The sequence below is a fragment of the Riemerella anatipestifer genome (genome assembly GCF_009932355.1).
Lineage (GTDB): Bacteria > Bacteroidota > Bacteroidia > Flavobacteriales > Weeksellaceae > Riemerella > Riemerella anatipestifer_E.
Map to the genome: position 1 here is coordinate 1 of NZ_LEKU01000011.1, position 57,671 is coordinate 57,671.

General features: G+C 33.9%; 57 protein-coding genes and 1 tRNA gene (1 of these 58 running past the window's edge). 33 read left to right on the plus strand and 25 right to left on the minus strand.

What is annotated here, in order from left to right; genetic code table 11:
• Nucleotides 1-227 (minus strand): hypothetical protein (locus GXW81_RS10395; protein WP_221410755.1); only part of this gene is annotated, 227 nt, incomplete at its 3' end.
• Between the two features lie 6 nt (nt 228-233).
• Nucleotides 234-473, minus strand: coding sequence for a hypothetical protein (locus tag GXW81_RS04805; RefSeq protein WP_161531418.1), 240 nt, complete (start codon nt 471-473; stop codon nt 234-236).
• Nucleotides 474-710: 237 nt separating this feature from the next.
• On the opposite strand from GXW81_RS04805, the gene GXW81_RS04810 reads away from it, so the two are divergent.
• Nucleotides 711-932: a helix-turn-helix domain-containing protein gene (locus GXW81_RS04810; protein ID WP_161531419.1), complete on the plus strand. Its 222-nt coding sequence runs from the start codon at nt 711-713 to the stop codon at nt 930-932.
• Between the two features lie 73 nt (nt 933-1,005).
• On the opposite strand, the gene GXW81_RS04815 is transcribed toward GXW81_RS04810, so the two are convergent.
• Together GXW81_RS04815 and GXW81_RS04820 are read right to left on the minus strand one after the other, a co-directional pair.
• Nucleotides 1,006-2,139 (minus strand): hypothetical protein, encoded by a 1,134-nt coding sequence (locus GXW81_RS04815; protein ID WP_161531420.1) that lies wholly within the window; start codon nt 2,137-2,139, stop codon nt 1,006-1,008.
• 318 nt (nt 2,140-2,457) lie between these two features.
• A complete protein-coding gene (locus tag GXW81_RS04820) occupies nt 2,458-2,844 on the minus strand; it encodes a hypothetical protein (protein WP_161531421.1) in 387 nt (128 codons plus the stop codon).
• A 489-nt stretch (nt 2,845-3,333) separates the two neighbouring features.
• On the opposite strand from GXW81_RS04820, the gene GXW81_RS04825 reads away from it, so the two are divergent.
• A complete protein-coding gene (locus GXW81_RS04825) occupies nt 3,334-4,584 on the plus strand; it encodes an ImmA/IrrE family metallo-endopeptidase (RefSeq protein WP_161531422.1) in 1,251 nt (416 codons plus the stop codon).
• A gap of 45 nt (nt 4,585-4,629) precedes the next feature.
• Nucleotides 4,630-6,429, plus strand: a complete 1,800-nt coding sequence (locus GXW81_RS04830; protein ID WP_161531423.1) for a DUF6119 family protein — start codon at nt 4,630-4,632, stop codon at nt 6,427-6,429.
• 31 nt (nt 6,430-6,460) lie between these two features.
• Here GXW81_RS04830 and GXW81_RS04835 read toward each other — a convergent pair whose 3' ends face one another.
• From GXW81_RS04835 to GXW81_RS04855, 5 genes are all read right to left on the minus strand, one after another.
• Nucleotides 6,461-7,585 carry a DUF3871 family protein gene (locus tag GXW81_RS04835; RefSeq protein WP_161531424.1) on the minus strand — a complete coding sequence of 375 codons (1,125 nt, stop codon included), beginning with the start codon at nt 7,583-7,585 and terminating at the stop codon, nt 6,461-6,463.
• Nucleotides 7,569-8,450 (minus strand): AAA family ATPase, encoded by an 882-nt coding sequence (locus GXW81_RS04840; RefSeq protein ID WP_161531425.1) that lies wholly within the window; start codon nt 8,448-8,450, stop codon nt 7,569-7,571. Before GXW81_RS04840 ends, GXW81_RS04835 begins: the two co-directional genes overlap by 17 nt.
• A gap of 434 nt (nt 8,451-8,884) precedes the next feature.
• The gene (locus GXW81_RS04845; RefSeq protein ID WP_161531426.1) at nt 8,885-9,826 is read right to left on the minus strand and encodes a hypothetical protein; all 942 of its coding nucleotides are present in this window, start codon (nt 9,824-9,826) and stop codon (nt 8,885-8,887) included.
• 189 nt (nt 9,827-10,015) lie between these two features.
• On the minus strand, nt 10,016-11,227 hold the full coding sequence (locus tag GXW81_RS04850; protein ID WP_161531427.1) for a site-specific integrase: 1,212 nt from the start codon (nt 11,225-11,227) through the stop codon (nt 10,016-10,018).
• Between the two features lie 191 nt (nt 11,228-11,418).
• A tRNA-Ile gene (locus tag GXW81_RS04855) sits at nt 11,419-11,492 on the minus strand.
• A 267-nt stretch (nt 11,493-11,759) separates the two neighbouring features.
• Between GXW81_RS04855 and rbfA the strand changes: the two genes are divergently transcribed.
• The 7 genes from rbfA (at nt 11,760) to GXW81_RS04890 (ending at nt 20,560) form a co-directional block, all read left to right on the plus strand.
• Entirely contained in the window at nt 11,760-12,119 is a 360-nt protein-coding gene (gene rbfA / locus GXW81_RS04860; RefSeq protein WP_153936817.1) for a 30S ribosome-binding factor RbfA, read from the plus strand.
• Between the two features lie 11 nt (nt 12,120-12,130).
• Nucleotides 12,131-13,333 carry an ABC transporter permease gene (locus GXW81_RS04865; RefSeq protein WP_161531428.1) on the plus strand — a complete coding sequence of 401 codons (1,203 nt, stop codon included), beginning with the start codon at nt 12,131-12,133 and terminating at the stop codon, nt 13,331-13,333.
• A 42-nt stretch (nt 13,334-13,375) separates the two neighbouring features.
• Nucleotides 13,376-14,425 carry an endonuclease gene (locus GXW81_RS04870; protein ID WP_161531429.1) on the plus strand — a complete coding sequence of 350 codons (1,050 nt, stop codon included), beginning with the start codon at nt 13,376-13,378 and terminating at the stop codon, nt 14,423-14,425.
• Nucleotides 14,426-14,567: 142 nt separating this feature from the next.
• Complete coding sequence (locus GXW81_RS04875; protein WP_161531430.1) at nt 14,568-15,875, plus strand: TolC family protein; 1,308 nt, start codon at nt 14,568-14,570, stop codon at nt 15,873-15,875.
• 2 nt (nt 15,876-15,877) lie between these two features.
• Nucleotides 15,878-16,963 (plus strand): efflux RND transporter periplasmic adaptor subunit, encoded by a 1,086-nt coding sequence (locus GXW81_RS04880; RefSeq protein WP_161531431.1) that lies wholly within the window; start codon nt 15,878-15,880, stop codon nt 16,961-16,963.
• A gap of 57 nt (nt 16,964-17,020) precedes the next feature.
• Nucleotides 17,021-20,245 carry an efflux RND transporter permease subunit gene (locus tag GXW81_RS04885; protein WP_161531432.1) on the plus strand — a complete coding sequence of 1,075 codons (3,225 nt, stop codon included), beginning with the start codon at nt 17,021-17,023 and terminating at the stop codon, nt 20,243-20,245.
• A gap of 108 nt (nt 20,246-20,353) precedes the next feature.
• Nucleotides 20,354-20,560, plus strand: coding sequence for a DUF2892 domain-containing protein (locus GXW81_RS04890; protein ID WP_161531433.1), 207 nt, complete (start codon nt 20,354-20,356; stop codon nt 20,558-20,560).
• Nucleotides 20,561-20,618: 58 nt separating this feature from the next.
• Here the strand turns inward: GXW81_RS04890 and GXW81_RS04895 are convergent, their stop codons facing one another.
• Together GXW81_RS04895 and GXW81_RS04900 are read right to left on the minus strand one after the other, a co-directional pair.
• Complete coding sequence (locus GXW81_RS04895; protein ID WP_161531434.1) at nt 20,619-20,825, minus strand: hypothetical protein; 207 nt, start codon at nt 20,823-20,825, stop codon at nt 20,619-20,621.
• Nucleotides 20,826-21,181: 356 nt separating this feature from the next.
• On the minus strand, nt 21,182-21,451 hold the full coding sequence (locus GXW81_RS04900) for a hypothetical protein (RefSeq protein WP_161531435.1): 270 nt from the start codon (nt 21,449-21,451) through the stop codon (nt 21,182-21,184).
• Nucleotides 21,452-22,098: 647 nt separating this feature from the next.
• Here GXW81_RS04900 and GXW81_RS04905 point away from each other — a divergent pair.
• Nucleotides 22,099-23,919: a hypothetical protein gene (locus GXW81_RS04905; protein ID WP_161531436.1), complete on the plus strand. Its 1,821-nt coding sequence runs from the start codon at nt 22,099-22,101 to the stop codon at nt 23,917-23,919.
• Nucleotides 23,920-24,018: 99 nt separating this feature from the next.
• Nucleotides 24,019-24,738 (plus strand): DNA-binding domain-containing protein, encoded by a 720-nt coding sequence (locus GXW81_RS04910; protein ID WP_161531437.1) that lies wholly within the window; start codon nt 24,019-24,021, stop codon nt 24,736-24,738.
• Nucleotides 24,739-24,923: 185 nt separating this feature from the next.
• Here GXW81_RS04910 and GXW81_RS04915 read toward each other — a convergent pair whose 3' ends face one another.
• From GXW81_RS04915 to GXW81_RS04945, 7 genes are all read right to left on the minus strand, one after another.
• Nucleotides 24,924-25,247, minus strand: a complete 324-nt coding sequence (locus tag GXW81_RS04915) for a YkvA family protein (RefSeq protein WP_161531438.1) — start codon at nt 25,245-25,247, stop codon at nt 24,924-24,926.
• A 55-nt stretch (nt 25,248-25,302) separates the two neighbouring features.
• Nucleotides 25,303-25,860 carry a TlpA disulfide reductase family protein gene (locus GXW81_RS04920; RefSeq protein ID WP_161531439.1) on the minus strand — a complete coding sequence of 186 codons (558 nt, stop codon included), beginning with the start codon at nt 25,858-25,860 and terminating at the stop codon, nt 25,303-25,305.
• 19 nt (nt 25,861-25,879) lie between these two features.
• A complete protein-coding gene (locus GXW81_RS04925; protein ID WP_161531440.1) occupies nt 25,880-26,443 on the minus strand; it encodes a thioredoxin family protein in 564 nt (187 codons plus the stop codon).
• 2 nt (nt 26,444-26,445) lie between these two features.
• On the minus strand, nt 26,446-27,510 hold the full coding sequence (gene aroC, locus GXW81_RS04930; protein WP_161531441.1) for a chorismate synthase: 1,065 nt from the start codon (nt 27,508-27,510) through the stop codon (nt 26,446-26,448).
• A 41-nt stretch (nt 27,511-27,551) separates the two neighbouring features.
• Nucleotides 27,552-28,478 carry an endonuclease/exonuclease/phosphatase family protein gene (locus tag GXW81_RS04935; RefSeq protein ID WP_161531442.1) on the minus strand — a complete coding sequence of 309 codons (927 nt, stop codon included), beginning with the start codon at nt 28,476-28,478 and terminating at the stop codon, nt 27,552-27,554.
• 81 nt (nt 28,479-28,559) lie between these two features.
• Nucleotides 28,560-30,002 (minus strand): aminoacyl-histidine dipeptidase, encoded by a 1,443-nt coding sequence (locus tag GXW81_RS04940; protein WP_161531443.1) that lies wholly within the window; start codon nt 30,000-30,002, stop codon nt 28,560-28,562.
• An 88-nt stretch (nt 30,003-30,090) separates the two neighbouring features.
• Complete coding sequence (locus tag GXW81_RS04945) at nt 30,091-30,639, minus strand: YqgE/AlgH family protein (RefSeq protein ID WP_161531444.1); 549 nt, start codon at nt 30,637-30,639, stop codon at nt 30,091-30,093.
• A gap of 22 nt (nt 30,640-30,661) precedes the next feature.
• Between GXW81_RS04945 and pdxH the strand changes: the two genes are divergently transcribed.
• Together pdxH and GXW81_RS04955 are read left to right on the plus strand one after the other, a co-directional pair.
• Nucleotides 30,662-31,306 carry a pyridoxamine 5'-phosphate oxidase gene (gene pdxH, locus GXW81_RS04950; RefSeq protein ID WP_161531445.1) on the plus strand — a complete coding sequence of 215 codons (645 nt, stop codon included), beginning with the start codon at nt 30,662-30,664 and terminating at the stop codon, nt 31,304-31,306.
• Nucleotides 31,307-31,372: 66 nt separating this feature from the next.
• Entirely contained in the window at nt 31,373-32,449 is a 1,077-nt protein-coding gene (locus GXW81_RS04955) for a DUF2891 domain-containing protein (RefSeq protein ID WP_161531446.1), read from the plus strand.
• A 65-nt stretch (nt 32,450-32,514) separates the two neighbouring features.
• Here the strand turns inward: GXW81_RS04955 and GXW81_RS04960 are convergent, their stop codons facing one another.
• Both GXW81_RS04960 and GXW81_RS04965 read right to left on the minus strand, forming a co-directional pair.
• Nucleotides 32,515-33,180 carry a hypothetical protein gene (locus GXW81_RS04960; RefSeq protein ID WP_014938398.1) on the minus strand — a complete coding sequence of 222 codons (666 nt, stop codon included), beginning with the start codon at nt 33,178-33,180 and terminating at the stop codon, nt 32,515-32,517.
• Between the two features lie 94 nt (nt 33,181-33,274).
• Nucleotides 33,275-33,565: an HU family DNA-binding protein gene (locus tag GXW81_RS04965; protein ID WP_153928676.1), complete on the minus strand. Its 291-nt coding sequence runs from the start codon at nt 33,563-33,565 to the stop codon at nt 33,275-33,277.
• 296 nt (nt 33,566-33,861) lie between these two features.
• Here GXW81_RS04965 and panD point away from each other — a divergent pair, with 296 nt between their 5' ends.
• From panD to cmk, 4 genes are read left to right on the plus strand one after another with little or no spacing between them, the layout of a single operon-like run.
• The gene (gene panD, locus GXW81_RS04970) at nt 33,862-34,212 is read left to right on the plus strand and encodes an aspartate 1-decarboxylase (protein ID WP_038694027.1); all 351 of its coding nucleotides are present in this window, start codon (nt 33,862-33,864) and stop codon (nt 34,210-34,212) included.
• On the plus strand, nt 34,213-35,253 hold the full coding sequence (locus GXW81_RS04975; protein ID WP_161531447.1) for a lysylphosphatidylglycerol synthase transmembrane domain-containing protein: 1,041 nt from the start codon (nt 34,213-34,215) through the stop codon (nt 35,251-35,253).
• A 12-nt stretch (nt 35,254-35,265) separates the two neighbouring features.
• On the plus strand, nt 35,266-36,261 hold the full coding sequence (porQ, locus tag GXW81_RS04980) for a type IX secretion system protein PorQ (RefSeq protein ID WP_161531448.1): 996 nt from the start codon (nt 35,266-35,268) through the stop codon (nt 36,259-36,261).
• A gap of 21 nt (nt 36,262-36,282) precedes the next feature.
• Entirely contained in the window at nt 36,283-36,954 is a 672-nt protein-coding gene (gene cmk / locus GXW81_RS04985) for a (d)CMP kinase (RefSeq protein WP_161531476.1), read from the plus strand.
• A 30-nt stretch (nt 36,955-36,984) separates the two neighbouring features.
• Here cmk and folP read toward each other — a convergent pair whose 3' ends face one another.
• From folP to GXW81_RS05000, 3 genes are read right to left on the minus strand one after another with little or no spacing between them, the layout of a single operon-like run.
• On the minus strand, nt 36,985-37,809 hold the full coding sequence (gene folP, locus GXW81_RS04990) for a dihydropteroate synthase (protein ID WP_161531449.1): 825 nt from the start codon (nt 37,807-37,809) through the stop codon (nt 36,985-36,987).
• A gap of 15 nt (nt 37,810-37,824) precedes the next feature.
• Nucleotides 37,825-38,517: an LrgB family protein gene (locus GXW81_RS04995; protein ID WP_161531450.1), complete on the minus strand. Its 693-nt coding sequence runs from the start codon at nt 38,515-38,517 to the stop codon at nt 37,825-37,827.
• Nucleotides 38,518-38,519: 2 nt separating this feature from the next.
• On the minus strand, nt 38,520-38,867 hold the full coding sequence (locus GXW81_RS05000; protein WP_109475102.1) for a CidA/LrgA family protein: 348 nt from the start codon (nt 38,865-38,867) through the stop codon (nt 38,520-38,522).
• A 113-nt stretch (nt 38,868-38,980) separates the two neighbouring features.
• On the opposite strand from GXW81_RS05000, the gene GXW81_RS05005 reads away from it, so the two are divergent.
• The 9 genes from GXW81_RS05005 (at nt 38,981) to GXW81_RS05045 (ending at nt 45,947) form a co-directional block, all read left to right on the plus strand.
• Complete coding sequence (locus tag GXW81_RS05005; protein ID WP_161531451.1) at nt 38,981-39,646, plus strand: ABC transporter ATP-binding protein; 666 nt, start codon at nt 38,981-38,983, stop codon at nt 39,644-39,646.
• A 6-nt stretch (nt 39,647-39,652) separates the two neighbouring features.
• Complete coding sequence (locus GXW81_RS05010) at nt 39,653-40,264, plus strand: murein L,D-transpeptidase catalytic domain-containing protein (protein WP_161531452.1); 612 nt, start codon at nt 39,653-39,655, stop codon at nt 40,262-40,264.
• 18 nt (nt 40,265-40,282) lie between these two features.
• Complete coding sequence (gene radC, locus GXW81_RS05015; RefSeq protein ID WP_161531453.1) at nt 40,283-40,960, plus strand: RadC family protein; 678 nt, start codon at nt 40,283-40,285, stop codon at nt 40,958-40,960.
• Complete coding sequence (locus GXW81_RS05020) at nt 40,944-41,846, plus strand: hypothetical protein (protein ID WP_161531454.1); 903 nt, start codon at nt 40,944-40,946, stop codon at nt 41,844-41,846. The genes radC and GXW81_RS05020 overlap by 17 nt, the downstream gene beginning before the upstream one ends.
• A 58-nt stretch (nt 41,847-41,904) precedes the next feature.
• The gene (locus tag GXW81_RS05025; RefSeq protein WP_161531455.1) at nt 41,905-42,411 is read left to right on the plus strand and encodes a hypothetical protein; all 507 of its coding nucleotides are present in this window, start codon (nt 41,905-41,907) and stop codon (nt 42,409-42,411) included.
• Nucleotides 42,412-42,427: 16 nt separating this feature from the next.
• Nucleotides 42,428-43,039 carry an inorganic pyrophosphatase gene (locus GXW81_RS05030; protein ID WP_052910450.1) on the plus strand — a complete coding sequence of 204 codons (612 nt, stop codon included), beginning with the start codon at nt 42,428-42,430 and terminating at the stop codon, nt 43,037-43,039.
• A 135-nt stretch (nt 43,040-43,174) separates the two neighbouring features.
• Nucleotides 43,175-44,260 (plus strand): DNA polymerase III subunit gamma/tau, encoded by a 1,086-nt coding sequence (gene dnaX / locus GXW81_RS05035; RefSeq protein WP_161531456.1) that lies wholly within the window; start codon nt 43,175-43,177, stop codon nt 44,258-44,260.
• A gap of 131 nt (nt 44,261-44,391) precedes the next feature.
• Nucleotides 44,392-44,853: a hypothetical protein gene (locus GXW81_RS05040; RefSeq protein WP_260393546.1), complete on the plus strand. Its 462-nt coding sequence runs from the start codon at nt 44,392-44,394 to the stop codon at nt 44,851-44,853.
• A gap of 11 nt (nt 44,854-44,864) precedes the next feature.
• Nucleotides 44,865-45,947 carry a chorismate mutase gene (locus tag GXW81_RS05045; protein WP_153936541.1) on the plus strand — a complete coding sequence of 361 codons (1,083 nt, stop codon included), beginning with the start codon at nt 44,865-44,867 and terminating at the stop codon, nt 45,945-45,947.
• Nucleotides 45,948-46,021: 74 nt separating this feature from the next.
• Here the strand turns inward: GXW81_RS05045 and GXW81_RS05050 are convergent, their stop codons facing one another.
• Nucleotides 46,022-48,598, minus strand: coding sequence for a BamA/TamA family outer membrane protein (locus GXW81_RS05050; RefSeq protein WP_161531457.1), 2,577 nt, complete (start codon nt 48,596-48,598; stop codon nt 46,022-46,024).
• Here GXW81_RS05050 and GXW81_RS05055 point away from each other — a divergent pair.
• The 6 genes from GXW81_RS05055 to GXW81_RS05080 all read left to right on the plus strand — a co-directional run bounded on the left by GXW81_RS05055 (nt 48,584) and on the right by GXW81_RS05080 (nt 55,880).
• Nucleotides 48,584-49,312, plus strand: a complete 729-nt coding sequence (locus tag GXW81_RS05055) for an RNA methyltransferase (RefSeq protein ID WP_161531458.1) — start codon at nt 48,584-48,586, stop codon at nt 49,310-49,312. The two genes, GXW81_RS05050 and GXW81_RS05055, sit on opposite strands and share 15 nt — an antisense overlap.
• A 614-nt stretch (nt 49,313-49,926) precedes the next feature.
• The gene (locus tag GXW81_RS05060; protein ID WP_161531459.1) at nt 49,927-50,310 is read left to right on the plus strand and encodes an HU family DNA-binding protein; all 384 of its coding nucleotides are present in this window, start codon (nt 49,927-49,929) and stop codon (nt 50,308-50,310) included.
• A gap of 233 nt (nt 50,311-50,543) precedes the next feature.
• Nucleotides 50,544-52,952, plus strand: a complete 2,409-nt coding sequence (locus GXW81_RS05065; RefSeq protein ID WP_161531460.1) for a hypothetical protein — start codon at nt 50,544-50,546, stop codon at nt 52,950-52,952.
• A gap of 486 nt (nt 52,953-53,438) precedes the next feature.
• Complete coding sequence (locus GXW81_RS05070) at nt 53,439-54,077, plus strand: DUF47 domain-containing protein (RefSeq protein ID WP_161531461.1); 639 nt, start codon at nt 53,439-53,441, stop codon at nt 54,075-54,077.
• A 32-nt stretch (nt 54,078-54,109) separates the two neighbouring features.
• Nucleotides 54,110-55,252: an inorganic phosphate transporter gene (locus tag GXW81_RS05075; protein ID WP_161531462.1), complete on the plus strand. Its 1,143-nt coding sequence runs from the start codon at nt 54,110-54,112 to the stop codon at nt 55,250-55,252.
• Between the two features lie 16 nt (nt 55,253-55,268).
• Nucleotides 55,269-55,880, plus strand: coding sequence for a 4'-phosphopantetheinyl transferase family protein (locus GXW81_RS05080; protein WP_161531463.1), 612 nt, complete (start codon nt 55,269-55,271; stop codon nt 55,878-55,880).
• Here the strand turns inward: GXW81_RS05080 and GXW81_RS05085 are convergent.
• On the minus strand, nt 55,853-57,671 hold the 3' portion of the coding sequence (locus tag GXW81_RS05085) for an FUSC family membrane protein (protein ID WP_161531464.1). It continues 443 nt past the right edge of the window; only the last 1,819 of its 2,262 coding nucleotides appear in the window; its start codon lies beyond the right edge, outside the window; its stop codon occupies nt 55,853-55,855. The genes GXW81_RS05080 and GXW81_RS05085 overlap by 28 nt on opposite strands.

The following is a 57,671-nucleotide window of genomic DNA, read 5'->3' on the forward strand; positions in this document are numbered from 1 at the left end:
CCCCCCCTTTTTGTTATTGTTATAAATAAATTTATTTCTTCTGCATAATATTGAATCCTATTACTGTATCCTTTAATGATAGCATCACTCCAAATATTTATATTTCTTTGAAATAAATTATTGGTCATTATCATTAAATTGTTACATTGTTGTTGTGAAATATCTAAAACTTTAGAACTGCTTATTTTTTTATAGTTTTCTACTATAAATCTGTATAAATCATTCATAAAAAACTACTTAAAATAATCATCCAAGTAATAGGTGTATTGATAATACCAGTCAATTACTGTAAAATCAGTTTTCATTCCATTAATTTTAACATAACCAGCAAGATTCTTTTGGCTACCTTGAATGGTTAAATAAAAATGGTCTGAATATTTAGGAAGTACAAAATTTGCTTGACTCACATTATTGTACTCCTTAACATCTTTATCCTCATAAAGATTACTTTCATCAGCGGGAACTATCTTCATGTAAGAGGCCTTCCCTTGTGTTAAAACTATTTCAACAGATAGATTTCTTATTGAATTTGAATTTTCATCATCATTTCTGCTACAACTTAATAACAGAATTGAAATTGCGGTTAGAAGTAAATATTTCATTGTTTTCATAAAAAAGAAAAAGTTTAAGTTACAAAGATACAAAAGTTATCATAAATGATAACCATAAAATTATCATTTATGACCACTTTTGGCTGTTAATATAAAAAAATGGATAAGCAGGAACTGCAAATCAAGATTGGTAAAAGAGTTAGGCAGTTGAGAGAAAGTAAAAATATCTCTCAAGTTGATTTGGCTTCTGCCTGTAATTTTGAAAAATCCAATATGAGCAGAATTGAAGCAGGAAAAACTTGTCCTAATATTTTCACGCTTTACAAGATTGCTAAAAATCTGGAGGTCCCTATTACAGAACTTATTGAAGTAGTTAATTAATCTCATCCCAATTGTTATATTGGACAAAACTAATCCATCTATACATACTAACCAGAATGTTGCAAGGTTGCAACTATAAATTTAGGGCTTCATTAATGTCTGCTATTTTTTGGCGAGTTATAAAACTTTTATGTTTTGGGAAAAGTTGTTCTTGTAAATCAAAAATATTGGTAAACTGTTTGTCTAAATCTATTCGCTTTTTCTCATTTTTTCTACCTGTAATGTAGTAATACTTTGCAAAAGGCTCATCAATTACTTTTAAAAAAGCAGATTTTATCCTTGAAAAATGGATATAGATTTCGTTGTTTTCATTTGCTAATAATCTCTCAATACTTTCCTGCATTTTGTCAAAATTTTCTTGATGAGAAATGGTTTGGTAAATAGCAGAAAGCTCTTTTTTATATTCTCCTAATTCTTGCAAAGAAAAACTACCACCCATTAGAAACAAGAAATATAAAGATTTTGTGAGATGGCTCATTTTTATTTCCCTATTTTGGTAATCTTTTAAGAAAATCCTGTAATTCTCATCAATATAAAGTCTGCTTAACGGCACTTTTGATGTATTCTTAAACTCTCTGATTTTCTCTTCAAGAAATGGAAGGATGGTTAAAAATTGCCCTGTTTTATTCAGATGTTTTAGTTTTTTAAGGACATCATTTACAAGAATTTTGGTGTCTTCATCAATTGGAATCTCGTCAAAATCATCATCAAAATCAACAAAATCAACAAAATCAGGCTGAAAATTAAGGAAAACACCTTCTAATACATGGAAAGTATCTTCTAATACAGGGAAAGCATCTATCAACTCATTAAATGAAAACTCCTCTTGAATGGCAACAATATATAATTGATTACCAATTCTGTAAACAAAAGCATTTTTAATATTTTCCTTAATTTCAGTAAGATTTAATAATTGAGTAAGAAAAGGACTGCTGAAATTATTCAGGTTATTGAAATCAATAAATGGTATAGTGTACTTGCAAACATCTAATAAAGTATCTGTTTCAATGGTGTTTTGGGTAAAAACAATTTCAAAATTCCTCTTGTTAATTTCCTCAACAATTTTATCCTTATGCTTATTAATTTGCTGAAAAATATCATTCTTCTCTGAACTAAAAAAGTACACAAAAGAATAATTAATTTCAAAACGCGTTCCTATTAAATTACTTTCTAAAATACTAATAGGAAATGTGTAAGTTGTAACCATAAAGCAAAGTAAATAAATTTTGGCTATTAATACCATGTTGTTTCTGGTACTATTTCAATTTCTTTGTTGATTTTTACAAATTTTAGGCAGGTTTGCACTCATTCTTTTTTAATGATATTTTAAAATTTAACTTATACCATTATCAAATGAAACCATACATTTTCCAAATCTCTATATGATAGAAAAGAAAATATAAGGTTTTATCTGCATAGATTTTTTTTAACCATTATTATTGCTAAAAAATAAAATTTGTGCAGATACACCTAAAAATTACTGTAAGACTTATATAGTCTTACAGTAAAATTTGGATTTTCTGATTTAATCAGCTATTGCATATTTTCCATTTTGTGAAAATGCTTCTACATCTGACTTAAAGTCCTGATAAGCAGATTCTGGTTGTGGTTTCTTTGGTTCTTCTGGTAAATAGACATACCTATGATTGAGAGTAATTACCTCTCCTGTGTCTTTAATGGTGTACTCATAAGGTTCACATTCTTGTTTCATAATAATACCAGGAAATTCAGAGCCAATTAATGCTTTACAGGTTTCTTCATCAAAAGTTGAAGATACATAGGCTCTTTTTGAGGTAGCATAAAATTGCCCTGTAATTTTGCTCATTACCATTTCTATTCCCCCAGAAACTTCTAATACAAAGAACTCTTTGTTCTCTGCCATTCTTTTTTTGTAATTAATAATTCTTACCATTGGTTTAAAATTTTGAGTTGATTGAGAAACTTATCCTAATACCAGAACCTAAAAAAAATACAGCTATCACCTTGAATTTCAATAAAGTTATAAGGTAAAATAGATAAGCACAATGATTATCATTGCTCCATATCTGTGAGGGTTTTTAGGGGCTGTTGGTGTAATTTTAAAATGCTAAGTAGAATACTAAACAAGTTGATGATTTAGCATTTGAGTTGGATTGTGAAGTACCAGGAAACTAAGAGTATTTGATAAGTTGATGAAATACTATAAAAGAAAAGGAAGAAGAAAAATCATTTGTTTATCTATCTGATATTGAATAAATTTGTCCTTCAAAAAAACTAATTATTTACTGTCCAGAAATTTCCTGTTTTTATAAAAAGGTGTGTGGGGGGAATTTGTTTCTCAAATAAAAGTGGGGGTAAGTTTATAGGTGGGTTTAGGCTTAAGATTTTTTTTGGAAAAATTTATTAAACATTTGTTAATTGAATGAGTACAACAGAAAAAGGGGATAGATTTGAGGATAGATGTTTCACAATCATTGAAACAGCACTTAATAATGGAGAATTAGGAATTATCCCTTCTATTAGTAAAATTTACAAGAAAAAGAAATATTACTCCCCAGATAGAGAGGGATATATAATTTTTGATATTTCAATTGAAGTAATTACTAAAGGAGCAAAAAAACCAACTTTAGTATATATAGTTGAATGTAAAGACCTTAATAAAAATGTTCCTGTTGATGATGTAGAAGAGTTTCAAACAAAAATTAATAGTTTAAAAGGGTTTCAAGTAAAGGGAGTAATAATTGCAAATGGTTCTTTACAAAAAAGTGGATATAATATTGCCAACAATAAAGGATTCATGTTTATTGAGGTAAATGAAAATGGTTACGATATAGTTCTTAATAAGAAAAAAAAAATTAACTTAGAATTAGAAGATAAGGTTCTAACAAATATTAAGAAATGTCTTTATGATTCTTTCTTGATAAAAACAATTTATGGATTAAAGAAATTATCTAAAGAAGGAATAAATAAAATTGCTCAAAATATAATAACTGATTTTTATACAAAATCAAAAACAGAAAGGTACAATTTAGAAAATTTCAAGAAATATCTTGAAGAGTATCATAATCTTAAATTTGAGTTTTTGTCCAGTTCAGAAGCTGAATTAGGTCAGTTTATACCTAATGAAAATAAGATATTAATTAATAAATCTGTTGACAATACTAATCAGTATGGTTTTGTGTTTTATCATGAAGTTGCACATTATTTTCTACATAGAAAATTGTTAATAAATAAAAATCTATATGAACTATTTTCAGATTCAGAATTTAGTTATATCGAAAATAAGTATATTTTGGATAATCCCAAAAATTGGATTGAGTGGCAAGCCAATTATTTAGCAGGTTGTTTAGCACTTCCAGAAGTAGATTTAATTACAAAAGTAATTAAATGGCAAGAAGAAAATAGTATCAGAAATAAAGGGACAATATTTTTAGATAAGCAAAAAGTTAATAGAGATGACTTTAAAAATTTATGTGAGTATTTATCTGAATTTTTTAAGATAAGCAAGACGGTTATAAAATTTCGTTTACTTGATTTAAAAATATTAACAATAGACCCTTCATATCATGAAATATTTAAGTCTAATACAAAAAGTATTTATTCTAATGATGGTGATATAGAAGAAATTAGACGAAAATCTATTGAAGGGGCAAAAGAGTTTTATAACTTTTAGAGCTATACAATTAACCAAATATTTAAATAAGTAGCTTAAAACATAATGGATATAGACAGCCTAAAAATAGATTTGAAAATTTTCAAAATTGATAAGACTTATTATGAGTTTAGAGAAAAATCTTTTGATGAAATGATTATAATAATGAAAGATAATCACATCAAAAAATTAATGCATAAATCAAAAAAAAGAGATGTTAATATTGAAGAGCCAAAAATAACTGAATATGAGGAAGGAGATTTTAAGTTTTGGTTCTATTGTTATAAACAAATTCAAGAAAAATTTTATTGGAAAGTTTTCTTACCAATTGAATTAACAGAAGAGCAAGACTTTGAGATTTTAGAATTTTCTTATGTTCTATTCACTAAATATAAAGAAGAATTATATTGCGTAATTGGTGGTAGTGGAATGAATGTAATTAAGAAATTTATTCATCCGTCTTATGGTATTGAAATTTATCAGAGAATTGCTGATGTTACCTCTGATAATATAATTGAACTAAATACAAGAAGTATTGCAAATAATATTTCTTCTAAAAAAGAAACTTTTAATTTTAATCAAACTATTTCAGAAACATTAGATTATTCAAATGTTCCGACAAAAATTAAATTAAAAGTTAGAGATGAATTAAAAGATGGACTATTTAAAAAATATGACCTTGATACTAATTTGGCAATCATGGAAGTGGGTTCATATTTTTATTTGAGAAAAAGAATTGATTTTTCTGAACTAAAGCAACTAATTATTGATATTGAAGATATTTATGAAAATAATACTCCTAAAAATTTAACATTATTTACGAAAATAAATGATGAGGAGTTAGTTATAAAATTAAATAGGCAGCTACAAGAGCTTATAATTGATGATGTTTTAAGGCATGAAAATCCACAAACAGCAAGAAAGTTGCAAAATGAAGTCATTGAAATCGTTCATCCTTCAAAACTTGAAACATTTTATGAGTGCAATAAGTTTCTTATTCGCTATAAATTTTCAAAAGGAAAAAAGGATATAAGGGTTTTTGATAGAAATGATTTATACTTTATTACGACGAAATATATTTATGATAATACAATTGACATTAACAATAGATTTGAAATTGGAAAAGATGTATATAAATTAAACATTGTAGGATTTATAGATGATAAAGAAAAAACATATGGAAATCTATTTTCTCATATTACAGCTGAAATAGAATTTGAGCGAAATAAATATTTTAAAATAGATGGACATTGGTATATTCTTGAAAATCAATTTTTATCTATAATGAATGAAGATGCTAAAGCTTATTACACAAAATACCGTTTAGAAGAAAACCTTCTAATTTATTGGAATGATTCAGATGATGAAGACGCATATAATAAAAGTTATGAACCTTTTGATAATTACTTCGTTTTAGATAAAGTAATATCTGAAAATATAGAGTTATGTGATATTCTTTATATAAATGATGGAACTGCTTATTTCATTCATGTGAAAGATGGGTTTAATACAAAAATGAGAGATTTATATATTCAAGTAATTTTGGCTGCCAAAAGATTATCAAATGATATTAAAAATACAAATGGGATTGAATATTTAAAAAATACTTTAATTCTGTATAATTCAAGAAACCCCAATAAACTTATAAATATTGATGATTTTATAAATAATATTAGAGATAAAAAATTGAATATTTCTTTTGTAATGGCTTTTAAAAATAATCATTATAAAAACCATACAATATTAGAAAGAATTGATAGATGCAATTCAAACATTGCCAAATATTCATTAGTTCAGGTTGTTAAGGAAATGCAACAATTTGATTTCGATATTAAACTAATTGATATATCTGAAATTAAAAAATAAAACCGCCCTACAAAAAAGTAGGGCAGTTCCTCTAACTCAAAAACCAATGATAACTTGAATTACCATTGAGAGTTTGCTGAATACCTTTGGTAAAGTTAAAAGCATTCAAATTTCGGTCTAAAAAAGTATCTATATAACTACTTTTATTGGCTTGGGTAAAGAGGTTATAGACATTCCAAAGATTGATATTTCCACCATTATCTCTACTAAAACTTTCATCTTCATAATAATCTTTGGCAATGGTGTTAATATGCCCATCATTAAAATTTAAGGTAGGTAAAGCCAATTTTTCTGGTTTAGGTAAATGCTGATACAATCTTGTTCTGCCAATTAATTGGGCAAATTGGTGTTCTGTAAGGGAATAGTCTGCAAATTCCTTCATCTCCGACAAATGTTTTTCTGCATTGTATTGGCTCAAAACATTCATCAATTTATTTTGCAGTTCCTGGTATGAACTAACTTTTATATCATCTACAAAACCATCACTCCAAACACAAAGATTGCAACATACTTTATTTTGGAAACCTATAAAAAACTTGAACTTTTCAAAAGTTTTCTTGTTGTATAAATTCTCCAAATTATAGCTTCTAACCCCACCAATAGTAAGAGATAATTCATTACCATTAATGGTATCCTTAATACCAGGAATTTGAATGATAAATGCCATTCTCTCATAATAGATGGTTTTCTGATGGTCAAGCAAATCTTTAACATTTAGGTGAATAGCATCAGGAGTTCTACCCTTAATTTGGTGAGAAACCCTAATTTCAGGCTGTGTAATAGAATGATGAGGAAAAACCTTTGTAACACAATCTTGAGCAATCTCAATAAATTCTTGGTGTGCAATTGTTTTTTCATTATCCTTACTGAATACAGGAATGATGCAGTCATTTTTCAAATGATACAGGTTTACTTCTTGTGTATTGGCTTCTATAAAAGGTTTATGAACATATTTACTTTCTAATGCTTCTGGTACATCTTGGATTTGTAAAATACCAGAATCTGGAGAATAAGTATTCATTTTACTTTCCACCAAATTAGAGTATACCTCTAATTTAAAAGGTTTCTCTATTATGTTAGTATTTTTTACTGGTTTTAATTCCAATTCAAATGCTTCCTCTAAAGTAGTAGTAGGTAAATTATTTATGTATTCCATTGGTTGAGAAATTTTGAGGGTTAGACAATTGTATCAATAAACTTTTCTTTTCCTCATAATGAGGTTTTAAGTTTTCTTGGTATTCAGGATACTGTTTGTATAAAGCCAATAGTTCTGCAATGGTGTTGCAACACTTTATACTCTCTAAAACTTGAGTTTCTGACAATCTATTAGTTGATAATGGTACTTTTTCTACTCCTTCATTACACCAATCTAATATCATTTTACCTGTTTCAGCAGATATTTTAAATTCTGGTTTATCCATAAATAAACCTGTTCTATCCTTACTTGATACCGCAAAATGTTTAATATCAATATCAAAAACTATGGTAAATTCATAATCTAAATCATTTCTTTGTACTGCTTTTAATCCTACTTTTTCAGGAATGAATTTTCCATCCTTCTGGTTCAAAACATAATCCTGTTTAGTTCTCATGGTAGCAATTACATGAGCATTACATTGAAGTATTTTATCAATAAAAGCGTTTTGTCTTGGAGTAACTTTTGCCCAATTTGTGAATGAATTTCCTGCTAAACTTGAATGGTAGTCCAACAGTTCTTCCCATGATTGAGAAATAGAATCTAAAATAATGACTTCCATCCCTGCATTTTCACAGACTTCAATTGCCTTGATGTAATTTTCTGGTGTAAATGGTGGTGTTAATGAAAGTACATTGTAATTGCCAAGATTGGCGTATAAATCTGCACTTCCATTTTCTGTGTCTATAATGGCAACTTTGGATAAATTACCATTGGTTAAACCTTTTGCAAGAAGTAAACTGCTATATGTTTTACCACTTCCTGCACTTCCTTGAAGAGCCATTTTTATCTTGGCTTTTCTTCTTTCACTTTGTCTTAACTGCATGTTGTTTGAAATTTAAAATTGTTAATATTTATAGGTATTGTTTAAGATTTAAAATGAATACCTTTTTGACTTGTTTTAGGTATAAATGATAATCTTCACCCATTATCCTGGTACTTTATAGATGTAAAAAACCAATCTCTTTTGAGATTGGTGGAGTTAAATTTTGAAAACACAGACAATAATGTTTTCCATTAGAGAAATCCCGTCAATAATAAGATAATTCATTCACGGTTTTACTTAATATATAACATTGGCGGATTTCCATATAACAAAAAACAGCCACCTTTTTTTGAGTGGCTGATAGGACTTTATTTCCATTAGAGAAATCCCGTCAATAATAAGATAATTCATTCACGGTTTTACTTAATATATAACATTGGCGGATTTCCATATAACAAAAAACAGCCACCCTTTTTTGAGTGGCTGATAGTACTTTATCGAAGAATTTCTGATGTACCTCTGTATACTGGAGATAAATATTCTTTAAGGTTTTTCTCGACAATAAAGATGTCTTCTCTATCTTTAAAGAGTTTGGGTATTAAATCAAAAATTATGTCTGAATTAAGGTCAAAATAAGTAATTTGTTGAGGTCTATTGGAGACAACACTACGTTTAATTTCAGTTGAAATTATTCCCAATTCAACAAATCTGCTTATAATTCTAGAGGCTCTGTCTTTTTTAATGCCTGTCTCCTTATATATTACTTCCTTTGACCAATAAAAAGGTTTATAGCCAAATTTTTTATATTTAATCAACAGTCCCTCAAAAAATACCCTTTCATCACAAGCAAGAAAATCACTATCATATTTTATAAAAGTAGTAAATCTTGTGCCAAATATTGTGTCATAGTCAATTAAAGCAAATTCCATACTGCTATGCTTCTCAATAGCTTCAATATCAATAATAATTTTGGATTGTGGTGTAGGTAAGTTAGAAGGATTTATAACTGAGAAGTTGTCTTTTCCACGAACTTCTATAAGAATGTATTTTTTAACATTCTCATTATCAAAATTTTCATCAAAAGACTTTTCAAAATCGTATAGACTTATTGATTGAGAATTTTCAGCATTATGGTCTTCAATTATATTAATGGGTTCTACAATTGGCAACTCACAATTGTCCTTCATTAATTTCTTATCTTCCTCAATAATACCTTTCTTAATTAAATCTTCCTTTGTAGCAGCATTTTTAATAACTTCCTCATAATCTGGACTGTTTTTGGAAATTGAAATTTTTTCAAGTTCAAAATCTGCATCCCAAGAACTTTTTTTGATATAATACTCTTCTATTTCGTCTTCCTCATAGTTTCTGACATTTTGTGCTTCCTCTGCAAGTAGCCTATCATCTACTTCAAAAATGTTTTTTTTTGGTTTCATTTTAATAAAATTTTGAATTAAATGAAAGTATATACTTTCAAAATGAACTAAAAAACTCGTTGATTTTATAGAAAAATGTATAGAATGGAATCTATAAATAAAACTCTGAAAATATAGTTGCTTGAGGTGTTAGGGAATTCTTTAACTATATCCCTGCAAAGGTAAGCATTTTGAGAAAAACAGCCAATGTTATTTTAATTTTTTTTGTAAAATTTGCATCTGCTCACTCACTTTTTTCTGTACTACTTTTGCATAATGCTCTTGTGTTACAGAAATTTTTGAGTGTCCCAATAATTCAGAGACAATTTCCATAGGAACATCATTATAGAGTAATACTGTTGTAGCAAAAGTTTTTCTTGCAATATGATGGGTTAGGTTTTTATCAATGCCTACAATATCTGCAATTTCCTTTAGATAAGCATTAAATTTCTGGTTGCTTAATAATGGTAAAAGTTTATCATTTTTTACCTTACTCTGGTACTTTACAAGTATTTCGGAACTTTTAGGCAATAATGGAATAGATATTTGTTTCTGGGTCTTCTCCCTTATCATTTTTATCCAATTATTACCATCAAACCCTTTAATGATATGCTTTTCTTCAAGATTAGCCATTTCATTATAGGCTAATCCTGTGTAACAGCAAAATACAAACATATCTGCTACTTGTTGTAATCTCTCCGCTTTAAAATGATAGTTTTCAAGTTTACTTAATTCTTCAGTAGTAAGATAAACAATCTGTTTTTTGATATGCTTTACTTTATAATCCATAAAAGGGTCTTTATCTAAAATACCTTGAGATATAGCTATTTTAATAATCTTCCTAAACCTTTGTATGGCTTTATTGGTAGTAGCAGGAGCAAGATTTTTTTCAGTCTTTAGATAAAATTCATAATCCTGTACAAATTGTAAATCTAAGTTTTTAAAAGGATAATCATTCTTTTTGAATTGAAATTTGATAAATCCTTTCAATAGCTCAAAAGACTGCTTAAATTTCCATAAAGTACCAATAGAATATTCTTTACCTATTAGCTTTTCCATCTTGTCATTGTGTTCCTGAAATAACTTTAAAATGGTTTTATCTTCCTTTATAGGTTCACCAATGTATTGCAGGTAAATATCTTCTACCTCAAAATCCTTTTCTTGAACTTGTAGAAATAAAAAAGCCTGATTAATTTTTTGTTTAATCAGGCTTAATTGGGTATTGACAAAAGTATTTTCTTCATTAGGAGGTTTGGTCTTCTGTTGCTTACTATCCCAATGCTTAGGATTAATAAATAATCCAGTTGAAAAAGGTTTTCTCTTGCCATAGTAAGTAATTCTGCAAATAATTGGAACTAATCCTTTTTTATTGATTCTGGTTGCAGAAATTAGGAACAATATTTTTAGAATATTTGTATTCATAATTATTTGTAAATTATTAAGAATGTGTGATTTAATATGCAACCCAATTTTGAAAAGTTGCAACCCTAATTGTATGCCTTTTTAGACAAGGTTTGATAATAGAAGTAAGGTGAAAATATTAGAAGATAATATATAAAAGCTTGATTTTCAAACATGAAAAAAGCACCAACTAATTATTGGTGCTTTATGTGTGGTCCCACCTGGACTCGAACCAGGGACCACCTGATTATGAGTCAGGTGCTCTAACCAACTGAGCTATAGGACCTATAAAATTCAGTGGTTGAATTTTGTGTTTGCAAAAATACGCTTTTTTATTTAATCTCCAAATTTTTTATTACTTTATTTTAATGTGTTTTTACTAAAAATCTGTAGGTATACTAAGTAATAAATATATAATTATTTTATTATCAGTTTTTTATTTGATGTTTCGGCTAAAATAAAAATTATATATTAGATAATCGTTTTGTTATTGTAGGCTCATTTTGGCAATTTTCCGTATATTTAAAACAAATATGCTAACTTTGCACTAGTTATGGAAAGTAATAGACAAAGAAAGATAGCTCAAATTATACAAGAAGATTTTTCTGAGCTTTTTAGAAAACAAGCAGCTGACAGTAAAGCACAATTTTTAATATCTGTTTCTGATGTAAAGGTAACAGCTGATTTAGGAATTGCTAAGATTTATCTAAGCATTTTTCCTCAGAATTATCGTGAAGCAATAATGAAAGAGATTGAAGCAAATAAATCTCAATATCGTCATTTTATAGGTAATAAAATGGCAAAGCAGGTTCGTGTAATTCCTCAGTTAAGCTTTTATTTAGACACTAGTTTAGACGAAGTAGAAAGAATAGAAAAAGAACTAAAAGGAGAAGGAGATAACCCTATACTCTAAAAAGTAAAACATTGAAAAACACTCCTTTTTATATAGCAAAGCGTTATTTGTTGGCAAAAAAAGGTAGCCAAGCAGTAAGTTTTATTACTGGTTTGGCAGCTATAGCTATGATGGTGGCGGTAGCAGCTATGTTTATTATTGTGTCTGTTTTTTCAGGTTTAGAAGAGCTCAATAAGGATTTAGTAGAAGATTTACACGCCGATTTAACCATTACTAGCACTCGTGGAAAGACTTTAGAGAATATAGATAAAATCACAGATGCATTAAAACAGAACCAATCCATATTATTTTTTTCTAAAGTTATAGAAGAAAAGGTCTACCTAGACTACAATAATAATGGAGAAATAGCCTATATAAGAGGCGTAGATTCGGTTTATACTAAAGTTAACCCTATACAAAATAGTATTTTTTTCGGAAGTTATCTCTCTTTTGATTATACCAATGACATTATCATGGAGAATGGACTTAACTCTAGGCTTTCTATTCCTGTAGGGTCTGATAGAGATTATGCACAGCTCTTTATGCCTAAACCAGGGAAAGGTATTATAAACAAAGAATCTGATATATTTAACAAAAAAGAAGTTTTTGTAACAGGTGTTTTTAATGGTAAAGACCAACTTAATAGTTATATTATAGCCCCTATAGAGCTGACTCAGGAACTTCTAAACTTGCCCAAAGGTACAGCTTATAGCATTGTGATTAAACTAAAAAATAGTGCTAACGCTAATGTTGTTAAAAAAGATTTAGAGGGTAAGCTTACACATGTTAAGATAAGCACCAAAGAGGAGGAAAATGCTGCTTTTTGGAAGATGATAAATACCGAAAAATTGATGATTTATCTCATTTTCGGGCTGGTAATTTTCATTACAACATTCAATTTGGCTGGAGCAATTATTATTCTTCAGTTGGATAAAAAAGAGCAATCTAGAACTTTAGTTTCCTTGGGAATGACTAAGCAGGAACTTAGAAGAATTTACTTCTATACAGGAAGTCTTGTAGTTGTTTTTGGTGTTATTATGGGGCTTGTTATAGGAAGTTTAATTTGTTTATTTCAAATCCAAACGGGATTGTTTAAAGCAGGGGAATTATTACCCTTCCCTGTAAAAATAGAATTAAGAAACTATTTGATAGTTACGGGGACAGCCTTATTTTTTGGATTGATAATCTCTTTTATATTTTCAAAAATAAATAAGAGTTACTTAAATTTTAAGTAGTTTATAATCACTAAATTTGTACAAAATTAAATTCAATAGGTTATGAAAAATATTTATTTAATAGTAGCTTTTCTGATAGGAGGATTCGGATTGGCTCAAATTCCAGCAGGTTATTATGACGGTACAGAAAGACTTTCGGGATACACTCTTAAAAGTAAGTTGAGTGAAATTATTACTAACGGTCATCAAGATAAGGGGTATTCTGGACTTTGGAGAGCTTACGCTACCACAGACAGAGATTTATATTACGAAAACGACAATACAATTCTAGACATTTACTCCGAAAATCCTAAAGGAAAAGACTCTTACACATATAATTATGGAGTTAACCAATGCGGCAATTATTCTGGGGAAGGGAGTTGTTATAACAGAGAACATATTGTACCACAAAGTTTATTTTCTGATGCATTCCCGATGAAAAGTGATGCTAATTTTGTAGTCCCTACAGACGGTTATGTTAATGGAAAAAGAGGGAATTATCCGTTTGGAGTTGTAGGTAATGTCAGTTGGACTTCTAAGAATGGTTCTAAACTTGGGACTAATAATACTATAGGCTATAGTGGGGTAGTTTTTGAACCGATAGATGAGTTTAAAGGCGATGTGGCAAGAATGATATTTTATTTTGTAACGAGATATGAAAAACAAGTCCCAACTTTCCAATCAGGTACAATGCTTAATGGGACAACCACACAAAGTTTAGAAGATTGGCAACTAGATATTTTACTCACTTGGCATAACCAAGACCCTGTGAGCCAAAGAGAAATAGATAGAAATAATGCAGTTTACAATCATCAAAGTAACAGAAATCCTTTCATAGACCACCCAGAATGGGTTAATCTAATTTGGAAGACAGAGCTTTCCACTCAAGAGGTATCTAGGGCTAAAGATTTAAAAATTTATCCAAATCCAGTTACTGGAGGTAAGTTGTATCTTTCTAACTGGAACGATTTTGATAAAATAGATATTTTCAGTATGGAAGGGAAGAAAGTGAAATCAGTTAAGCCTTCTAACGAAATAGATGTTTCAAACCTTTCCAGAGGAGTTTATTTATTAAAAGCAGACTCAAAGACTATAAAATTCATAATTAAGTAATATATTTTTTTATAGCTAATCTAACCGCATAACCACAGTGTTGTGCGGTTTTTCTTTTTACTCATATTATACAAAATCTATGTAACTAAAGTTACGCACTAGACCAACTAATAAGGATAGTTTTGTCCTAAAATAAAATAATATGAGACGATTCTTTTTTACAGGAATAACATTACTAGCTTCAGTACTTATGTATTCTCAAGAAGTGGTTAGTGTTTCCCAAGAGGATTTAGAAAGAAAAATAGAACAGCAGAATTTACAGCTAAAATTAGCAGAAGCGGAAGTCAATTCTGCAAAGGCAGATTTGCTTATGTCTAGAGCGATGTATTTGCCTAATATCAACCTTTCTTATACGGGTATTTCTACTAATAATCCTTTAATGGCATTTGGTTCAAGGCTTAATCAGGAGCGTGTAACTATGATGGATTTTGATCCTAAAAAACTCAACAATCCTGATAATATTTTCAATTTTGCCACCAAGCTAGAAGTGCAACAACCCATCTTTAATCAAGATGCGATTTATCAAAAAAAAGCTGGAGAAGTGCGAGTAGAAGCATTAACTCTAAAGCAAGAACGAACTAAAGATTATCTTCTATTTGAAATTAAAAAAGCCTATATGCAATTACAAATGGCTTATAAAGTGGTTCAGGTATTGGAAGGAGCTAGAGAAACCGTTTTATCAAATAAAAAAGTTATTGATAATTATTATAAAAACGGAATGCTACAAAAATCTGATGTTTTGGATATGAATGTAAGAGTTGCTGAAATAGAGAGCCAAATTCAGTTTTCAAAATCCAATGTTAAAAACGCTTCAGATTATCTTTATTTTTTATTAAATGAAAATCCCCAAGACAAAGTATTAAAACCAACAGAAAGTTTAAACTATAAAGGCGTAGCTCTTGTAAATACTCCAGAACTTAAAAAAGATAGAAAAGATTTACAAGCCTATCAAAAATCTTTAGATGCTTACGATTATATGATAAAATCATCCAAGTCCAAACTATTACCTAGATTAAACGCCTTCGGAAGTTTTGAAATGTATGACAACAAGCCTTATCAGTTTGATGCCAACGGCTACCTAGTAGGCGTTCAGTTATCATGGAATGTATTTGATGGTATGAAGTCTAATAGCGAAATCGCTAAGCAAAAAGCCGAAATACTAAAAACTCAAACCGAAATACAGCAATACCAAAAACAAGCAGAATTAGAATTAGCGAAAGCTTACAGACAAGTACAAGACACCGATAATAAAGTAAGTCTAACCAAACTTGCATGGGAGCAAAGTGCAGAGGCTTACAGAATCAGAAAAAATAGATACGAACAAGGTCTGGAAAAGGCCTCCGACCTTTTGAATACCGAAACTGCAATGTCTAAAAAAGAATTAGAATACCAACAAGCTATTTTTGAATATAACATCGCATTAGAATACTTTAATTTTTTAAATAAATAATTATGAATAAAATAAAAACAGGCATCTTAGTGGTGGCAGTAGCCGTTTTGGGCAGTTGCTCTTCCGATTCAAAAACAATTACAGATAACAGCCAACCTATTAAGGTACAACTCAGCAACTCTTCAGTTACAAACAATTTGGGTTACGCTATGGCAAGTGGCAAGTTGGTTGCCAAAAAATCAGTAAATATTTCTACAAGAATGATGGGCTACATTACTGGTCTAACGGTAGAAGTAGGCGATTTCGTAAAAGCAGGACAAGGTCTCGTAAGTATTAACAATACTGATATCCAAGCTAAAGGCGGACAGGTAAACGCCCAAATTGCACAAGCTAAAGCCAATTTTGAAATCGCTCAAAAAGACTATCAGCGTTTTCAAAATCTATACAAAAACCAAAGCGCTTCTCAGAAAGAGTTAGACGATATGAAAGGGAGATACGATATGGCAAAAGCAGGACTAGACGCAGCCCAAATGATGAAGTCTGAAGTAAACTCACAATACAAATACACCAATATTACCGCCCCTATTTCTGGAGTGGTAACTGCTAAATATGCCAACCAAGGAGATATGGCAAGTCCAGGAATGCCTATTTTAACTATTGAAAGTTCAGGCGATTTACAAGCTCAGGTTTTAGTTTCGGAGCAAGATATTACTTTAGTTAAGAGTGGTATGCCCGTTAAAGTTTTAATGAAATCTACCAACCAAGAAATAGCTGGCACCGTGGCAGATGTGAGCCTTTCCGCTACGAATACAGGTGGACAATATTTAGTAAAAATCAACCTTCTACAAAGTAGTAGTTATTTATCAGGTATGTTTGTAAATGTTCAGTTTCCATTCAAAAGGAACGGAAAACTTAACCAAGATTTACCAGAGTCTGTAAGTATCCCAAAATCAGCTCTAGTAGAGCAAGGGCAACTTACAGGAGTTTACACCGTAAGTGCTAATAATACCGCAATGCTCCGTTGGATAAAGGTAGGGAAAGTAATGGGAGATCAGGTAGAAGTTCTTTCAGGGTTATCCTCTCAAGAGCCTTATATTATTTCCTCTCAAGGAAAACTCTATAACGGTGCTAAAGTAAGTGTAAAATAAAGCGTTTAACAGCGGAATAAATTTAATATTTAAACCGCTAAAAAATTAATTAAAAATATGGAAAAAGGATTTGCAGGACGCATTGCCGAATTTTTCATCAATTCCAAACTCACCATTTTATTGATGATTGCATTGATGATAATAGGCGTATATAGCTCTACCCTAATACCTAGGGAAGAAGAGCCACAGATTATAGTTCCGATGGCAGATGTTATGGTAGGCTATCCTGGAGCTAACCCTACAGAAGTAGAAAATAGAGTGGTAAAACCGCTTGAAAAGATAATATCCAACATCAAAGGAGTTGAGCATGTACATTCTATGGCAATGAATGGGAAAGCCATGCTTATCGTACAATTTTATGTAGGTGAAGATACAGAACGCTCTTATGTAAAACTCTATGACGAGCTTATGAAACATAAAATGATGTTTCCTAAAGGAGTTTACGAGCCTATAGTTAAAACAAGGTCTATAGACGATGTCCCAATGCTAGGGCTTACACTTTGGAGCGAAAACTATAATGATTATCAATTAAGACAAATAACAGAGGAATTAGCTTCAGAAATAAAAAAAGTAAAAGATGTTTCTCTAACCAATGTTATTGGAGGAAGAGCCCGCCAACTCAAAGTAATTTTAGATAAAGCTAAAATGGCAGAATCTAGTGTAGATGCCCTTTCTGTAATGCAAATGATACAAGCGAGTAACGGAAGCTCTCAAACAGGAAGTTTTGTTAATAATAATCAGGAATATTTACTGACCACAGGACAATTTTTAACCTCTAAAGAAGATGTAGAAAACCTTGTAGTAGGGACTTCCCAAAATATGCCTGTGTACCTAAAGCAAATTGCTAAGGTAGAAGACGGTGCTTCTTCTCCTGCCAATTATGTAAGTATGGGGTTTGGTCAACATACTGAAAAAGGACAGAAAAACCCTTCGGAATATCCAGCTATCACTCTATCTGTTTCTAAAGTAAAGGGAGCTGATGCTATGAAAATATCAGAGCAAATTCTAGAGAAAGTAGAACATTTAAAGAAAAATCTCATTCCTGCAGATGTACATGTAGAAGTAACTAGAAACTATGGCGAAACAGCTTCCCATAAAGTATCCGAGCTACTCATGCACTTAGGTGTTGCTATTTTAGCAGTTACCATTTTGGTAATGCTTGCTATGGGTTGGAGAGGCGGTTTAGTGGTCTTCCTTTCGGTACCTCTTACTTTTGCACTTACGCTGTTTAGTTATTATGTTTTAGGGTACACTCTTAATAGGATTACACTATTTGCATTAGTATTTGTAGTGGGTATCGTGGTAGATGATAGTATTATTATTGCAGAAAATATGCACCGCCACTTCCACATGAGGAAGCTCCCATTTAAAGAAGCAGCCATCTATGCTATCAACGAGGTGGGAAATCCTACTATCTTAGCCACTTTTACCGTAATTGCTGCTATTCTACCAATGGCATTTGTTTCTGGAATGATGGGACCTTACATGAGCCCAATGCCGATAGGAGCTTCTATAGCAATGTTACTCTCACTTTTTGTAGCACTTACAATCACTCCTTATTTAGGCTATCATCTACTTAAAGTAAAAGATAATGAGGAACATAAAGAAGAACAAGGTCTAGAAACGAGCTTAATTTATAAATGGTACAAAAAAATAGAACAGCCACTATTAGATAGTTCTAAGAAACGATGGACAATATTAGGAGTTACTGCAGTATTATTGCTGATTTCTGTATTGGCATTTTTCACCAAATGGGTAGCGGTTAAGATGCTTCCTTTTGATAATAAAAATGAAATTCAGGTTGTAATAGATATGCCAGAAGGTACACCTTTAGAAAAAACGGCTGCTGTTACTAAAGATGTTGCCCAGTATTTAAGAACCGTCCCTGAAGTAGTAAACTATCAGAATTATATTGGAGCTTCCTCACCCATTACCTTTAATGGCTTGGTAAGACATTACGATATGAGAGGACAAAGCAATACCGCAGATATTCAAGTGAATCTTTTGGATAAATCGGCTCGTTCCAAACAAAGTCATGATGTAGCTAAAACCATTAGACCAGAAATACAAAAGATAGCGAAAAATTACGGTGCTAATATTAAAATTGTAGAGGTGCCACCAGGTCCACCTGTGCTTTCTACTATAGTAGCTGAAGTCTATGGTCCTAATTATGAGGAACAGGTAAAAATTGCCGACCAAGTACAACAAATTTTAAAACAAACAGATGATGTAGTAGATGTAGATTGGATGGTAGAAGCTCCACAAACAGAGTTTAAAATAATCCCTGACAATGAGAAAAGTATGCTAAATGGCATCGCACCTCAGCAGTTGGTGGGTAACCTTACTTATCTTATGGGAGAGTATCCTATCTCTACATTGTACGATGAAAAGTCCAATCAGCCTGTTAATATGGTTATGAAGCTAGATGATGCCGAAAAAGCTACGCTACAAGACATCACTGCTCTTAAAGTAAAGGGACAAATGGGTAACATACTTCCTATAAGCGATATTGCTAAAGTGGAAAAACACACCTTAGAGAAGAGTATTTATAGAAAAGATCAAAAGCGAGTAGTTTATGTTTTAGCTGATATGGCAGGTGTCTTAGAAAGTCCAGCCTACGCTATATTGGGTATGGAAGAAAAACTCAAAAAAATGAATCTCCCTGAAGGATATAGCATCAATGAGTTGTATATGGCACAGCCTTCTGATGAAAGCGATTTTACCGTAAAATGGGACGGAGAGTGGCAAATCACTTTAGAAGTATTTAGAGACTTAGGAGCTGCTTTTTTAGTAGTTATCATCATTATTTATATGTTGATTGTAGGTTGGTTTCAGAACTTTAAAACACCTATTGTTATGATGGTTGCTATACCTCTTTCTTTAGTGGGTATTGTACTAGGGCATTGGTTGTTAGGAGCATTCTTTACCGCCACTTCATTTATCGGAATGATAGCCTTAGCTGGTGTAATGGTAAGGAACTCAGTATTGTTAATAGACTTTATAGAAATTAGATTGAATGAAGGTGTACCTATGAAACAAGCAATTATAGAAGCTGGAGCGGTAAGAACAACGCCTATCTTATTAACTACTGGTGCGGTTGTGATAGGAGCAGTAATTATTCTCTTTGACCCTATTTTCCAAGGTCTAGCAATATCATTGGTTTTTGGAGCTATAGTTTCTACAGTTCTTACCCTTCTTGTAGTCCCTTTGGTATATTATATGACAGAGAAAAAGAAATGGGATAAAATCCAATCGGAACAATCTGCAGAAATACCAGAGTAACTTTAAAACAAATTTTCACATAAACATTGCTAGGTATTTTTTTAACAACTTAGCAATGTTTTCTAATTTAAGAGATAAATAACAACAGAAATACATTAGTTAAAAAAAATGAAAACAAGAATAATACACGCCGTAGCAGGAACTATGGTTTTAACCAGCTTACTACTGGGACTTTATGTGCACGAAAATTGGTTTTTCTTTACAGGTTTTGTGGGGCTTAACTTATTACAATCCTCTGTAACTAATTGGTGTTTACTCAAAACTATTTTAGAAAAAATAGGTGTTGAAGATGATAGCAATAGTTTTGGTTGCTAGACACTTAAATAAAAAATAGGCTACCTTTTAAGGGTAGCCTATGCTTATTAGAAACAATTTATTTATTGTAGGTGATGGTATAGGTATTAGTATCACTGCTACTGCCATTGCTGTTATTTGAGTAAGTATAAGTACTAACTATATTAGTAGGGTAGCTATTTGAGTTATAGGTATTTTGATATGTTGTTTTATAGGTATTGCCGTTGCTATCAATTGAGGTATAGGTAGTATAATTATTTTGTGTAAAAGATAATTCGCCCTCCATAATAAGATTTAGACCTAATAGAGCTTCCTTAAACCCAGCTATATTCTTGAAAATACCATTTTTATCATCATAAGAAATAGTGCTATTAAAAACACTTGTGGAATATTGAGATGTATGTGTACTTACATATTTAGAAACCTGTCCGTCTGTGAGTGTGTAGACATAAGACCCACTACTAGTGTAAGTGCCACTTGGATAGGTATAAACTTGAGTTTCTTCAGTTGTTACAGTACCATCGGTATTATAGGTATAATTAGTTTCTATCTTTAAACTATATTGTTTGTTGTTTTTAGTTCCTGTTGATACGGTTTTGGTAAGTCTACCATTGAGGTATTCAAAGGTAGTAGTAGTAATATCTACATCTTTTTTTCAACAATTTTAGAAATAAGGTTGTTAGAGTACTCAAAATTGATAGTATTAGTATCTGAACCATAAGCTCCAACTATTTCTAATAGTTTATTTCCGTTATAGGTAAGAGTGATAGTGGAATCGTCGCCGTCTTCTGATGTAGAATGAATTTTAGTAGGAAGTACAGGGGTGCTTTCTGTTACAGTTTCATCATTTTCACTTCTGTTGCAAGACATTAGACTTACTGCTATCGCAGTCATTAGGATAAACTTTTTCATAGATAAAATATTTTCTACAAATTTAAGAATAATATAGACCTTATAAAACCTACCTAACAGAAAAATTAAGAGAGTTTTGTATAAAATTTCTCTCAAAAACTTGCACACTTCTGCAAAAGGTTATAAGTTTGCTTCAGTTTTATGACACGCAATATCAATAACATACAAATAAGTGTAAAAAAGTACTCCAATTATTTGGTAGTTTCAGATAATTGTGTAAACACACACACACACACACACACACACACACACAATTAGTTTCGTGGGTATGCGCCGTATTATCTAGAAAATTACTTCAACTTTTATCGTTAATTATAAATACAATTCCACCAACTTTCGTTGGAGGCTTTTTGCATTTATACTATTCTAAATTTAGCTTTCATAAATACATGCTAAAAGCACCATTGTTTTGTCTTAAAACAAGGTCGTTCTTGTTAGGTGCTTTTAGCGTTCAGAGAGGGAGTTTTTACTTTCTTTCTGCTTCAGCCTTTCCTCTCGTTTTGTGTGTGTTTAGAGGGGGAAGGCGTTTTTTTATATCAGAGCTTAGAGGTGAGATATTAGAGCTTAGTATTACCTCAACCCTTAAGTCTAAAATCCAACATCTAAAATCTATAATCTAAATATTAACAATTTTAAAATTAAATATTATGAAAACAACAGCTACAAAATTAAGTGTGTTAGCTTTTCTAGGACTAGGGCTGGTAGCTTATGGACAAAGCGGTAAAATAGGGGTTAATACCAGTAAACCTGCTGCTACACTAGAGGTACAACCTACCTCTACTAACTTAGCTGGAACTACTAACGAAGGGTTCATCGCTCCGAAACTTTCTAAAACCCGTATTGCTGCTATAGCTAGCCCTGTAGAAGGGACATTAGTTTATGCTACAGACGAAGCCGATAGTAAAATTTCAGATTATACAGGTACAGATGCCAAAGTAGCTAAAATCACCGAAAAAGGCTACTACTATTACAACGGTACAGAGTGGGTAAAGAGTGCCGCAGGAACCTATAGCGAGATTTGGAAAGAGAATAAGTTTACAAGCAATGGGATAGTTAACAGAGAGGTTATACTCCCATTCTTAGATTCAGGGGGAGAGAAAAGAAATAGAATAACTGCTTCTTTTCAATCTCCAGATAAAGTGAATGAACTTGGTTTTTCACTATCGGCTTATGGGATAGGAATAACAAGATATACTAACACAATTAACCCTACAGCACTGGTTTTAGAAAAATTAAGAGGCACAATAGATAACCCTACCGCTATACAAAGCGATGATGGAATAGGACAAATACACTTTAGAGTAGGAGACCCTACAGGTACTTTTTCAGGAGATAGAAATGCTTCATTTTTCAGAACAACGGTATTAGAGTATAATGATTTGAATTCGTTTTCATCTGAATTAGCTTGGGGAGTTAGACGAACAACAGACTCTCAGCCCTATTTTGCCATGTTCCTCTCTCCTGATGCAGGGCTTGGAGTAGGTAATAAAGCTACCGATGAACGCCTTTTGGTAAGAGGATATCCTAATCATCAAAACATTGTTAAATTTAAGTCTGACACCAATATTGATGCTTTTTGGATTACTAACCAATCGCATACTTACACCCGTTCATTTACAGCATTAGGAGAAGGGGCAATAGGCTCTGTAATCAATATTCAAAACGATTCTAAAACAGGAGCTACACAAGCCAACAGATGGATGTGGTTTAACGCCTACAATGCTACCCCAACTGACCCTGCATCTGGTTACAGAGAGGGGTTGCACTTGTGGTCTTACAATACGGATAATTCTGCTCCAAGCTCAGGACCTAAACTCATTATTAAGGACAACGGAAATGTAGGGATAGGAGGTGCTTACGCTTATGAGGCTAATCCTGATATTGATGAGAAACTGGTAGTGGGTGGCTCTATTAAATCTACCGCATTAGCAGGTAATGGGCTTAAAAGTGTAATGGCTGATGAAAATGGTAAACTGGTAGTAGGAACTTCTGCAACGGCTCTAGGCTTGTGGACTAATGATGCTAATAATAATTTAGCTAGATTGGCTACTACTTCTGATGGTACTACTGCTAGAACTAATGATAACCGAGTTACCATAGCAGACGACGGAGCAGTTACAGCTAAAAGTTTTATAGGATACAGCGGAGCTACCATTTTCCCAGACTATGTGTTCCAAAAGTATTACACAGGTAACTCTAGCATCAAAGCAGATTATCACTTTAAAACCCTTAGCCAAGTAGAAGACTTTGTAAAAACCAATGGGCATTTGCCAGGGTATTTGTCTGCTGCAGAAATCAAAAAACAAGGTTATATAGACCTTATGACAACTCAACTCACTAATGTAGAGAAGATAGAGGAACTCTATCTGCATAGCATAGAGCAAGACAAAGCTCTAAAAGCTAAAGATGCTAAAATAGCAGAATTAGAAGCTCGTTTACAGAAGCTAGAAGCTTTATTAGTAAAATAGTTTAATCTTTCCCCATTGTGATAGGTATCGCAATGGGGCTTTTTTATACTTCACAAAGTATTATAAACATCTAACACTAACATCAAAAATTTATACATTATGAACACTTTAAAAGCGTGGTTGCGTCCCAACCTACTGACTAAAGATGACCCTAACGATTTTGTAGCCGTGCCACTTCTAGGTGGTAGCCTTGGCATTACAGAAATCATAGAAGCCCTTAAAAAAGAAGGTATGGAGATACAGACCGAAACGGCGGTAGATATCATCACCCGTTTTAACCGCAAGGCATCAGAGCTAGTACTTAATGGATATAGCGTGAATACAGGACTGGTGTATATGCGTCCTGCCATTAAGGGCGTGTTTTATGACAAGACTTGGGATAAGGAGAAGCACTCGGTTTACGTAAATGTAAACCAAGGCACCGACCTAAGAAAAGCCGCCAACGATACCAAAGTGGAAATCTTAGGCGAACAATCTAGCCCAATGAGCGTGTTCAGCATTATCGACAAAGCCACTGGTAAAGCAGATGGTACGCTTACTAAAGGCAAAAATGCCGAAATCAAAGGCACTTATATTAAAATAGACGGGGACAATCCTAAAAATGGTATCGTCTTTAAAAACTTAGACAACCAAAATGAGGTTAAGTTGGCTAAAGATAGTATCGTAATCAATGAGCCGTCAAGGTTACTCATACTGATTCCTTCAGATTTAGAAGCAGGAAACTATGAACTCAGCATTACCACGCAATATAGTAATGGTAAAACAGTGCTTAAAGAGCCAAGAACAGAGGTGTTATCTACCCCTATAGTGATTGGTTAATTAAAAACGGAACACAAATTTGTGTTCCGTTTTTTAGCAGTTCGCCTCTGCTCGTACGAGCAGAGGCGAACTGTCTTATCTAGCAGAGGTGTTCTGCTTTACCGAGCAGAACACCTCTGACAATAGGGATGATTCTATAAGAAATACTTCTACAAAATAAGGCTACCTTTGGGGTAGCCTTTGTTTTAATTTATCTCAATGGTTTTTACCATTTTTTTCTTGGTTTCCCATTCGGAGAATTGGTTGAGCTCTTTCATTAAGAGCGGAAGCACTAAAGCCAAAATACCCAAGTCGTCCATCACCCCAATAGCAGGTATAAAATCTGGTAAAATGTCTATAGGCGAAATAATATAAACTAAGGCTATGGCGGGAAGTAAAACATTCTTAACCGAAGGTTTATATTGTTTGCTAATGGTGGCTTTTATCATTCGTAAAAGTTCGGGCATTCTTCTTAAAAGCCCTTTGTTTTGAAACAAAGCCAATCCCAAAAACTTTAATCTAGATTTCATTTTTTATATGATTAAATAATTCAGGAGCAAAATACTCAAAATCCGTTCCAAAATATTATTTGGCTATTGTTTCTACCAGTTGGTGTACATTGGCAGAATTCCAATCGTTGGCGGTATCGTCCTTTTCTACAATTCTCCCCGTTTTGTCTATAATAAAAGTCGTAGGGAAGGATTTGGGTAGTAGCTTGTCTAAAATAGGGCTTTGGGCAATATAGACAGGAGCGGTATAGTGGTTATCCGCTAGAAATTGCTTCACTTTTTCCTCATCATCTTGCATAGCGATAAGTACAAAACTCATTTTGTCGTTTTGTTTATCGTAGAGTTTTTGGATAGAACCCCATTCTGCGCGGCAAGGTGGACACCAGCTTCCCCAAAAGTTAAGAAACAGTGTTTTACCTTTAAAATTTTTTAGATTGGTATCAGGTACATTAACACCTTTTAGACTAATATCAAATTCTTCATCAGTAATGAGTAAAGCATTGTCTAGCTTTTCTATGGCAGGTTTCATAAGAAGCTGACTCCTTACAAAATCTCCAAATTTAGGAAATAAAAACACCGACAATAGCAAGGCGGTAAGTAGTAAGAAAATGAAATTCTTTTTTAGAAAATTCATAGTGTTATATTTAGTTAAATTACAGCAGTTCTAAAATTTCGTTTAGGGTATCTTTACCTTTATTTTTGGCGTAATAGACTTGCAAATCGTTGTGGAATTGCTCTTTAGAATAAGTATCAGGAGAGGTTTTAAACTTTTCAAACAGCTCTACACCATATTTAGGGCGAGGTCCCCAAGTTTTAATCACATTAAAGGTTTCATCTAAGATTAAGACTTTCGGGATAGACCTGCCTCCGTTGGTTAAAAATTGGTCTATAAGGGAAGTGTCAGAATCTCTATAAAATAGTCTTACATCATTTCTACCTTCAAAAAAACGAGCCAATACAGGCACGAGTTGACTGGCATCTCCACACCAAGGCTCCGAAATAATGAGTATTTTACCATTGAATTTTTTGGATTCTAAAGTTTTAAAATTCTCATCCGTAGGTTTGAATACCTTTAACATACGGTTCATTCTTTGAAGTCCTAGTTCGTAGTAAGGTTTTTTCTCTGCCTCTTCTTCGGTTTTAGGGTGGCTTATTCTGTGGTGAGTTTCTTCTAAATAAGCCTCAAAAGAAACGGCTTTATCCCAATAGTTTTTCATAGTTATTTTCTTCTTATTTGGTTAATTAAAAATAAATCGGCAAGTACAAAAGCGGTAAGATTTTCTACCACAGGTACTGCACGAGGAAGCACGCAAGGGTCGTGTCTGCCTTTACCTTCTACCGTTACTTTATTGCCTAGTTTATCCACGCTTTCTTGTGGTCTTAAAATAGTAGCCACAGGTTTAAAAGCCACACGGAAATAAATATCCATTCCGTTGGAAATACCGCCTTGTATGCCACCTGATAGATTGGTTTTGGTAGAAAAATCAGTATTGAATAAATCGTTGTGTTCTTTACCAGTCATAGTGGCTCCACAAAATCCACTGCCGTACTCAAAGCCCTTAGCTGCATTGATGTTGAGCATCGCCTTAGCAAGTTCTGCTTGAAGTTTGCCAAACACAGGTTCGCCTATCCCTGCGGGTAGATTTTTAACCACACAAGTAATGGTGCCTCCTATGGTGTTGCCTTCTTTTTTAATCTCTTTAATTCGGTCAATCATTTTCTTTGCGACATTCTCGTCTGGGCAACGGATTTCGTTGCTTTCTGTTTTAGAAAAATCCAAATCTTGGTAAGGTTTTTCGCAAAATATATTTCCTACGGAAGACACATAGGCGTGTATTTCGACCTCTTTTGGGAGAATGTTTTTTGCTAAAGCTCCAGCAGCTACCCAATTGATGGTTTCTCTAGCCGATGATTTGCCTCCGCCACGGTGGTCTCTATGTCCGAATTTTTGGTCGTAAGTAAAATCGGCGTGGCTAGGGCGATAAGCAGCCGCTAAGTGGTCGTAATCTTTACTTTTTTGATTTTCATTTTCTATAATAAAGCCGATTGGAGTACCTGTGGTTTTGCCTTCAAAAATACCAGACAGAAATTTCACTGTGTCGCTTTCCTTTCTTTGGGTTACGATGGCAGATTGTCCAGGTTTTCTTCTGTCTAATTCTTTCTGTACGGCATCTAAATCTACTTCTATCCCTGCAGGAAAATTGGTGATGATGCCTCCGTAAGCTAAACCGTGACTTTCTCCAAAGGTATTCAAAGAAAGAAAATTACCTAATTGATTATGCATGTTGCAAAGTTAATATTTTATGAGGTTATAATTAAGAATATTTATCCTTTGGCTAAAGATTCAAATTCTACCAATACAGGGAAATGGTCGCTATAACCTCCCAAATACCTCGTTCCAGAGTAGGTTCTGAAAGGTCTGCTTTTCATTTTATCCCAGTTTTTTATCTCGGTTGGATTAAATACTTCCGCTTTTTTATAGGTTAGCCCGAAGGAAGTTTGAAAAAAATCTCTTGAAAACATAATTTGGTCAAACAACAATCCTTCTTTTTTGTGATAAGTAGAGTAGTCCCCTAAATAATACAATGCCGAAAACGGATTGTGTAATAGCTCTAAAATTCCTTCGTGGTAAGTAAATTGAATGAGATTGTCTTCGTTAGGGTTTTCGTTAAAATCTCCCAATACGAGTACAGCTTCTTTATCTTTGATGATAATGTTTTCTATCAAAGCGTTGATGTTTTCTAAAATTTCATTTCGTTTAGGGAGGTTGATGTCTTGCTCTCTTTTGGAAGGTAGATGCATCACAAAACAATGGAATGTTTCTCCGTTATATTCTAATACAGAATGTAGTACATCTCTAGTGGTATCTTCGTAAAGTTCTCCTTGTTCGTTTTTCATTTCAAACTTAAACCTGATGGGGTCAGAGTGTTTCACTGTGATTTTGTTCTTGTCATAAAGAAGAGCGACATCTATGCCTCTTTCATCAGGAGATTCGTAGTGTAGATAGTGATAGTTTCCTCCAAAAACAGGTTTAGCTAATAAGTCTTCTAGCACTGTTTTATTTCCTATTTCGGCTAGTCCCACTAACATCGGTAGGGCATTATGATATTGCTTTATAAGTTCAAAAATGTGTGCTGTTTTATGGAGTTTATTGTGGTATTTGTAATTATCCCAGTGAGGCAAATATGGCGTGTGTGGCGGAAAAAAATTCTCCACATTATAAAAAGCAACAATTTCTTTTTTTGTGTTCATTATTTAAAGACTTTAGTGGTCTTATGATTAAGTGAAAAGTTTAAAAAAGCCCTCAAATCATCGAGAGCTTTTTTAGTTTGATTATTTCTTTTCTGGGATATTGGCTAAAATTTCTTTCAGGAACTTCCAAAACTTCTGTGTTGAAGAAATACTTGCTCTTTCATCAGGAGAGTGAGCCCCTTTGATAGTTGGTCCAAAACTTACCATTTCCATTTTAGGGTAATTAGCACCAATAATTCCGCACTCTAGACCAGCGTGGCAAGCCACTACATTAGGTTTAGAATTAAATTCTCTCTGGTAGATTTCTTCCATTACTTTAATGATTTCAGCTCCTGGCTTTGGCTTCCACCCAGGATATGAACCACTGAATTTTACTTCCATTCCTGCCAGTTCAAAACTTGCTCGGAGTTGGTTAGCTACTGCTAATTTGCTAGATTCCACAGATGAACGAGAAAGATTGAGTATTTGTAAAGCCCCATCTTTAAGTTCCACTCTAGCGATATTATTAGAAGCCTCCACCAAGTCTTCTACATCTGGAGACATGCGGTAAACGCCATTGTGAGCAGCATTAAGGGCTAAAATAATTTTAGAACTATCCTCTACGCTTAGAGCGTTACCTTCTATATCACAAGATTCTATACTGATGTTTAAGTCTTTTTCTAGTGTGGCAAATTCCTCTAATATTTCAGACTTTAAAGCTTCAAATTCGATAGAGAATGCTTCTTTATTAGAAACTAAAACAGACACGCTACCTTCTCTAGGGATAGCATTTCTAAGGCTACCTGCGTCTATACTTACTAATCTAGGCTCGTGAGTAACGGCTAACATTAAGAACCTTGCCAAAATCTTGTTAGCGTTACCTAAACCTTTGTGTATATCCATTCCAGAATGTCCGCCTTTAAGACCTTTTACAGTAATTCTGAAGCCATTTTCTGTTACTTTTTGAGTATTGTATTTTTGAGTGGCGGTAACATCTATTCCTCCAGCACAGCCTATGTCAATCTCATCGTCTTCTTCTGTATCTAGGTTGAGGAGAATCTCTCCGTTTAGAGTGTTAGGCTCTAGTCCAAACGCTCCAGTCATACCTGTCTCTTCATCTATTGTAAATAGGGCCTCTAATGCAGGGTGAGCAATATCTGTACTTTCGAGGATACTCATCATTGCAGCAACGCCTAGACCATTATCTGCTCCTAGAGTGGTTCCTTTGGCTCTTACCCAATCGCCATCTACATACATTTCAATCCCTTGGTTGTCAAAATCGAAATTAACATCATTGTTTTTTTGGCAAACCATATCTAGGTGAGATTGGAGTACAATAGGTTGTTTGTTCTCCATACCTTGTGTGGCAGGTTTTCTAATAATAACATTACCTGTTTTGTCCACAGAGGTTTCTAAGCCTAAGTTTTCTCCAAAATTTTTGATGAAATTTATAACCCTTTCCTCCTTTTTAGAAGGTCTAGGGACTGCATTAAGAGCAGAGAAATTTTTCCAAATTATTTGTGGTTCTATTTGTGATAAACTCATAATTGATATATCTTTTTTATTTTTCCAAAGTTACAAAAAATCCGCTGATGTCCAGATGTTCTAGTTGAAATGAGAATATACCAAGCGATTAATTCATAGAAACATCTTCGGGCGTATTTGCCCAAATTAGATGAAGCCCACCCAAGTTCTCCATAATATTCTTCCAAAGAGTGTGGCTGAAACTTGCAGTTAAATCTATCTCATAGTTTTCTACAGGAATCCAATATTTATTCTCTATTTCTGTGTCCAATTGCATAGCTCCCCAGCCAGAATAACCATAGAATATTTTTATATCCTCAGGGGCGATGGTTCCCATCATGATTGCACCGATGACTTTAGAGGCATTTTCTGTAAAGGTGTAACCTTCTGTAATCTTTTCGGCGTCTAAGGCAGGTTCATTTCCTTTAATAATGAAAAACATTTGAGTAGTACCTACAGGACCACCTGAATAAACTTCTAAGTCTGGTGATAAGGATTTTTGAAAATGATGACTTAACACAGGGTTTTTCTTGTTGAGAATAAGTCCAAATGCTCCTTCCTCGTCGTGATTGATGATTAAAACGACCGAACGAGAAAATATATCCCCAGAAACATCAGGAGTAGAAATTAAAATTTTACCTTTGTAAGACCGATTCATAACCCAAAAGTAAATAAAATTTATGGAAAATCTACACGATAAAAGAAAAGTTTATGATAAAGGTGCTTTGTTAGAAGAGCAAGTGAAACCTAACCCAATAGAGCAGTTTAGAGATTGGTTTTCTGATGCTGAGGAACACCCTGCCATTGCTGAGGCTAATGCTATGAGTATTTCTACCATAGATAAAGACGGTTGCCCTAGAACAAGAATGGTACTGCTAAAGGCATACACTTGGGAAGGTTTTATTTTTTATACCAACTATGATAGCCAAAAAGGGCAAGCTATAGAAGAGTATCATAAGGCGTGTTTACATTTCTTTTATCCACCGTTAGAGCGTCAGATTATAATTAAAGCTAATATAGAACGCTTGGCGGAAAATTTAAGTGATGGTTACTTTCACTCTCGTCCTAGAGGAAGCCAGTTGGGAGCGGTAGTATCACCACAAAGTCAAGTGATACCTGATAGAAATTTTCTAGAAAATAAACTTCAATTACTAGAAAAAGAACTGGAAGGAAAGGAAATTCCAAGACCTGAAAACTGGGGGGGCTACTTGGCAAAGCCTTACGAAATAGAGTTTTGGCAAGGAAGACCCAACAGGTTACACGATAGAATAGTCTATAAATTAACAGATGATTTTGATTGGCAAATAGTTAGATTAGCACCTTAAAAATTTTGAGAATCTAATCAAAATAGTGTAGATTTGGCATTGTTAAGTATAATTAAAATCGATTTTATGAAATATAAATTGTTTTCTTTGGCACTAGCTTTCGGTCTTTTTGGAAATGTGTCAGCACAGGAAACTAAAAAAAACTCGGACGAAATATTAGTTAAGTTATCTAATTTACCGTTGCATTGTATCCGTTGTGAGTATCCTAATAAGACAGGACATATGATAAACGAGGAAAAAGATGCTACTTTAACGCCTAGCCAGTTGCACCCAGTCTTTTACGGTTGTTTCGATTGGCATAGTAGTGTTCACGGGCATTGGATGTTAGTGAGGCTTATTAAAACAAGACCTAATATTTCTAATTATCAAGAAATTGTAAAATTATTAGATGAGTCTTTCGATTTGGAAAAAATAGAAGCAGAAGCTCGTTATTTTGACAAATATAAAGGTGCTAACGTGTTTGAGAGGACTTACGGTTGGGCGTGGTTGCTGAAGTTAGATGAAGAGCTGGTTACATGGGATAACCCTCTAGGGAAACAATGGCACGAAAAACTACAACCCTTAACACGAAAAATAGTATCTCTTTGGAGAGACTACTTGCCCAAACAAACTTATCCTAATAGAGTGGGGACGCACCCTAATACAGCATTTGCTCTCGGTTTTGCCATTGATTGGGCTAGAGCAACAAATAATAGCGTTTTTGAACAAGAATTGATACAAAAGTCCAAGCAATTATTTTTGAAAGATAGTTTAATTCCTGCTCATTTGGAGCCAGATGGGGCAGATTTCTTTTCTCCAAGCCTAGAAACTGCGGACTTAATGTCTAGAGTATTGCCACAGAAAGAGTATGTAAAATGGCTTAATCAGTTTTTTGATAAAAGAGGAGTAGAAAACATTATAAAAGCTCCTATCATTAGTGATATGAAAGATTATCAAATAGTACATTTAGTAGGGCTTTCGTTTTCTAAATCATGGTGTATGAAGCGTATTTCTAAAGTACTTCCGAAGAACCACCCTCTAAAAGAGAAATTTAAAGTCGCTTCTAAAGAATTGTTATCTAACGGACTGCCTCTGATTTTTGAAAGTGATTACGGTGGCGACCACTGGTTAGCGTCTTTTGCTTTGATGGCTATGGAAGAATAGAAACTAGATTTATATAATGCCTTAAAAATCCTTTTCATTAAGCTTTGAGAAGGATTATATAGAGTTTATTTTATTTTTGGTTCTTGTCCCAATAATGGCTTACAATAACGCCAGTAAATATTTTCCAAGTCTTCTAAATAAGGTAAAACATCATTATCAAATTGAACATACTTAAATTCTAAATCAATATCTTCAAATTGAGCGAACCATTTTCGTAGTTTCAAAGATGATGTTTTTTTGTGACCAATACCTAAGTGCTGTAAAAACCTTCCAAAAAGATTTTTTTCTACTTTGCCTAGATACAAAATTTTTGTCTCTATGTCTGCACCTTTGTTGACTACTGTCCACCAGCCAGAATTAGCTTTTTTTGAACTTTTAAATTTTTTTTGAATTTTTTCGTTTGATAAATTTGATTTATTAATTATTTCAAACCAATAAATAGTTGGTTTGTTACTATTTTCTTTTATTTCTTTTATTCTGTCAAATCTTTTAATTAGATTAGTTTTAAAAGTTTCATTTTCTTTGCGTGGAATTTTTTTCGAATTCTCTCTCAGTTTTAAAAAATCTGAAAATTCCTCTTCGAGAGCTTTTATAAAGTCCTTATTTATGATCAAAGAATTATGAATCTTTATGTTTTCCTTGTAATTTTTTTTTAAATCTTTGTAAAATAAAATTTTTCTATTTACATATTCGTCTATTATAGTATTTTCTATTATAGTGTCTTTAAGCATTTAGTAAAATTATTTTATTAGTAATTTATTATACTTAATTAAAAAGTCGCTTCTGTAAAACAAAAGCGACTTATTATTTCTTTGATGAAATAAATTATTTTTTCTTAGCACCTGCTACAGCATCAGCAAGCTCAGAACCAGCTTTAAATTTAGCTACTTTTTTAGCAGGGATTTTAATAGCTTTCTTAGTTGCAGGGTTGATACCTTGTCTAGCAGCTCTTTCAGCTACAGAGAAAGTTCCAAAACCAACTAAAGAAACTTTACCGTCTTTTTTCTTAAGAGTTTCAGTTACAGCGTTAACGAAAGATTCTAGAGCTTTCTTAGCTGCTACTTTTGTGATTTCGGCATCTTTTGCCATTACGTCGATTAATTCAGACTTGTTCATAATGTTATAATTAAAAGTTAAGTTCTTATTGATAGCAAATATAAAAGTTTTTTTGAAGTTTACAAATTTTTTATCAAAAAATAATTTTAAATTGATAAAATCTACCTTTTTTCTTCCAAATTTTTTAAACTCATTTTTTGTTTTATATAGGCTTTATAAGCTGTATTTTATTTTTAAGTGGTTGTTTTATAGTTGTTTAATTATATTTAATTTAATTGTTGTTAAATTGAATAATACAAAAAAATACCACATCTAAAAATAGAGACTGTTTTGATAATTTGGTTTAAATTTGCAACATGTTAATAGAAGTATTTAAATCAAAGATTCATAGAGTAAAGGTGACAGAGTCTGACCTTAACTATATGGGTAGTATTACAATAGATGAGGAGCTTATAGAAGCAGCAGGTATTGTAGTGGGCGAAAGGGTTTATATCGTAAATGTGAACAATGGGGAGCGTTTTGATACCTATGTGATTAAAGGTAAGAGAAAGTCTGGAGAGGTTTGCCTCAACGGTCCTGCGGCGAGAAAGGTGCAGAAAGGAGATATCATCATCATTATTTCTTATGCACAGATGACTCCAGAAGAAGCACAGAATTTTCAACCTAAAATCGTTTTCCCTAACGAAGAAACTAACCTACTTACTTAGATGACGGCTAAAAGTAATCATAATCCGCTTAAGACACTACTTACCATAGTTGTATCTATTGGTTTTGCAGGATTGTTTATGTGGTTGGCTGTAAAAGGGTTAGATTTAGAAAGTATTAAGCAATCTCTTGCCAAAGCAAATTATTTTTGGGTAGCGGTAGCCGCTTTTTTTGGAGTGCTGGCGTATTGGGTAAGAGCGGTACGCTGGAATTTACTGCTAGAACCTATGGGATACACTATTTCTAATGCCAATGCACTTTGGACTTTATCCTTTGGTTATTTAATGAACCTTACCATTCCTAGAAGTGGTGAAGTAGCAAGAGCAACAGCCCTCTATGGTGTTGAAAAAGTGCCTGTAGATAAATCGTTTGGAACGATTATTTTAGAGAGAGTAGTAGATTTAGTGTGTATGGGGCTTTTTTTAGCATTGACTCTATTGTTTAAATACGATGCTATACTTTCTTTCTACAAAATGGCGTCGGAACAAAAACAAGAACAGCAATCACTACAAGAAGGGAACTCATATAGTATGATTATTTCTTTAGTTTTATTGATGTTGGGTGCGTTGGCTTTAATTCTTTTTAGAAAAAAAATACAGCAGACTACAATATATCAGAAAGTAATCAGTTTTATTAAAGGAATTATAGATGGGTTAAAGACCATTTTTCAAATCAGACAAAGGTTGAAGTTTATCCTTTTATCTTTGGGGATTTGGGTGTGCTACTATCTAGCGGCGTATTTGGTTTGTTTTGCTTTGCCTGAAACTTCTAACTTAGGTATAGCAGATGGTTTCTTTATTATTGTGGTAGGAACATTAGGAATGATGGTTCCCGCAAGTGGTGGGATAGGAGCTTTCCATTTCGCACTTAAGATGGGATTTATGGCATTGTTTCTATCGTTTGGGTCGTCGCCAGAAAAAGGTGGTGAGGTAGGTTTATCTTATGCGTTTATATCTCATACAATGCAGCTGGTAATTATGCTAGTAATGGGGCTTATCGCAATTCCTATGTTGGCGAAGGCTAAGAAAATAGCATTCAAATAATGATTTAATATTTTGAAAAAGGTATTTTTATTTTTAGGATTAGTTATAGGTGCGTTGGTATCGGCTCAAGACGGTACTACGGTTTATAACTTCCTCAATATGCCTTTTTCTGCAAGACAAGCCGTTTTAGGAGAGGTGGTTTCGGTAAGAGATTACGATCAAAACTTAGCGGCGGTTAATCCAGCGTTGCTTAATGTGGAGATGGATTCTAGACTGTCCGTAAACTACGCTAGTTATTTGGCAGGGTCTCATTATGGTACAGTGAGTTATGCTAAAGACTTGGAGTATGGACATTTAGTTTCTGCCAATGTAAGGTATTTGGATTATGGTAATATGCCTAGAACAGATGAGTTTGGGAATATCAATGGCGATTTTTCTGCGATGGATGCCTCTTTAGGTTTGGGTTATGCTTATCAGTTTGAAGATAAATGGACGATAGGCTCTAACCTTAATTTGGTAACTTCCAAAATAGACAATTATAATTCTATGGCGGTAGTTGGGAGTCTAGGGGTGGCTTATCATAATGATAAATCTAAAGAAACAGTAGGTCTAGTCATAAGAAATTTTGGCTATCAATTCAAGACTTATAATGGTGTTAGGGAAAAGTTACCATTGAGGATAGATTTAGGCTATACCAAACAACTAGACGAATTTCCTTTAGCATTTACCATTACCGCACAAAATCTCCAAAAATGGAATGTTTCTCAAGATTATAACAGAAACGGACAAGAAACTAAATGGACGAGGAAATTGTTTGACCACTTTTCGTTTGGAGCGGAGCTGTTTCCTGAACAAAGTTTTAACCTTCGTTTGGGATATAATGTGAAACGAGGGAATGAATTAAGTATAGAGGAACAAAGGAGTTTCACAGGATTATCTTTCGGATTTGGTTTAAAGGTGTCTTACTTCCGTTTTGATTATACCCACAGTCGCTATCACAATGCGTCTAACTTTAATTTATTGGGCGTTTCGTTGGATTTAGTAGAGTTAAGTGGCTACAGAAGATAATAAAAATTAAAAACAACTATGATGACAAAATTACCCGTAATCGCTATAGATGGCTATTCTTCCACAGGGAAAAGTTCTATTTCTAAGGAAATAGCTAAAAGATTGGGGATTATCCATTTAGATACAGGGGCTTTGTATAGAGCCATTACTTATTTTGCCCTTCAGAACTGCCCTTCTACTGATGGGTTTGATTCTGTTGCTTTGGTGGAGCAACTGCCTAATATTCATTTAGAATTTAAAGAAGAACAGCATCAGTTATCTCTTTTCCTTAATGGGGAGAATGTGGCAGAGAAAATCCGTTCTATGGAGGTAAATCAAAAAGTAAGTGATGTTGCTAAAATGCCCGAAGTGAGAAACTTTCTGTTACAAACTCAAAGGGATATTGCGGCTAATGGAGGCGTGGTAATGGACGGTAGGGATATAGGCAGTGTGGTGCTTCCGAATGCTGATTATAAATTTTTCCTCACGGCGAGTGTTGAAGAAAGAACTAAACGAAGATTTCTAGAGCTAAAGGCTTCTGGTACAGAAACTACAATGGACGAAGTGAGAACTAACCTTATCGAACGAGATAAAAAAGACTCGGAGAGGGCGGTGGCTCCTTTAATCCAAACAAAAGATGCTATTTGTATAGACAATACCAACTTAGATAAAGAGCAGACGATAGAAGCTATCTTAAGCTATATTAAAAAATAAAAAAGAGAGGGTTTTTCCTCTCTTTTGTGTTTATGATAAGTATTGGTCTAGTGTTCTTTTAGTTGAAGCAACATCGTGTACGCGCAGAATACTAGCCCCTTGTTGGAGCACTTTTAGATGCAGTTGTTGCGTTTCTTCGTCTATTTCCAAAGGCGATTTCCCCAAAGGTTTATAGATAAACGATTTTCTAGAAATGCCAATCAGTAGGGGATATTTTCCAAATCCGATGTGTTCTACCTCGTCTATCATTGTCATTTGGTCTTCTATGGTTTTGCCGAACCCAAATCCAGGGTCTAATATCACATCGTGAACACCCAAAGATTTCAACTGATTTATTTTTTCGGAAAAATAGAAATTGATGCTTTTAGTAATATCATCGTAGTCAATTTTTTCGTGCATAGTTTGATATTCTGGGTTGATGTGCATCAGTACATAAGGGAGTTTTAGTTGAGCTACGGTCTCCCATACTTTGGGGTCAAACTGTCCACCAGAAATATCATTGATGAGGTCTATACCTTCCTCGTAACCAAAACGCATCACCTCACTATAAAAGGTGTCTAAAGAAATAAGTGCCTCGGGGAATTCTTTTTTTATAAGACTGATGAGATTTCCTATGCGTTTAATTTCCTCTTGTGCCGAAATTAGTTGGGCATTAGGGCGTGTAGATTGAGCTCCTAAATCAATAAACGAAGCCCCTTCTTTAAGCATTTTTTCAGTTTGAATTAAAGCAGAAGTTTCTGTATTGAATTTTCCGCCATCAGAAAAAGAATCTGGGGTAAGGTTAAGGATTCCCATAATTTTGGGAGTAGAAAAATCTACAAGTCTTCCCCTGCAGTTGATAGAGTGAGTTTTCATCAATAATAATTTATTTTAGAATAGCCAATTTACAATAATAGGAGCTAATAATGTAGTGAAAATCCCATTAAGTATTAGCCCTACACTTGCAAAACCAGCGTGTTTTTCGCTCATTTCTATTGCCATCATTACACCTAATCCGTGCGAAGAGGCTCCTAGCGAAATACTTTGACCCATTGGGCTATTGATTTTGGTGTACTTTAGAATTTGCAATCCTATAATTCCGCCCACCAGTCCTGTAATAATAACGGCAGAAACCGTAAGCGGAACAATACCTCCTACGGTGTTAGAAACTTCTATGGCAAGTGGTGTGGTAATAGATTTCGGGGCTAGTGAAATTACTACTTCTCTATTGGCTCCGAGTAATTTAGCTATAGAACAAACACTAATCACTCCCACTACGCTTCCAAACAAATGCGAGATAAGGATAGGGAGGAGTTGTTTCTTAATTCTTTCTAGTTGTAAATATAGTGGCACTGCAAGAGCGACTACAGAAGGTTTAAGCCAAAAATCTATATAGTTACCTGCCACAGCATAGGTATTGTAAGGGATATTAAATACCATTAGATAACCAATAATAACAGCGGAAGCAATAAGTACTGGATTGAGAAAAGGCGATTGTATTTTTCGGTTGAGCATAATGGTACCGTAGTATATCACAAAAGTAAGCCCTAACAACCAGATTGGATTCTCTAGAAAAACCATCATGCTTATTTCAATTTTTTACGAATGAATTGATAAACCTTACCTGTTACTAAAATTACCAAAGCACTACTGATAACAATGGATACCATAATAGGAATAATATTATCCCATAACAAATCAAAATAGAGCATTATTGCCACACATACAGGGATAAAGAATAGCCCTAGGTTACCTAAAAGAAAATCCGAAATACCTTTGACCCATTCTAGTTTTATCCATTTTTTATGAAGAGCAAAAGTCAGTAGAAACATACCGATAAGACTTGAGGGAAACTTAATTCCAGTAAGGAAAACTACTAATTCTCCCAACGCTAAAAATCCTAAAATAATGGCACAATATCTAGCTAAAATCATAATATTTGTTTATAGATTTTACAAGTAGGGCAAATATACAATATAATATTGGGTATTGATAAGTAGCATTATGAAGCCTTGTAAGTTGCTAAATATTATGTAAATTTGGGGCTATGATAAAGGCAAAAAAGATACATAAATACTACGGTGATTTAGAGGTACTAAAAGGGGTAGATATTGAGATAAAACCTGCAGAAGTGGTCTCTATAGTGGGAGAGTCTGGTGCAGGGAAATCTACACTATTACATATTTTGGGAACGCTGGATATGCCGTCTGATGTGGGTATATATGGTACAGAAATAAGCATTGCTGGGCATTCTTTTCTCACGATGAACGACAAGAATTTGTCTAAATTTAGAAACGAAAATATAGGTTTTGTGTTCCAAAGCCACCAGTTATTGCCAGAGTTTACCGCCTTGGAGAATGTTCTGTTGCCTATAAAAATCTCAGGAAAGCCTGAAAAAGATTATATAGAAAAGGCACACGCATTATTTGAAGAACTCAAAATAGCAGAGAGAATTAATCACAAGCCTAAACAACTTTCTGGGGGAGAAGCCCAAAGAGTAGCTGTGATTAGAGCGTTGATAGGCAGTCCTAAAGTTATTTTTGCTGATGAGCCTACAGGGAATTTAGACTCTAAAAATGCTGATGCATTGCATCAACTGTTTTTTGATCTTAGAGATAAATATCAGCAGACCTTCATCATTGTAACGCATAACAACACACTTGCCGATAGTACGGATAGAAAACTTGTTATGAAAGATGGGTTGATACTATAATAGAGTATGAGAACGCTTTGTCTCTTTTTGTTTTTAAGTATTTGGCATTCTTGTGATAAAGAGAATGTTCCGCTAGAATCAGCGAAATTAACGGTTCTAGATGATTCTTTTCAGCAAAAAAGAATTAAAGAGAAAGCTCTAGTTGCAAAGGAATATATCCAAAATAAAAATTATAATCAGGATATTGTGATGCTGATAGATTATAAAATTCCATCAGGAAAGTATCGCTTCTTTGTTTATAGTTTTAAAGCGGATAAAATCGTAGATAGGGGCTTGGTGGCTCACGGCTCAGGTTCGGTAAATAAAGCAGATAATACTCTTGTATTTTCTAATACAGAAAACTCATATCAGTCTTCTTTGGGTAAATTTAAAATAGGCAATAGTTATAGAGGGCAGTTTGGCAAATCTTATAGGCTGGTAGGGTTAGATAAATCCAATAGTAATGCCCTTCGTAGAGCTATTGTTTTACATAGTTATCATAGTATTCCGAATCAAGAAATAAATGGGGAAATTTCGTTGAGTTTAGGTTGTCCTATGGTTTCTCATTTGTTTTTTAATCGATTAGAAAATTATATAGATACTTCGGAAAAACCTATTTTGCTTTATTCTTATTATTAAATTAAATATCAAGTCATCATGTCCATAAAAAACCTATCGGAAGACGACCGCCCCAGAGAGAAATTCTTAACTAAAGGTAGAGATGCTTTATCTGATGCAGAACTGTTAGCGATTATTATGGGAAGTGGCAATAGGGAAGAGTCGGCGGTAGATTTGGCGAGAAGAATTTTGCAAACTTATGGGCATAATTGGAATGCGTTGAGCGAGGTAAGCGTTGCAGATTTAATGAAGTTTAGAGGTGTAGGAGAAGCTAAGGCCATTAGTATTGCAACGGCTCTCGAAATAGGTAGACGGCGAGCGATGCAGGAGCAACCCAAAAGACTACAGATTACGAAAAGTGCGGACATATTTGAAATGATGGCACCGCTTTTAAGCGATTTACACAATGAGGAATTTTGGGTGATATTTCTTAATCAAAGTAATAAAGTTTTACAGAAAAAACCTTTGTCTAAAGGTGGAATATCGGGTACGGTGGTAGATGTAAGATTGATGTTCAAAATGGCGTTAGAGCATTACGCTACGGCGATTATAGTGGTGCATAATCACCCATCGGGAAGCATTTCACCTAGTGAGCAAGATTTGGAAATTACCAAGAAAATAAAAGAAGCGGGATTTTTGTTGGATATTAGATTGCTAGACCATATCATTATTGCTAAAAATAAATACTTTAGTTTCACAGATGAAGGCGTGTTATAAGATGAGGTTGCTGAAAAATCATCAGATTGATATTGAAAAATACACTCAATGTTTAAGAGTTTCTGAGCAGTATCATTTTCAAGCTGAAGCGATTTACCTTAATGCTTTAAATGAAGGAACTTGGGAGGTTGTAGTCTTAGGAGATTATGAAGCGGTAATGCCTATACCAATTATCAAAAAGTTTGGGGTTAAATTAGTGTTATTTCCTCCGTTTTTACAGCAGTTGGGTGTTTTTTCAAAAAAAGACAATTTGGAGATTAACGAGTTGTTTTTTAGTTTTTTGAAAAATAATTATAAGGTAGTTTATTATGCATTTAATGCTAAAAATAAATTAAATTCAGAGCTATGGAGGAAGAACTATAGACTTCATAAATCCTCTTACTCAGAAGTGTTTAGTAACTATTCCACCAGCCGAAAGAGGAATCTTAAATCTCCAAAAAACAATGAAATTAAAACTTCCTCACTAGGAAATTTATCCGAAATAAAACCTTTCTTTTTTCAGTTTGTAGAGTGGTTATCATCGGACAGATTGAAAGAAAAGTATTTCAAACACTTAGAATATTTAGAGCAAAAAAATCTACTAGAAATTTTTGCAGCGAGAGATTTGCAAGGGGCTTTGCTTTCCGTAGCGGTAATTTCTAATTTGGGTGGAGAGAAGGCTTTGCTCTGTTTTATAAATAATAAGGGTAAAAAGACTAATGCTCCTTCGGTAGTTTTAGACGAAATCATCAAACAATTTATTGAAACTCATCAGTTTAATTTTTTTGGGAGTAATATTCCTTCTGTGGAGCAGTTTAATCAGCGGTTTGGAGCGGTTTTAGAGAAATATCCAGTCTATCATCAATCCAAAAAACAACTTCTTTTACAATTTATAGGGTTGCGTTAGAAAGACTGTTTTTAAAATCAGTTTAAATCACTAACTTTGCCCTTATTTTTTCTGAAAAATGAGTTATAAAGAATTTTTGCCGTATGCATTTGCTTTGGTGTTGGCGTTTCCCTTTTTAGTTTTTATTAGACAGGGGCTTCATTACTATATGAAAGCAAAAGCAAAGGAATTGGAACTTTTAACTTTAAAAAAAGGAAAAGAAATAAATACACAGGCTCACGAGAGAATGACGATTTTTTTGGAGCGTATAAAACCCGCTTATCTTATCCAAAATTTTGATAAAAACTTAGCTACCCACGAGTTTTTGTATTTAACAGAGAAAAACATCAATCAAGAGTTTGAATACAACATCTCTCAACAAATCTATATAGATAAAGTGATTTGGGAGAATATAGCCGATGCTAAAAATAGTATAATTAAGCTGCTCAAAGATACTTATCAAGGGCTTAATGAGGCTAGTTTAGAAGAGTTTAAAACCGTTTTTCTGATGAGCTATATCAACGGTGAGGATTACATTGGTCTTTGCCTAGACGAGTTGAGAAAAGAAATGTTAAAAGCAAAATAAAATTAAATATAATCAAATGATTCCAAGTTTTAAAGCACACCCGTGGCACGGTATTTCTGCGGGAGAAAAAGCACCAGAAGTGGTAACAGTATATGTGGAGATTGTACCTTCGGATACTATTAAATACGAAGTGGATAAAGAAAGTGGTTATTTAAAAGTAGATAGACCACAGAAGTTTTCTAATATTATTCCAGCTTTGTATGGTTTTATCCCAAGAACTTATTGCGATGAGGAAGTAAAGAAATTGGCAGTAGAAAGCGGTGCTAAAGATGTTACTATGGGAGACCACGACCCACTTGATATTTGCGTGTTGAGTTCACACCATATTCAGTCAGGTAATTTATTGATGGACGCTATTCCAATCGGTGGGTTTAAGATGATAGACAAAGGTGAAGCTGACGATAAAATCATAGCAGTAATGGTGGGCGACCAGTCTTATGGGCACATCAGAGATATATCTGAACTTCCAGAGGCGGAGATTAAAAGACTAAAACACTACTTTTTGACATATAAAAATCTACCTTACGAGGAAGCATCTTGCAGAATAGATGAAACTTACGGAGCAGAACACGCTAAAAAAGTAGTAGAGGCATCTCTTAAAGATTATCAAACAAACTACGGAGAATAATTTTTAAGACTTATAGTAAAAACTAAGGAAGAAGAACCTAAAAACTGAATAATATTCGGTGGAGGTTCTTTTTCTATTTTTAAATAAACGAGTAAATATTTGTTTTATAAATTCATTTTTACTTATTTTTGACCAATGGAAAATTTCATAGTATCTGCGAGAAAATATCGTCCACAAGAGTTTGACACTGTTGTGGGGCAGTCGCATATCACAGATACTTTGGAGCACGCCATTGCCGAAAACCAGTTGGCTCAAGCATTGTTATTCTGTGGACCTCGTGGTGTAGGTAAAACAACTTGCGCAAGGATTTTAGCAAGGAAGATTAACGAAAAAGATGGCGCTACGAGCGAAGATGGCTTTTCTTATAATATCTTTGAACTAGATGCCGCGTCTAACAACTCTGTAGATGATATACGAGAGCTTACCGACCAAGTGCGTTATGCACCACAGGTGGGTAAATATAAGGTGTATATTATAGATGAGGTGCATATGTTGTCTTCACAGGCATTTAATGCATTTCTTAAAACTTTAGAAGAGCCACCTGCACACGCTATTTTTATTTTAGCAACTACGGAGAAACATAAGATTATCCCTACCATTTTGTCTAGATGTCAAATTTATGATTTCAAGAGAATTACCATAGAGGACATACAAGGACATCTTAGGAAAATAGCAGATAAAGAAGGTATTAGCTACGAAGACGATGCACTTTTCCTTATCGCTCAAAAGGCAGATGGAGCTCTTAGAGATGCTTTGTCTATTTTTGATAGATTGGTAACATTTACCCAAAAGAATATTACCCTTGCAAAAGCAGCGGAGGTACTTAATATTTTGGACTATGACCAATACATCAAAATAGTAGATTTAATCCACGCTAATGATATTCCTAATGTTTTGGTAGCGTTCAACGAAATTGTGAAAAAGGGTTTTGACCCTCATATTTTCATTGCAGGATTGGGGAATCACTACCGAGATTTAATGATGGCTCAAAATTCATCTACTTTAAACTTGATAGAGGTAGGCGAGAAAACTAAAGCCAAATATGCAGAACAAAGCAAAAAATGGACAGCTCAGCAGTTGGTAGATGCGATAGAAATTTGCAACTATGCAGACATCAATTATAAGAGTTCCAAAAATCCTCGTCTTACGGTGGAGATAGCCCTAATGCAACTGGCTAGCCTCACCCACGGGACAGAAGGAACTAAAAAAAAAAGTTTCTGATTTTAGCACCTCTTGTTAAAGAAGGGGCAGTTCAGAAAACTAGTGAAAAGGCGTCCACGGTTCATACAGAAAACTCTAAACTCATTTCCGAAACACCAGAAATAGAAATCAAAAAGGCTAAAGAACCTATTTTGAAGGAGTCTGTAAAGTCTTCATTTAGCATTAAAGAGGCTATAAACAAAACAGAAGAGTTACAGGTAGAAGAGGAAATAAAAGAAGAGGAGCTTCCCGATGGACATTTTAGTGAGACCGATTTACAAAAAGAATGGAAACATTTTTTGAAAAAATTAGCTCGTGAGGATATGGTAACCTTTAATGCCGTACAAAATTTTACCATAGAAAAAGCAGAAGAAAATAGAGTTTGTATTAGATATACATCTGAATCGGCTAGGGTAGAGTTTGAAAAGGTTAGTCCTCAGTTTTTTAATGATTTTAAGCATAAGTTTAATAACTATCGTGTAAAGTTTGATTTTGAAAAAGCGGAGCGAGTAATCATTAAAAAGGAAACAAAACGAGATTTATTTAATAAAATGGTGGAGGTAAATCCATTATTGAAAGACTTGCAGGAACTGATGCAGTTTGATTTTAATTAAGTGTAAATACAATGAATTTAAGAGATTTAAAAAACGATTGGTTGCAAAATTATCCGCAGCCAATGGTGATAGCAGGACCTTGCAGTGCAGAAAGTGAGGAGCAGATGCTAGAAACAGCTAGAGGAATTAAAGAAGCTAATGCAAAGATAGATGTTTTCCGTGCAGGTATTTGGAAGCCAAGAACTAAACCAGGCTCATTTGAAGGAGTAGGGGTAATAGGGCTTAGTTGGCTTAAAAAAGTTAAAGAAGAATTTGGCTTTAAAACGGCAACCGAAGTAGCTAACGCTCACCATGTGTATGCGGCTTTGGAGGCAGATGTAGATATTCTTTGGGTAGGAGCTCGTTCTACGGTAAACCCTTTTACAGTACAAGAAATTGCGGTAGCACTCAAAGGTACAGATAAACCTGTGTTGGTTAAAAATCCTGTTAATCCAGACCTTGCTTTATGGGTAGGAGCTTTAGAGAGGCTTTTGGCACAAGATGTTAAAAATTTAGGAGCAATTCATAGAGGATTTTCTACTTATCAGAAAACGCAATACCGTAATATACCTAACTGGCATATCGCATTAGATTTTAAAAATCAGTTTCCTAATATACCAATGTTTGTGGACCCTTCACACATTTGTGGGAATAGAGAAGGACTGTTTGACATTACTCAAGAAGCACTTAATGTAGGCTACGAAGGAGCGATGATAGAAACTCATTGCACTCCAGATAAGGCTTGGAGTGATGCTTCGCAACAAATTACACCATCAGTTTTAGATGAAATGATAAGTCGCTTAAAGGTAAGAACTTCGGATATTTCTGGCTACGAAGATGATATGGGAAAACATAGAGCTTTAATTTCTGATATAGATTTTCAGTTGATGGAACTTCTTTCTAACCGAATGAGAATATCAGAGAAAATAGGAACTCTAAAGAAAGAAAATAATATTGCTATTTTCCAACCTGAAAGATGGAAAGAAATTACAGAATATGCTAGAAAAAAAGCTGATGAAACGGGTATGAGTCAGGATTTTATAGAAAAAATATTTAAAGCTATTCACGAAGAGTCTATCGAGGTTCAGAATAAAGTAATGATAGGTTCAAAATAAGTTTCGAAAAATAAATAAAAAATCGGTTGTCATTATTTGTACAACCGATTTTTTATTAAATATCATTATCGTCTTTAGAACGGATAACCAAAGGCAAAGTTAAGTGTAGGTTTAAGCGGCTTTATATGGCTGATTCTCCAGCGTTCTCCTTCTGGTTGGTTGGGGTCGTACATTTTGTAGGCAAAATCTACTCTGAGGGTAACATAGGCAACATTTATTCTTACGCCAAAGCCACTACCAACGCCTAACTGCTTGTAAAATTTATTGAACTTAAAGGCATCTCCTAACCCTGTATCTTTAAGCGACCAAATGTTTCCTGCATCTGTAAACAAAGCCCCTTCAAACATATTATTGATAGGAAATCTGTACTCTATATTAGAAGTTAGTTTTACATTTCCCATAATAAAAGACCTTACCTTTTCATTTATTTGAGAATCGGCAGGTCCAAGACCTCCAAAGGCAATCCACGCACGGATATCATTAGAGCCACCATTAAAATAAGACCTTACAAATGGCATATTAGATGAGTTTCCGTAAGGAATACCTACGCCGATAAATTGTCTGAAAACAAGTGTTGATTTATTGATACTAAGGTGCTTTCTGACATCTGCATCAAATTTTACAAACTGAGAATAAGGAATATTGAATATTGTTTTTTCATTGTCGGTCAAGATGCTTTTGGAGTCTTTAGTTTTTCCAAACAGACTAATGAGGTTTCCGGCTAATTCCATTTTTCCACTGAAGTAGAATGGGTGTCTGAAATATTTTTTACCAATCTCGTTATACAAAAATTGATAGTTTAAAGAAGAAATAAGTACATTCTGCGTTTGTCTATCTCTATTGAGTAGAGATTGTAAGAAAGTGTTGTAAATGTCTCTGTTTTCAGTAGTTAAAGAGTTTAAAAAATCCCCGTCAGAAACTATTGTCCTAGAAACATCATCATAGGAGTAAGCTTTAACATCGTAAGAAGGATTAAAGGCTTGGTAAAGATTAAATATATTTTGCCTTACCTCATTATCTCCACGGAATAGGTCGTAATAACTGTCTTTATTTCTAGTTAAACTCAGCTGTGTATTGAATAGGGAAAGCCTGTGAGAAACCACATCGTTTACATTGGCGGTATAGTTGAGGCTTCCATTAAAGTTAATCCTGTCCATACCAATGTTATTCTGTACAGAAGTTCCTAAAACAATAGAAGTTGTGGGAGAATAGCGTTTAGGAATTAATTTGTAATGTTTAAAAGGGAGTAAAAGCCTAGGAACATTAAGAGCTACCTGTGCAGAGAGCTCATAGGCGTTGAATATTTTACCAGGGTCTTTGGCATTTTTGGTAGTACCTATGATACCTGAGAAACTTGTGGATAGGTTTTCTGCACCACCAAAAACATTTCTCGAAGTTAACTCAACAGATGGAGAAAAACCAAAGTTTAATATTTGAGAATAATGAGCATCAAAAGCTGTTTTGAATTCGTATTTAGAAAGTGGCTTTAGAACATATCTTACATCTAAAATACTATCACTGTTTTTTCTTAGTCCCTCTTTGTAATCTATAATGCTAAAATTGTTCATAGCATTGATGTTCCTTTTGGTGAGGTCTAAAAACTTTTGAGTGTAAATTTCTCCATTTTTAAGAATGATGGGTAGCCATAGGGAGCGGGTAGAGTATTGCTTATCAAGTTTGTGTATTCTTACACTATCGTCTTGGGGAATTTTATCAAAACGATAAGGTTTAGTGCTTAGGGTGTCACTAATATGGTTTACAACAAATACATCTACTTTTCCTATAGTTGCTTTTTTATAGGGACTGTCTTTGTCATTTCTATGTATATACATAGTGAGAGGCACATTTTTGTTACTCTCTAGGGTATCTGCCGTAAAGTAAATTTCCTCGTTAGTTTTGTTGAAACTATAATAACCTGCCTCACGCATACGCTCGGTAATTCTTTTGACTTCCTCTTCTAGGTTCTTTTGGTCAAGAATATCGCCAGTTTTTATTTTACTTTTATCAAATTCACTTTCATAGATACTTCTGATATTGCTGTCAGGGATAGAATAGTAATAGTTTTTTATTCTAGTAGGTTCGTTAAATGTAAGTTTGTAAGTTACTTGGGCCTTCTGTTTTGCAGTGTCAATATCTTGTTTGTAAGTTACTTTAGCATCCCAATAGCCTCTATAACGCATAAATTGTCTCATATTTTTAGCACTAGCTATGGTTTTTCCTTGTTCCAAAATTTTAGGAGCTTCACCTACGGTGTGTAGAAAACGGTCTTTAGTTAAAGATTTTCCTACATATTCAGGGTGACCATACTTAATAAATAGAGAATCTCTTAAACTTTGATTTCTCATTTGGTTAGGGTAGGTCATATATTCTGTAAGAATAGTGTCATATTTAGGGTTAGCAGCATTATATAACCATAATCCTAGAGGAACTACAAAAAGGACTTTTTTATTAGGTCTTTGTTGTGTGTAATTAGATATTTCGCTGGAAAATAGCTTTTTATCTTCGTAAATTATAGTGTTTTTCGTAAGTAAGGCTTCACCGTGAGGTACTTTTTTGGTGCTACTACAAGCGTACAAAAAAGCAAGTAGAATTGTGAGTGCGGAAAATAAATAATACTTTTGAAAATATTTTCTGATATGCTTACGAGTCATAAAGTTAAAATTTTACAATCTTTGGATAAGAAAAAATTCAGACAAAAATACAATTTGTTTTTGGTTGAAGGTAACAAAATCATCAAAGAATTAAAAAACACCAATATAGAAATAGAGTCTGTTTACTCTGCTAATTCCGATGGAATAGAATTTTTAGCTGATGTTTTAGTTCCCATTACAGAAAAAGAGTTAAAAAAGATAAGTTTTCTTAAAACACCTAAAGATAGTGTAGCCGTTTGTTATTTGCCTACTCCAAAAATTACAGAAGATAGCAATATTAACTTGGTTTTAGATGGGCTTCAAGACCCAGGTAATTTGGGAACTATTATCCGTTTGGCAGATTGGTTTGGTATAGAACAGATAGTATGCAGTACAGATACCGTAGATGTTTACAATCCTAAAGTGATACAAGCTACCAAGGGCTCTTTTACCAGAGTAAATGTGGTGTATAGCGATATAGAGCAGTTTTTATCAAATTCTTCTGCGGAAAATATAGGTACAGATATGGAGGGCGAAAATCTGTATAAAACTAATTTTCCCAAAAAGTTCAATCTAGTGTTAGGAAATGAAGGCAACGGAATGCGACCTAGCGTAGAACGATTGATGAAACGAAATATCACTATTCCTCGTTTTGGCAATCATAAAGCTACGGAAAGCCTTAATGTGTCTATGGCGGCAGGAATTATTTTGGGGCAAGTGTTTTCTGATAAATAATTTATTGTTATAAAGTCTTTTGCAGTACAAAAGAGAGGAGTGCTATAGGCAAAATGTTGTGTTTTTTTCTTCAAACATTTGCACACCTCCATAAAAGGTTATAATTTTGCTTCATATTTATGCGATACACTATCAGCGACATACAAAAAAGTGAAAAAAAGTGGCACAAAAATTTGGTAGTTCCAAATAATTGTGTAAACACACACACACACACACACACACACACACACACAGGATAGTTACCTGCATATGTGTCCTATTATCTAGAAATTTCTTTAGACTTTTATCATCAATTATAAATACAGTTCCACCAACTTTTGTTGGGGGCATTCCGTGCTTTTCTAAATTTAGTATTCATCAATATTGGCTAAAAGCCCCATTATTTCATAAGCTTAATTTGTTGTTGTTTTTGTTAGGGGCTTTTAGCGTACAGAGGGGATATCCTATTCTCTCTGTTTTAGCCTTTCTCCTCATTTTGTGTGTGTTTAGAGGGGGGAGGCGTTTTCTTATTAGTTCAAGGTTTAAAGTTCAAATATTCAAGGAATCCACAGAGCTATTGAACTACAACCCTCAAACTTTAAATCTTAAACATTGAATCTTAAATCTTAAAACATATGCCAATTAAGTACAAAGTCATTCAGAAAGGGCAACCGGGAGTTGCCGGTGGAGGCGAAAAGAAATATTACGCCTCTGCAAACACGGTAAGCGAGAAAACTTTAGCAGGACTTACCAAAGACATTGAGAAAATTTCCACCGTAAGCGGTGCCGACATCAGGGCAGTCCTGTATGCTTTGGTAGATGTCATGCAGACCTCATTATCGGAGGGGCAAGTGGTAAGGCTTGGCGAGCTTGGCAGCATGCGGGTAAGCATCAGTAGCGAGGGCAAAGCCACGGAGGAAGAGGTAACCACCTCGGCAATTAAAAATGCCAAAGTGCTTTTTACCCCAGGTACAGACCTCAAAAAAATGTTAGTCACGCTGAAGTATGAAAAAATGTAGTGTGTATAGAGTAAAAAACACGCGTGAAAAAAAAATCCGCATGCGTGTTTTTGGAGAAAAACACCTGTGTTTTTTTTGGTCTCTGCGAACACCCTCTACAAAGGCTTTTGCAGAAAGCGTTTTTTCAAGGGTTCAAAGTTTAAGATTCAAATATTCAAGGAATCAGCAGAGCTATTGAGCTACACCCCCAGAACTTTAAACCTAGAACCTTAACCTTTAACTTCTTAAATCTTATGAAAACATTAAAACTAAAAGCCTATACCTTTTTAATATCAGGTTTAGGACTTACAAGTATTTACGGTCAGGTTGGCATCAATACAGAACAACCAAAAGTGACCTTGGATGTGGTTGGCAAGCCAACTAATATTAGTTCCTTAGACGGGATTACTGCTCCTCGTATAAAAGGAGTAGAACTAAAGGCTAAAACCTATACCTCTGAACAGAAAGGAGCCATTGTCTATGTAACAGAGGTAGAGACCTCCCCTACAGGACAAACGGCTAATGTTACCAATGTAGGGTACTATTATTTTGATGGTTCCTTGTGGCAAAAATTTTCAGGGAAGACTTATACGGCAGGAACAGGACTATTGCTTAATGGAACTACATTTAGCCATGCTGCTCACACAGGAGATGTAACGGGAACCACCGTTTTAACAATAGCAGATAATGCTGTTACTTCAGCAAAGATAGCCGACGGTACTATAGTAGGTGCAGATATTGCGGATGGTACTATTAATTCTACAAAGTTGGCACCAGGTGTATTAACCAATATATATAACTCCGATGGAACGTTGTCTAGTAACAGAGTTGTAACAGCAGGAGATAACACGCTTACTGTTAAGGGTACTTCGGCAACACCTTTTATAGTGGAAGGTAATAATTGGACACCACTAAAAGTAGTTACTACTAATGCAGCAGGGGGAGGTATTGTTTTACAACCAGGAACTGCTGGGTGGGATAATCGTGTGGAAATGAAGGCTACTCCAGCTGGGGATATGCATGTCTACACTAACGGAGGCGGAGATGCTTTGACTATTACAAAATCAGGAGATGCAGGTATAGGAACAATAAATCCGTCTGCAAAATTACATGTGGCTGGTACTACAAGGATAGATAATTTACCATTGGGGGATCAGGCAGATCAAATAGTAACAGCAGATGCAAATGGTAACTTAAGAAAGAGAGCTGTAGGGGATGTGGTAAGTGCTAACTCTACCAATATATATAACTCCGATGGAACGTTGTCTAGTAACAGAGTGGTAACAGCAGGAGATAACACGCTTACTGTTAAGGGTACTTCGGCAACACCTTTTATAGTAGAGGGTAACAATTGGACACCACTAAAAGTAGTTACTACTAATGCAGCAGGAGGAGGTATTGTTTTACAACCAGGAACTGCTGGGTGGGATAATCGTGTGGAAATGAAGGCTACTCCAGCTGGGGATATGCGTGTCTACACTAACGGAGGCGGAGATGCTTTGACTATTACAAAATCAGGAGATGCGGGTATAGGAACAATAAATCCGTCTGCAAAATTACATGTGGCTGGTACTACAAGGATAGATAATTTACCATTGGGGGATCAAGCAGATCAAATAGTAACAGCAGATGCAAATGGTAACTTAAGAAAGAGAGCTGTAGGGGATGTGGTAAGTGCTAACTCTACCAATATATATAACTCCGATGGAACGTTGTCTAGTAACAGAGTTGTAACAGCAGGAGATAATACACTTACTGTTAAGGGTACTTCGGCAACACCTTTTATAGTGGAAGGTAATAATTGGACCCCACTAAAAGTAGTTACTACTAATGCAGCAGGAGGAGGTATTGTTTTACAACCAGGAACTGATGGATGGGATAATCGTGTAGAAATGAAGGCTACTCCAGCTGGGGATATGCGTGTCTACACTAACGGAGGCGGAGATGCTTTAGCTGTTACTAAGACAGGTAATGTGGGAATAGGGACGAATAGCCCACAGGCAAAACTAGATGTTGTAGGAAGTGTTAGAATAGCTGATGGTACACAGCAGGCAGGAAGAATACTTACTTCTGATAGTAATGGTAATGCTTCATGGGAGACTCCTACGATGAGTTATGCTTATGCAATTGGAAAAGGTGTTTATGATCAAAACTTTCCAGGATCTACTATACCTGCGATCCCTGGAGGGGATAGGTATATCTACACAGGTATGAAGATAACTTTACCTACTAAAGGAAAATACGCGATATTATTAGATTTAGCTATTTCTACAGTGCCAAGCCTTGGAGTTCAGCCTTTATTAAGTCATAATCCGGCTTATACTCCTAGTAATAATTTAGTAGAAGGTGAAGCTATAGTTGTTAAAGGTACTTTTTGGGACGAAATACTGCCGGAAGGGATTGATAAAGATCCTATTTATGGTGTTCCTATGAAAAATAAAGCAAATAGTATGTGGTCTGGTACGCTTGTATTTCCTTTAGCTTTACAGAGGGCATCTAATACAATGTATATAGAAAATACAACATCAGGACCCAAAACTTTTTATTTCTATGGAATGGCAGTAATCTTGAATCCTAAATCTAATCAGACAAAGTATGTTTATGAATTAGCTAGTGGAAGATGGGGAGAAGAATCTTTAACGGCTTTTAAGATAGGAGAATAGTTAGAATAGGTTATATATGTTTTATTTGAAATGTTTGAAAACGATACGGTCAAAATATAAATATTCAAAAAAAGAAATTTTATTGAGATCTGTCGTGTTAAGAGATTGATAGTTTAGAAGTGGAAAACTATATAAGTATTATCCGATAATTAAAGGAAACTATCTTAATTGAAGAAAAACTAACCGAAATTCTAAGTATACCCATTTTATTCAATAGAGTATTTTGAGATATGATGGATTTTACCCTTTCTTATTTATTGAGGAGGGGTTTTTCTTAATAATAAAGATATTTCACTATGAGAGAAAGAGATTAAGTTAGAAAATCACTTTTGTTTTAATCATACAAATTGGCTCTACAATGTATTAAGAAAGTGAGGGGAAAAGTATAAATGATGATTTTTATCAAATGTTAATAAAAATTAACATTAGAATTTCTTTAGTTCCGAGTTTATACAGATATTTGCCGTCTGAAAAAATAAAAACAAAATGGGAATAGGTAATATATTCAAAGCTTTTCAGCCGAAAGATAAAGTGTTTTTTGTGCTGTTTGATAAAGTAGCTGATAACTTAGTGGAAATGTCTAGACTATTCCACGAAGGCATTAAAGATTTTGATATCAATGATGACTCTTTATTAAAGAAAATGAGTGATTTTGAGCATCAAAATGATGATATCACTCACGAAATTTATGTAGAGTTAGGTAAAAACTTTATTACGCCTTTTGATAGAGAAGATATCCATTATTTAGCGAGTGGTTTAGATGATATAGCAGACTATATCTATGCTTCTGCAAAGTATATATTCCTATACAAAAGCCCTGAAACTAATGCGTTCCAAGAACTTTCATTACTCATTCATAAATCTTGCTTACAAATAAAAGTAGCAATAGAAAACCTTAAAGAGTTTAAAAATCCTGCAGCGGTTAAAGAGGCTACTATCAAAATAAATAGCATTGAAAATATTGCTGATGATGTACATAGCCAAGCGATGATAAAGCTGTTTGAGTCTGGAGACCCTATAAATGTTATTAAAGTAAGCCAAGTGCTTAACTACCTAGAGGAGGTAACAGATAAGGCTGAAGATGTAGCTAATATCTTAGATAATATTATCATTAAATACGCTTAGAGGTTTTTTAATTTAACTTAAAACAAAAAAGTATGGATTTTCCTATACTGCTCATTGTCATTATTGCGTTAGCGCTTATTTTTGACTATATCAATGGCTTCCACGATGCCGCTAACTCTATAGCGACTATTGTTTCTACTAAAGTTTTAACTCCTTTTCAAGCAGTGCTTTGGGCTGCTGTGTGGAATTTTGCCGCTTTCTTTATCGCCTTCTATATTGTAGGAGAGTTTAAGATAGGTAACACCATTGCCAAGACGGTGAATGAAGATTTTATCAATCTGGAAGTGATTTTTTCAGGATTGATGGCGGCTATCGCTTGGAATCTTCTAACTTGGTGGTTTGGGATACCGTCATCGTCATCACATACGCTTATAGGCGGGTTTTTAGGAGCCGCTCTTATGCACGCTTTGGTTTTGGATTATCAAGAGATTGTATCAGCACAACCAGAGTTGTCTACTTTCGAAACAATGAAACTAGCCTTTAAACAGTTGTTTTCTCAAGATGTAGTAAAATACAGTAAGGTAATACCAATATTCTTATTCATTTTTATGGCACCGTTTATTGGTATGGTGGTGTCTATCATTATTACACTTATTATCATCAATGTTTGTAAAAAATCTAATCCTCACAAAGCAGAAAAAGCGTTTAAGCAACTTCAGTTAGTTTCTTCAGCTTTGTTTAGCTTAGGGCATGGTCTTAATGACGCTCAAAAGATAATGGGGATTATCGGAGCAGCGGTGATTTTCTACCATGTAGATATGGTAGGCGGTACGGATATATACGCACAAATGCTTCCTAGTGATAGATTTAACTATTTTGCAAAAGATTATGTATGGGTTCCGCTAGCATCGTTTGTGGCTATTGCGTTAGGAACTATGAGTGGTGGTTGGAAAATAGTAAAAACAATGGGAACTCGTATCACGAAGGTAACGCCTTTAGAAGGAGTAAGTGCAGAAACAGCAGGTGCGGTTACTTTATTTTTGACTGATCATTTTGGTATTCCTGTATCTACTACCCACACGATTACTGGGTCTATTATCGGTGTTGGTCTTACAAAGAGAGTTTCTGCCGTGCGTTGGGGGGTTACAGTAAGTTTGCTTTGGGCGTGGATACTTACAATCCCAATTAGTGCGATAGTGGCAGGGATTACCTATCTTATTGTGATAATGTTTTAAAATATAAAATTGATACATGCCTCTTTACAAAGAGTTTTCTACGAAAGAAACAGCCGTTTTAGTTTGGAAACACGATGAACAACAAGAGGTATGGAGTGAGGAAATAGATACTCAATCTAAAATATCACTAAAAAAACAATACGAACGACTGATGGTAAGGAGAATGCTCAATTCGGCATTGCCTTGCCATCAGTTGCTTTATTTGGAGGACGGAACACCTTATTTAGAGCCTTCGTCTGCATTTATTTCAATCAGTCATTCATATCCTTATGCGGTTTTGGCAATATCTCCTAGAAAAATAGGCGTGGATATAGAAAAGAAATCTGATAAATTAGTTCGCTTAAAGGAGAAAATACTCTATCCTTCCGAAAAACTTTGGGTTTCTTCCGAAGATGAAGAATCTTATCTGACGGCATTATGGACGATTAAGGAGAGCTTATATAAAATCCATTCGGCTAAATATTGGTCTTTTAGAGAACATTACGAAGTACTGTCTTTTTCTTTGAATAACCTATCTTCAGTGGAGTGTAAAGTGTTTAATAGCCCAACCGATAGTGCAGATATATACAGAGCAAAGTTGGAAGTTATAGATGAAGATTATTACTTAGCCGTAGTAGAAGAAGCGTAATACTTTCTTAGTTCTAAACTTACTTTTCTTTGTTTTTTTGCAGTACTAAAAATCAGTTCCAGTAATTCTTGTATGCTTTTGAGTTCGGTGAGGTAAGTTACCTTTTTTGAGTCTCGTATGTTATAGAACTCGTTTTCGGAAATTTCCGTTTTCCTTTTGTTTAGAAGTTGGTGTACATAATCTTCGGGTGTCAGTTGGCTTTGCTCGTCTAATGTTTTATCGTAGAATTCATTATTTAGAGCAATTTTTATTTTGCTTAGTTCGGCATTTATTTTTGTGTTCCACGCTTCAAAATCTATTTCAGGGTAATCCTTCTTGGTTTTAGCGTATTGTGATAGAGAAGCAATATAAGCCGTTAATAGATGTGAGGTATTAACAAATTGATGAATATGCTCTAGCTTTTTCTGTTGATTTTTAGGGTCGGACAGCATTCTTTGGAAATTATCGGATAAATTGGCTAAAGCAATGGTTGCATTTTTTCTTAGTAGACGGTATTTTTCATCGGTGATGTTTTTGTGTTGTAGTGTTTTTATAATCTCTTCAAAATAGGCTTTGTTATGATTGATGGCGTTGAGCATAAGGGTTTGATTTTGGGTGTGCTCCCAAACAGGAAAGATAAAGTACGATGTGAAGAGGGCAATAATCCCAGCGATGATAGTATCTATAATTCTATCCTTTAAGATAGTTTCAAAGTTGCCTGGATTTAAAAAATTGAATGCCAAAAAGATATAAACTGTCATAAAAAGAACTGCCCAAAAATAGCGTGTTCTAAAAGTTGCAAAGCAGAATACCATAGAAATAAATAATACGGAAACTTGTGCAACAGGGTGAGTAATCCAATAGATAGCCGCTGTCCCTAAAAAAGCACCTACTAAAGTGCCATAAAGTCTAAGGAGGTTTCTACTTTTAGTGATGCTATACGCAGGACGCATAATAGCTACAATAGTAATGAGAATCCAGTAAGAATGTCCTATGCTGAGAGCTTCTATTTTAGAAACTGCGTAGCCTATCAGCATAGCTATAGTTACTCTAATAGAGTATCTAAATTGTGCAGAATCTAAGGAAAGATTGTTTTTAAACACCTTAAAATTGATAGGATTTTCCTTTGGGAGAAACTTCGACAAATCTAATCCTGAAGATAAACTCTTAGCGAGTTTGGTATCTTGTGATGAAACTTTATAAATCTGATTGATACTTTCAGTAAGTTCCGCTAGTCTCATCATACTTTGTCGCAGGAGTAAGAAATAGTCTAAAGTTTCTGCCGATAGCTTTTGGTTTCTTAAATCAAAGTAGATGTTAAAGCAATCTTCTAACTCTAGTGTAAGAGCGTGTTTTGGTTTTGGAGTGCTGCTTGTTTGTATACTTATACCAATATTTTTAAGCTCAATGGAGAGTATAAACAGCATTCTTTGTATCTTGTTAAATACTTCTTCGTCGCCAAAAAATTGTCTTATTTTAGAATAATCATTATCGGAAGTGAGGAGTTTTTCGTACAAATCAATACTACTAATGAAACTCATCATTAAAAGTCGGCTAGCAGTGGTAGATTCATTAACAAATTTTCTAGTTTTGAAAAGGAGTTCCCTTGTTTCTTCTTGAATATTTTTAATGAAAATTTGTTGTGTGGTAAGTTGTGTTACCAGTTGATCTAAATCTGAATCTTTAGAGTAGAACTTAGACTTCTGCTCTAAGAACTTAGCGAGTTCTAAGTAGTTTTCGCCTACGAGTTGTTTGGCGAGTTTATAAGGTTGTAGTTTAGATAGTAATAGTAATAAAAGTAAGTACCAAAGC

What these genes read in the sequence shown, in the direction of transcription:
- GXW81_RS04945 (WP_161531444.1), bottom strand. Translation starts at nt 30,639, where the DNA reads ATGAATCGGTCTTACAAAGGTAAAATTTTAATTTCTACTCCTGATGTT.
- GXW81_RS04840 (WP_161531425.1), bottom strand. Translation starts at nt 8,450, where the DNA reads ATGCAGTTAAGACAAAGTGAAAGAAGAAAAGCCAAGATAAAAATGGCT.
- GXW81_RS05025 (WP_161531455.1), top strand. Translation starts at nt 41,905, where the DNA reads ATGAGTTATAAAGAATTTTTGCCGTATGCATTTGCTTTGGTGTTGGCG.
- GXW81_RS05070 (WP_161531461.1), top strand. Translation starts at nt 53,439, where the DNA reads ATGGGAATAGGTAATATATTCAAAGCTTTTCAGCCGAAAGATAAAGTG.
- GXW81_RS05030 (WP_052910450.1), top strand. Translation starts at nt 42,428, where the DNA reads ATGATTCCAAGTTTTAAAGCACACCCGTGGCACGGTATTTCTGCGGGA.
- GXW81_RS04805 (WP_161531418.1), bottom strand. Translation starts at nt 473, where the DNA reads ATGAAGATAGTTCCCGCTGATGAAAGTAATCTTTATGAGGATAAAGAT.
- GXW81_RS04890 (WP_161531433.1), top strand. Translation starts at nt 20,354, where the DNA reads ATGAAAACAAGAATAATACACGCCGTAGCAGGAACTATGGTTTTAACC.
- folP (WP_161531449.1), bottom strand. Translation starts at nt 37,809, where the DNA reads ATGAAAACTCACTCTATCAACTGCAGGGGAAGACTTGTAGATTTTTCT.
- GXW81_RS04905 (WP_161531436.1), top strand. Translation starts at nt 22,099, where the DNA reads ATGAAAACAACAGCTACAAAATTAAGTGTGTTAGCTTTTCTAGGACTA.
- rbfA (WP_153936817.1), top strand. Translation starts at nt 11,760, where the DNA reads ATGGAAAGTAATAGACAAAGAAAGATAGCTCAAATTATACAAGAAGAT.
- GXW81_RS04850 (WP_161531427.1), bottom strand. Translation starts at nt 11,227, where the DNA reads ATGAATACAAATATTCTAAAAATATTGTTCCTAATTTCTGCAACCAGA.
- cmk (WP_161531476.1), top strand. Translation starts at nt 36,283, where the DNA reads ATGACAAAATTACCCGTAATCGCTATAGATGGCTATTCTTCCACAGGG.
- GXW81_RS04885 (WP_161531432.1), top strand. Translation starts at nt 17,021, where the DNA reads ATGGAAAAAGGATTTGCAGGACGCATTGCCGAATTTTTCATCAATTCC.
- radC (WP_161531453.1), top strand. Translation starts at nt 40,283, where the DNA reads ATGTCCATAAAAAACCTATCGGAAGACGACCGCCCCAGAGAGAAATTC.
- GXW81_RS05010 (WP_161531452.1), top strand. Translation starts at nt 39,653, where the DNA reads ATGAGAACGCTTTGTCTCTTTTTGTTTTTAAGTATTTGGCATTCTTGT.
- GXW81_RS04925 (WP_161531440.1), bottom strand. Translation starts at nt 26,443, where the DNA reads ATGAAAAACTATTGGGATAAAGCCGTTTCTTTTGAGGCTTATTTAGAA.
- GXW81_RS05080 (WP_161531463.1), top strand. Translation starts at nt 55,269, where the DNA reads ATGCCTCTTTACAAAGAGTTTTCTACGAAAGAAACAGCCGTTTTAGTT.
- pdxH (WP_161531445.1), top strand. Translation starts at nt 30,662, where the DNA reads ATGGAAAATCTACACGATAAAAGAAAAGTTTATGATAAAGGTGCTTTG.
- GXW81_RS04815 (WP_161531420.1), bottom strand. Translation starts at nt 2,139, where the DNA reads ATGGTTACAACTTACACATTTCCTATTAGTATTTTAGAAAGTAATTTA.
- GXW81_RS04935 (WP_161531442.1), bottom strand. Translation starts at nt 28,478, where the DNA reads ATGAACACAAAAAAAGAAATTGTTGCTTTTTATAATGTGGAGAATTTT.
- GXW81_RS04825 (WP_161531422.1), top strand. Translation starts at nt 3,334, where the DNA reads ATGAGTACAACAGAAAAAGGGGATAGATTTGAGGATAGATGTTTCACA.
- GXW81_RS04875 (WP_161531430.1), top strand. Translation starts at nt 14,568, where the DNA reads ATGAGACGATTCTTTTTTACAGGAATAACATTACTAGCTTCAGTACTT.
- GXW81_RS05055 (WP_161531458.1), top strand. Translation starts at nt 48,584, where the DNA reads ATGCTTACGAGTCATAAAGTTAAAATTTTACAATCTTTGGATAAGAAA.
- GXW81_RS04940 (WP_161531443.1), bottom strand. Translation starts at nt 30,002, where the DNA reads ATGAGTTTATCACAAATAGAACCACAAATAATTTGGAAAAATTTCTCT.
- GXW81_RS05000 (WP_109475102.1), bottom strand. Translation starts at nt 38,867, where the DNA reads ATGATTTTAGCTAGATATTGTGCCATTATTTTAGGATTTTTAGCGTTG.
- GXW81_RS04835 (WP_161531424.1), bottom strand. Translation starts at nt 7,585, where the DNA reads ATGGAATACATAAATAATTTACCTACTACTACTTTAGAGGAAGCATTT.
- dnaX (WP_161531456.1), top strand. Translation starts at nt 43,175, where the DNA reads ATGGAAAATTTCATAGTATCTGCGAGAAAATATCGTCCACAAGAGTTT.
- GXW81_RS04810 (WP_161531419.1), top strand. Translation starts at nt 711, where the DNA reads ATGGATAAGCAGGAACTGCAAATCAAGATTGGTAAAAGAGTTAGGCAG.
- GXW81_RS04975 (WP_161531447.1), top strand. Translation starts at nt 34,213, where the DNA reads ATGACGGCTAAAAGTAATCATAATCCGCTTAAGACACTACTTACCATA.
- GXW81_RS04995 (WP_161531450.1), bottom strand. Translation starts at nt 38,517, where the DNA reads ATGATGGTTTTTCTAGAGAATCCAATCTGGTTGTTAGGGCTTACTTTT.
- GXW81_RS04955 (WP_161531446.1), top strand. Translation starts at nt 31,373, where the DNA reads ATGAAATATAAATTGTTTTCTTTGGCACTAGCTTTCGGTCTTTTTGGA.
- GXW81_RS05050 (WP_161531457.1), bottom strand. Translation starts at nt 48,598, where the DNA reads ATGACTCGTAAGCATATCAGAAAATATTTTCAAAAGTATTATTTATTT.
- GXW81_RS04880 (WP_161531431.1), top strand. Translation starts at nt 15,878, where the DNA reads ATGAATAAAATAAAAACAGGCATCTTAGTGGTGGCAGTAGCCGTTTTG.
- GXW81_RS05020 (WP_161531454.1), top strand. Translation starts at nt 40,944, where the DNA reads ATGAAGGCGTGTTATAAGATGAGGTTGCTGAAAAATCATCAGATTGAT.
- GXW81_RS04895 (WP_161531434.1), bottom strand. Translation starts at nt 20,825, where the DNA reads ATGGAGGGCGAATTATCTTTTACACAAAATAATTATACTACCTATACC.
- GXW81_RS04900 (WP_161531435.1), bottom strand. Translation starts at nt 21,451, where the DNA reads ATGAAAAAGTTTATCCTAATGACTGCGATAGCAGTAAGTCTAATGTCT.
- GXW81_RS05060 (WP_161531459.1), top strand. Translation starts at nt 49,927, where the DNA reads ATGCCAATTAAGTACAAAGTCATTCAGAAAGGGCAACCGGGAGTTGCC.
- GXW81_RS04820 (WP_161531421.1), bottom strand. Translation starts at nt 2,844, where the DNA reads ATGGTAAGAATTATTAATTACAAAAAAAGAATGGCAGAGAACAAAGAG.
- GXW81_RS04960 (WP_014938398.1), bottom strand. Translation starts at nt 33,180, where the DNA reads ATGCTTAAAGACACTATAATAGAAAATACTATAATAGACGAATATGTA.
- GXW81_RS05075 (WP_161531462.1), top strand. Translation starts at nt 54,110, where the DNA reads ATGGATTTTCCTATACTGCTCATTGTCATTATTGCGTTAGCGCTTATT.
- panD (WP_038694027.1), top strand. Translation starts at nt 33,862, where the DNA reads ATGTTAATAGAAGTATTTAAATCAAAGATTCATAGAGTAAAGGTGACA.
- GXW81_RS05045 (WP_153936541.1), top strand. Translation starts at nt 44,865, where the DNA reads ATGAATTTAAGAGATTTAAAAAACGATTGGTTGCAAAATTATCCGCAG.
- GXW81_RS04845 (WP_161531426.1), bottom strand. Translation starts at nt 9,826, where the DNA reads ATGAAACCAAAAAAAAACATTTTTGAAGTAGATGATAGGCTACTTGCA.
- GXW81_RS05065 (WP_161531460.1), top strand. Translation starts at nt 50,544, where the DNA reads ATGAAAACATTAAAACTAAAAGCCTATACCTTTTTAATATCAGGTTTA.
- GXW81_RS04910 (WP_161531437.1), top strand. Translation starts at nt 24,019, where the DNA reads ATGAACACTTTAAAAGCGTGGTTGCGTCCCAACCTACTGACTAAAGAT.
- GXW81_RS04965 (WP_153928676.1), bottom strand. Translation starts at nt 33,565, where the DNA reads ATGAACAAGTCTGAATTAATCGACGTAATGGCAAAAGATGCCGAAATC.
- GXW81_RS04920 (WP_161531439.1), bottom strand. Translation starts at nt 25,860, where the DNA reads ATGAATTTTCTAAAAAAGAATTTCATTTTCTTACTACTTACCGCCTTG.
- GXW81_RS04915 (WP_161531438.1), bottom strand. Translation starts at nt 25,247, where the DNA reads ATGAAATCTAGATTAAAGTTTTTGGGATTGGCTTTGTTTCAAAACAAA.
- aroC (WP_161531441.1), bottom strand. Translation starts at nt 27,510, where the DNA reads ATGCATAATCAATTAGGTAATTTTCTTTCTTTGAATACCTTTGGAGAA.
- GXW81_RS04830 (WP_161531423.1), top strand. Translation starts at nt 4,630, where the DNA reads ATGGATATAGACAGCCTAAAAATAGATTTGAAAATTTTCAAAATTGAT.
- GXW81_RS05005 (WP_161531451.1), top strand. Translation starts at nt 38,981, where the DNA reads ATGATAAAGGCAAAAAAGATACATAAATACTACGGTGATTTAGAGGTA.
- GXW81_RS04870 (WP_161531429.1), top strand. Translation starts at nt 13,376, where the DNA reads ATGAAAAATATTTATTTAATAGTAGCTTTTCTGATAGGAGGATTCGGA.